Here is a 57,671-nt window from a genome sequence, read left to right on the forward strand (position 1 = left end):
CTCTGTTTTTTTACCGGATAAAATCAGCATTCCCTCGGATATTTGAGGATGCAAAATATTGCATTGGTAAGGTTATCATAACCACTTTATTTCGCAGCCCTTCATCGCGCTAATTTATGATACTCATCAACAGGCTAGGGCGTAAACCTAGTTGCGATTACTTTCATCGAATGGCGAGTCGTTGAGAGGGCCATGCGATGATTTACCCAGAAACGTGGTCTTATTTGAGGCAATAAAAAGCCATAACGAGCAAAATAAGCGGTTATGGCAATAAGTGCCCACTAAAGGGCGTTCATTAAATGGTGCTCGTCTTGGTCTATTTCATGGTCGGCATAGAAAATTCAGCGCCTTCTCTGACACCTGCCGAAGGCCAGCGCTGGGTGATCGTTTTACGCTTAGTGTAAAAACGTACTGCGTCTGGCCCATAGGCGTGTAAATCACCGAACAATGAACGTTTCCAGCCACCAAAGCTGTGATAAGCCACCGGCACAGGCAAGGGCACGTTTATGCCGACCATCCCGACCTGAATATTATCTGAAAAATAACGTGCTGCTTCGCCATCACGGGTGAAAATACAGGTACCGTTACCGTATTCATGGGCATCGATAAGATCCATTGCTTGTTGCATCGTTTGTACGCGCACAACTTGCAACACGGGACCGAATATCTCCTCTTTATAACTGACCATATCAGGGCTGACGTCATCGATTAATGTTGCGCCCACAAAGAATCCATTTTCGAAACCAAGCACTTTAGCATGACGACCATCAACGACTATCTTAGCGCCTTGTTGCTCTGCGCTGTCGATATAAGCAATCACTTTTTGCTGATGTGCCTGGGTGATAACCGGGCCAAAATCATTATTGGCATCAAAGTGAGGGCCCACGTTTAGGCTTTGCATGGCGGCTTGCATCTTACCAATCAAAGCATCACCAGCCACATCGCCCACTGCGACTGCGACCGAAAGCGCCATGCAGCGCTCGCCCGATGAACCAAATGCGGCTCCCAATAACTGGTTAACCGCGTTGTCCATGTCGGCGTCAGGCATCACGATGGCGTGGTTTTTCGCGCCACCTAGAGCTTGGCAGCGCTTGCCGTTACCATTGGCCGTCGCGTAAATATATTCGGCAATGGGGGTGGAGCCAACAAAACTAATGGCTTTAATACGTTCATCATTTAATAAGGTATCGACCGCTTCTTTATCACCGTTTATCACGCTCATGACTCCATCGGGTAAACCCGCTTCTTTGAGTAATTGGGCAATGAACAAGGTTGCACTTGGGTCGCGTTCCGATGGCTTTAGAATAAAGCAATTACCACAGACCAGTGCCATTGGGTACATCCACAACGGCACCATAGCGGGGAAGTTAAACGGGGTAATACCGGCCACTACTCCTAAGGGTTGAAACTCACTCCATGAATCAATGTTCGGGCCGACATTTTTGCTGTGCTCACCCTTCAATAGTTCTGGTGCGCCGCATGCATACTCGACGTTCTCGATACCCCGTTGAAGTTCGCCAGCGGCATCATGGGATATTTTGCCATGCTCTTCACCAATCAAGGTGCAAATAGTTTCGGCGTGTTCTTCAAGTAATGCTTTAAACTTAAACATGACCCGGGCGCGCTTAATCGCCGGGGTATTCCGCCAAGCTGGAAAAGCCGCTTGTGCCACAGCAATGGCTTCTTCAACTGTCTTTTTCGACGCTAAGTCGACTTGCTTGCTAATTTCACCGGTAGATGGGTTGTATATCGCCTGTTGGCGCGTCCCTTCAACTGTAATTTCGCCATTAATAAGCTGTCCCACTGTGGTCATTTTTTGTGTCCTTAAATCAGTACATAAAGGGGCGAATCTGTTGTTCACCCTAAAAGATTAAATTAAATAGTGCTAGCCCATAAGGCCAAGGGCATAAAGGTAAACCGCCTCATTTGTCAGCGGTAAAGCATGTTACGGCCAAAGTTTTTTATAAAGTACAATGACATCCTCAGCACTTGGTACCCGAGGATTATTACTCGGTGACCCCGACGCCAGTGCTTGCTCAGCCATAGTGGTTAACAAACCCATAAAATGCGCTCGATCAATACCGAATTGTTCTGGTGTTGGCACGTTCAGCTCTTCGTTTAGTGCGACTAATTCTGCTATGAGTTTAGCGTTTGCACCCTCATCACTGTCTTGTTGCGTGGCAATACCCATAGCGCGGGCGCAGTCAGCGTAACGTTTGGGGGCACCCGGGATGGAGTATGCCGTCACGGTGGGCAACAACATTGCATTTGAAAGTCCGTGGGGAACATGGAACGCCGCACCAATAGGGCGGCTCATACCGTGTACCAAAGCAACCGATGCATTTGAGAAGGCTATGCCCGCAAGCGTCGAACCGAGCATCATGGCCTCACGAGCTTCTTTATCAGCACCGTTGTGGTAAACACGGCGCAAGTTTGGGGCAATCAAGCGCATTGACTGCAATGCTTGAGTATCGCTGTACAGGCTGGCTTTTTTACTGACGTATGCTTCCATTGCGTGAGTGAGGGCATCGATTCCTGTGTCTGCGGTCGTACGCGCAGGAACTGACAAGGTCAGGTTATAATCGACCAAGGCGGCAATAGGCATAAAACCAATGCCCATGCAGAGCATTTTTTCATCCGTTGTTTCATCCGTAATAATAGTGACTCTGGTGACTTCAGAGCCCGTACCTGCGGTGGTAGGAATGGCAATAATAGGCAAACCTGCTTCGCTCACCACCCGAGGGAACTTATAGTCGCGCATCTGGCCGCCAAACTTACCTAAAATACTGATGGCTTTTGCGCTGTCGATGGGGCTGCCGCCACCTAGCGCAATAATACTGTCATAGTTTGACTCTTGAACCCTTTTGACACCGGCTTGAATGGAACCCACTGTGGGCTCAGGGACTGTGTCGTCAAAAATATCCGCCTGCATATCTTGGTCAGCTAATACATCTTGAACTTTTTTAGCGTAACCCAGTTGCACCATCATTTTGTCTGTGATGATTAACGGTCGGCTGCAACCAAGACTGGCTAGCACGTTAGGTGTCGCCAGTATCGCGTTTTCGCCCACTTGCAGCATGCGTGGAAGAATAATTTGCGTAGACATATCTTCTCCTAAAAAAATGTGTTTTATAACCAGTCAAATTGGACTGTTATCTGGGATAAATAACACCCTATTGTCTTGGGTTATTCACCACTCGTTGGCCAAGGTTTGTTAGTTCAGCCGTATTGGTTTCCTGTTCTGGAGTTATCAATATTTATTGCGGGCAAGGTGCGCCCGCTTTTGCCCATAAGGTAACAAAGTCGGCAGTTTCTTCCGCTGAATAAGGCGCAGGTTCGCGGCCTATGCCAGGTGCCCAACCCCAATGCACTAACTCATCTTCTAAAATATGATGTGCCACTTCATCGAGGGTACGTCCGCCGTTACGGTTAGGATCTTTAATTTGTTGGCAAATCTGGCTTGAGCTTTGCTGCCACCAAAGCATGTCAACTGGGGCTAACATCCATATCGGTGCACCCGGAGGGCCATGGGGTTCGTCAGCGTTACTTTGTGCATGACAGGTACTGCACATAATTGTTTCAACTCCGATCCGGCTTTGTCCGCCTGTGATATTCATGCCGTGCACCGAGGTTTTAGCATAACTAGGACCAGACCAGCGCGGCAGATTATCGTCCGGGACATGGCAATTGGCGCAGCGAGGGTGGGAGAACACATGATAAATTTTATCCCATGTTTTTAATGCTGCTTCATTGGTTTCTTGGGCCTGAGCTGCAAATATGACACTGCAGCAGAGGAGTAACACGCATAAGATAGATTTCATGTTTGATTCCCTAAACAAATTGAATCTGTTTTTTAAATGGCATTTCGCGCAAACGGACACCCGTTGCGGCGTAAATGGCGTTCGCTAATGCCGGAGCGGCTGGCGGTGTACCTGGCTCGCCTATGCCCCTGATGCGCTCGCCATTTTCAAGGATTTTGCAATGAATGGCTGGGGCCTGATGCATACGAATAGAATCAAAGTTATGGAAGTTAGTCTGCTCCACCTTGCCGTCTTTTAAGGTGATTTCACCCATCATGGCGGCTGCTAGCCCAAAATTGATACCCGATATTAGCTGGGCCTCAATGTTGCTTGGGTCAATAGCAATACCCACATCGGCAGCCACATATACATTGTGTATTTTAATGCCGTTCTGGGTCTTTTCTACTTCAATCACTTGCGCCACGGGTACCCCGAAAGAGGTCACAAGGGCGATACCCATCCCGTGGTTTTCAGGTAACATACGTCCCCAATTTGCTAATTCGGCCACCGCTTCTAGTACCTTGCGCGTGGGCGAGTGACTAATAAGGGCTAAGCGTATGTCAATGGGATCAACGTTAGCTTCGTGCGCCAGTTCATCCATCATGGACTCACAGAAAAAACCGTTTTGCGATGCACCTACCGAGCGCCATGAACTCACTGGTATGCCAATAGGTACCCGATAACCGGTGACGCGGTAGTTTTCTATCATGTACGCTTGATCCCACGCAGCTTGCACTATGGTGGTATCTGGCCCAGGAATCGAAAGACCCACGCGGCCCATTTGCGATTCCATCACTGAGGGCGAGGATATTTTGACGTCTAGTGCACTGATATTGCTGCCACTAACTACTCCTTGAAAGCGTGCAATGGCAAACGGTCGGTAGTTGTCATGGGTCATGTCTTCTTCACGCGTCCAGGTGACTTTGACCGGTGTACCTTCAAGCTGTATGGCCACCATGACTGCATATACGATAAAGTCCATTTCTGCTCTGCGCCCGAAACCGCCCCCTAAGTAGGTGGTGTGAACGCGGATATTTTCTTCGGAAATACCAGACACCTTGGCCGCTTCGGCTAAGGCAAACGTTGGGCTTTGATTGCCTGCCCAAATATCTAACTGACCGTTTTTCAACAGTGCCGTGGAGTTCATGGGCTCCATGGTGGCATGAGCGAGCATAGGCGCTCGATATTCGCGGTTGATGGTGGCGTCGCCCGCCTGACCAATCACAAAATCCACATCGCCGTCATTGCGGTTTTGACTGTCTTGGTGGGACTCTTTAAATGCTGCAATGGCTGATTCAAACAAGCCTTCTGTGGTTTGTGCATAGGCGGTTTTGGCCCAGTCGAATTCGATTACCTCAGCGGCTTTAAAGGCATACCAAGTGTTGCTGGCTACCACGGCAACGCCCACTTCCCCTAAGGGCAGAATATGTTTTACGCCAGGCATTGCGGTGGCGTTTGCGGCATTAAATGAATTGAGTTTAGCGCCTAAATGCGGGTTCACTTTTATGGTGGCATACAGCATGTCAGGTTGGATCACGTCCATACCAAAGGTGGCGGTACCGGTACATTTTTCCACCATGTCTAATTTGGGGATGGAACGGCCGATTTGCTTCCATTCACTTCTGGGTTTTAAGCTTACGTCATCCGGCAAAGAGACACTTGCTGCCAGTGTCGCCAGCTCGGTATACGGAATTCGCTGACCATCTCTGGTGATAACGGCACCATTTTCGGTGCGTAGGGTATTTTTATCGACCTTAAGTTTGGCAGCGGCGGCTAGCAGCAATGCTTCTCGGGCGGTGGCACCCGCGATGCGCATTTTTTCAAAGGCATCAATGGTAGAGGATGAACCGCCGGTAATTTGTGTGCCTAAAAATTTTGCAGGCACATGCATTAAGTCTCGCACGCCATTGGCCATGGCACTGTTGTCGTGGGGGGGAAAGGCGCGCCTTCTTCTAAAACCGCTGCATTATAATAGGCTTTTGATGCGGGTCCGTGTTCGACCGTCACGCTGTGCACATCGATATCAAGCTCTTCAGCGACCATTGCCGCTAATGACGTGCGTACTCCTTGACCCATTTCAGCTCTGGGGGCAATGATGGTGACGCCTGTGGCATTGATCAGTACATAGGGCGTTAAGGCTGCTTCGCCATCATGAAGGTCTCGTGTTAATGGATTAGGGTAGGGCTGCTTATATTTGTAATAACCAAATAACACACCACCGGTAATTGCCGCAGAGCCAATGACAAAGGCACGACGGGTTATCTTGCCTAATGTACTCATAGATTGCTCTCCCGTATTTTAGCCGCTGCAGTTTTAACGGCTGCGCGAATACGAGGGTAGGTGCCACAACGACATAGATTAGCCGATAGCGCTCGGTCAATCGCCTCATCGTCTGGGTTTGGGTTGACCTGCAACAGGGCTGCTGCTGACATGATTTGCCCAGGTTGGCAATAACCACACTGGGCCACTTGGTGTTCAACCCATGCCGCTTGCACCACGTGCATAGCATAGGGTGTACCGAGCCCCTCGATTGTCGTCACTTGACCCGACACCTGACCCACAGGAATGGAGCACGAGCGAGCGGGCATACCATTAATATGCACAGTGCAGGCTCCGCACATGGCAATACCACAGCCAAATTTAGGTCCTGTGATTGCTAACTCATCACGCAACACCCACAACAGAGGCATTGTCTCTTCAACATCTACTTCGTGCTGTTTACCGTTTACATTTAACTGCATGTTATTACCTTATTCGCTGGCCCATCGACTATCTGCGCACTAGGTTAAATTAAGTTGTTGCAAAATTGTAATCATATCTTGTGTTAACTATGTATTCATTGCCATTACGTCTTGTTAATACGCCTATCAATGTTTGGCAAAAGGCCCTAATCCAGCGCAAACGTTAATATGTGTTAAGTAATCAAAGGTTATGTAAAGGCAGTCAATTACACCCCAATAGTCAGTTTATATTCAGTTTCGCAGCCTATTATCCATCTTGAAATTCGTAAGCCGAAACAGGAATTATTATGAAACTAACCGTCCTATTACCCGTTGTGATGACCTTGGCTGTATTACCTAATATCAGTGCCGCGCAAAGTCGAGAGGCTCATCAACACAGAAATGAAACGCACGGGCCTGTGGTGGTACACAAGCGCGTGGTATATAAAACCGGTGCTGTGGTACGTAAAGCACCTACCAATAGTATCGCCCTGCGTTTTGGTGGTGTATCGTTTATGTTCAATAACGGCCTGTACTATCGCCATATGAACAACGGTTATAAAGTGGTGCGCCCACCTGTGGGTTTAAAGGTGCGCCATTTGCCAAATGGGTACGAACGTATTGTCATTCAAAGTCGGCCTTATTATTTCGCCCAAGGTATTTACTATGTGTTCGATAATGGTGATTACCGAGTGATAGACGAGCCAAGCACACAGGTTATTTATCGTGACAGTTCACCTGTGGTGGTGTCCCAGTCGATAGAAACCCAGAATGGAAACGCCAGCCAGGGTTTTGGCTACGTGTTAGGCAACACCTATGATGAATTACCTAGTGGGGTACAGTTAGTGTCAGTCAATAAACAACAGTACTTTCAATACAGGGATATTTACTTCATACCCCAATCATCAGCTGGAGAGGTGCGCTATTTGGCGGTGAAATTAAATTGAGTTATCGGTATACAAGTGTCTGCTTAATCTTTGCTTAAGTAGTGCTTAATTGCGCAGCACTTGAATGCTAACGAAAACGGCTGGTCAGTGCAGATTTAGCGTATTTTGAAGGTATATAATAGTAGGTTATTTTACGCTAACTCAGATAAGAACGAGAAATATGCGTAATTTTTATTCGATATTGATGACAGTGTTTGTTTAGCTAAAGTGTTTTTGTTAATTTCACGCCATTGAACACTAATAGTCACTAAGAATTACATCCTTATGAAGCTTGCTGCTTTGATCCAGCCACAATCTCATCATCAAATAGACGCCTTGTACCGAGCGCTTTTACGGCTTGATGAAGCCGAACAAGTGACACTATTCATTTTAGCTGTGATCCATAAACCGATTGGCGCAACAAAATTAGCCCAAGTAATAGATATACTCGTTGGTCGAGGGTTATTAGCATTCCCTAAACAGCACTATTTATTCACTACGCAGCAAAAGGAAAGACTGACCTCACAATCGCTGCTAGTCAGCAACCGTGAAGGCTTGAAACTCAATCCATTATTAGCCAATCGTTTGGTCACGGAAATAGAACAACCACCCATATTTACTGAGCATGTTCCTGGTCAGAGGTTACTTGAGATCATCATGGCCGCCGAACAGGTGGTGCCGGTCATCAACAGTTACAGTTGGCAGAACAAAGAAGCCGATAGAGCCCGAGTGATACGAGACCTGTATTATTTGAATCAAATTGACCAGCTCGAAGATGCGTTAGCATGCCATAAAAATCCACAAATAATTGACCATGGTAAAAATAAGATACTGCTTGAAATTTTGTTCTTACCTTTTGATTTAGAAGCGTTTCTACAATTATCGAGTGCGCTGCAATACCAAGCGTTTGCCACCCTTTTTAGAACGTTTCAAATAGAAGGGAAAGGTTGTGCTTACCCTATTCAATTATTAGAACAAGTGTGCGCTGCTAGGAGGGATAAAACCGACCCAGCATACAATCTTGAGTGCCATCATCTATTGGCAGAGCAATATTTGTATCAACTGCGTTTTGCTGATTTTTTGCGTGTACATGATACCGAAGACGCTAGCAGTTACGGCTTGCAGTTGCGTGCTACACATTGTTTTTTAATTGGCCATAACGAGCAAGCAATTGGTTATTATGAGCAAGCAATGATGGCTAAAAACAAACTGACTAAACGCAAAAAACAATATTTAAATGAACTGCTGGGCTACTTCTATAAATTGGCATTAGTGGTACAGGCTAATCAAGATGATGTGAGTTACTTTACCCAGGCGGTGCAACAAGTCGAATTTGAAGAAAGTGATCGTAAAGTTAATAGTGATTTTTATTATGTGGCGCAAGGCATCGTTAAGCCCATTATGTGCCTATCCACGGGCGAAAAGTACAATATCAACATTGAATACAATAGTGTTGATGAGGAATTAGACTTTTTCGCCCATCAGCTGTGTTATTTTAATTATCTCTTGGCGCAGATTTGGTGTAATCAAAGTAACGACCCTGTGCTGGCAAAATTAGCGTCAAAACACCAAGCTAATTTTATGCAACTTGATTACCCCTTATTTGCGCAATTATGTGAACAAATGACGGCGAGTTTCCGCGATAAACCGCCCGCTGCAAAGCCACCAAGCGAACTAGAGGCAGCATATACTGCTAATTTGATTGATATTACCCGCCTTATTGTCACAAAAACACAGTGGGACTTGGCCCTTGATAAATTAATTGCCCTTAATCCAAATACCGAAAAAAATGCGACTTCGGCTAAAAAAGTCACGGTTAAACCTGTTCGCCTAATCTGGGAGTTTGAGCACACTTATAGCCACAGTTTAACGGCCCGTGAGCAAAAGCTGAATAAATCAGGATGGAGTAAAGGGCGGGTGGTATCACTAAAACGCCTAAAAGAAGAGACCAATACATTCGACTATCTGACCGACAGCGACAAAAAAGTGTGCCTTGCCATTGATGCCTATCAGAATTGGGGATATTACTCAAAAGTTGATTATACCCTGCAAGGACTATCAGCACTGCAAGCGGCAGTAGGAATAGACAACCTATACAAGGCCGACGACTTAAACCAACAGCTTGAAATCACCCAGCGAGAGCCCGAATTGTTGGTAAGCCAGATAGGCGAGCAACTCTGTTTAAGTATTGCCGACCTGCCCGATGATATTGGTGAGTATGATGGTCAGCCTGGGTACGATTTAAAGGCTATTTCTGATACCCAATATCAACTCACTGTGTTTTCCCTTGAGCATATAAAAGTGGCCGAGATAATTGGTGAGGCTGGCTTGTTAATCCCCATCTCGGCCAAGCAAAAAGCCCTTGAGGGTATTTCCGCTATAGCGCCGTTTTTGAATATTCAATCTGATATTACTGAGCTTGATACTGGGTTAGAAAGCCATGAATGCGACATCAATTTGGTGGTCAATATTCAACCGAATCAAAGCGGCCTCAACTTTACCTGCGTGGTGATGCCTTTTGGTGAGCATGGCCCTGCATTGAAACCTGGTGTGGGGAATGCCAGTTTAACCACAGACTTAAACGGCAAGCGCATGGCAACCCAGCGCGACTTACTGCGCGAAGAAACCTTATTAGATCAGCTCGACCAAGCTTGCCCCGCGTTCTTGAGTATGGCTGATAATGTCTTAGTGCTAGACGATTTACAAACGGCGCTGACAGCCCTCGAGCAGCTAGAAATAGCCCTTAATCAAGCAGCATTTGACTTAGTACTACGCTGGCCGAAAGGCAAAAAAGTGACCTTATCGAAAACGTTAGACAGTGCGCATCTGCAACTGGCGTTTAGCCAAAAAAATGAATGGTTTGATATAACTGGCGACTTGCAAATTGATAACGAACAAGTCATTGAATTAAGGAAACTGCTTGAACTGGTGAAAACCAGCAATGGTCGCTTTATTGAGCTTGGCGGGGAGCAAATTCTCGCGTTGTCTGACGATTTGCGCCATAAACTAGAGTTAATCAACCAAGTCACCGATGACGGTAAATTTCACCCACTCGCCAGTTTGCAAATGGAAGAAGCCACAACGGGTATGCGCATGAAAACGATCCATGCGTGGGAACAACAAACCGAAAAAATGCACCAAGCAAATACGATCAAACCGCAAATTCCTTCGACCTTTCAAGCGCAATTACGTGATTATCAATTAGTCGGGTTTGACTGGGCCTCGCGCCTTGCCCATTGGGGGGCCGGTGCTTGCCTAGCAGATGACATGGGCCTAGGTAAAACATTACAAGCCCTGGCCATTTTACTGTCCCGCGCAAGCCATGGGCCAAGCTTAGTTATCGCCCCCACATCGGTATGTTTTAACTGGCAACAAGAGGCACTAAAGTTTGCCCCGACATTGAATATTAAGTTATTTGCAGACTCTACCAACACACTGCAGCGTGAAGTCTTACTTAATGAGTTAGGCCCATTTGACTGCGTGATCATTAGCTACGGACTCTTGCAAAGGGAAAGTGAGTTACTCAAAGGCGTTCATTGGCACAGCATAGTGGCCGACGAAGCCCAAGCATTGAAAAACCCATTGGCCAAACGGACAAAAGCCGCTTATGCATTAAAAAGCGACTTTAAAATGATCACCACAGGCACGCCCATTGAAAACAACTTAACTGAATTGTGGAGCCTATTTCGGTTTATCAATCCTGGGTTGCTTGGCAATATAAAACGCTTTGGGGAGCGGTTCTCACTGCCCATCGAAAATGCCAATGAAGACCCATTGGCTGCGCGCAAAGCCAGCCAAGCCCTTAAAACCGTAATACAGCCCTTTATTTTACGGCGTATGAAAAACCAAGTGTTAACTGAATTGCCATCCCGTACTGAGATTAATATTCGCGTTGAAATGAGCGCTCAAGAGCGTGACTTCTATGAAGCGTTGAGACTGAACGCCATAGACAATATTAGTCAAGGCGACCAGCAAGCCAATGCCGGTGAGCAGCGCATTAAAATGCTCGCCGAGTTAGTTAAATTGCGCCAAGCCTGCTGCAATCCTAAATTAGTCATGGCAGAAACCACCATACCGAGCGCCAAGTTAGCCGCTCTTGATGAATTATTAGAAGAGCTGAAACTCAACAATCACAAAGCGCTTATCTTTAGTCAGTTTGTTGGGCACTTACACTTGATTAAACAGCACATTGAAGCCAAGGGTTTTCGTTATCAATACTTAGATGGTTCAACACCCCAAAAGCAGAGACAGCAAAGCGTTAACGCCTTTCAACGTGGGGAAGGGGATATATTTTTAATTAGCTTAAAAGCGGGTGGTTCGGGTTTAAATTTAACTGCCGCAGATTATGTTATACACATGGACCCTTGGTGGAACCCAGCGGTAGAAGAACAAGCATCGGATCGCGCTCATCGAATAGGTCAATTACGCCCAGTGACCATCTACCGGTTGATTACCCAAAACACCATAGAGGAAAAAATTGTTGCCTTACATCAGCATAAACGTGACTTAGCGGACAGGCTATTAGAAGGCAACGAAGCGGCGACTAAGCTCTCAGTAGACGATATGCTGAATCTGCTGAAAGAGACTTTTTGAGCATGGCGAGTTAAGTAACACATCAGCCATCAAATCAAGCAGTGAATTATTTGCTAGATGGGTTTTGAATAAGCGCAAGACCCGGTTGGCTGCCAGCCTGAATTCACTCTGGCATGTCCCTTAAAGCGTATGTTCAAGCTGCCATTTGCGATCGTTACTAACCATGATTAGCACCAAGTACATGCACTCCGCCTAATGTAGGTAATATATGCCACACGTCTTAATTAGGGTGTTGCGGGCGTACCTTCAAGTAATTTTACAATATCCGTATTGCCGCTCTGTTTGGCCAAATCAATAAGATGGCTTTTTTCTAATTCATCGAACACTTCATTGCTTAAAAGCGCTTTTAGTCGTTGTTCATCTCCATTGCCAATGGCTGTTTTTATGGCTTCAATAGGCAACTTGGGACGTTGCTTTAGGTTACTTTGATCATTGTAGTCAGTCATATAAGCTCCTTAATACGGTTTGTCTAGATAGTGTGTTTTGATAGCTTATCTCATTCGCTTGATTAGCGAGTTGGTATAAATTGATATTTGGGTGCACAGTGTATTATTCAACCCAGCATCTAAAGTGATTACAGGTTGTAATCGGCGCGGTTAAATAATAATAGGCTAACGTCAACGCTATCAACAGAGAGTCTCGACCACTGGTATTGAAGTGATTTCATCAACCTGACGCTTTCGACAGTCGACCTTTCCTTAATCATCCGCTTAGCCAACAACCTCTCAAGCATTGACGTCTCTAGTAGCAGTTTAGTGTCCGTTTAGGTCATACATTATTGGTCTATTTCGCACCGTTATTTGCAGTGTTAAATGTGGCATTCATCACAGACTGAATCGTTAGTGCTCTACTAAATATTACAGTTTTATGACTAAGGGGTTAACACAGCTCTTTGATCCTATTTTGCCCAAGAACAGCGTTTTAACTCGGTTTTAACGGTTTTTACCAAAAAAAACTGATTATTTTTAATCTTTTCCTTTGCTCTTTATTCACGTGGCATTGCAGCGGGTTAGGTTCAGTTCTACGCATTTATCTAGCCTATTTACAGATTGTCAACGTTGAATTATCAATCCTATTACCTTAACCTTTATTTTTATTGAACGTTCAATTAACAAAAAATATGCCTAAAATTGGAATGCAACCTGTTCGACGTCAGCAACTAATAGACGCGACTATTGAGTCAGTTGGTGAGCTTGGATTACAGGCGACCACCATCAATAGTATCAGTAAAAAAGCGGGTTTATCGTCTGGCATTATTAGCCATTATTTTGGTGGTAAGCAGGGCTTAATAGAAGCCACTGTGCGTTATTTGTTATCGAATTTGCAGCAAGTGTTAATTGAAGGGCTGACCCCAACGACTACACCAGAACAACGATTAATGCTGATCATAGAAGCGAATTTTTCTCGGATACAGCAACAAAGCGATACGACTAAGACTTGGCTAAGCTTTTGGTCGCAATCAATGCATGATGTTGAATTGCATCGCTTACAGAACGTAAATAGCAGACGACTTTTTAGTAACTTAGCCAGTTCATTTAAACAATTAATGAATGACGACGATGCCAAACTCGCAGCCGAATTGTGCGCTGGGATGATCGATGGTTTGTGGTTGAGGGCAGTACTAAGTAAGTCCGATCAAAATGAATTTGAACACTGTGAACTCCTAGCAAAACGCTATGTAAAATCACTTATCACGCAGTATGGAGCGTAATTTGACAACACCTGTTTACCAAAACTTTATTCATGGGCAGTTTTTAGCGAATCAAACTGGTGAAACCTTCGAGGTTAGAAACCCAGCCACAGATGAAGTGATTTATTACGTTGAAGTGGCGGATGAGTCAATTCAAGCAGCAGCGATCGAAAGCGCTAAAGAAGGGTTTGCACTTTGGTCTGCGATGACGCCGATAGAGCGTAGCCGCATATTACTCAAAGCTGTGAATTTATTACGTGAGCGTAATGATGAACTGGCAAAAATTGAAGTACTAGATACAGGTAAACCTTGGCAAGAAGCCGAGTGTGTTGACGTGCAAACTGGCGCAGATGTGATTGAATACTTTGCTGGGCTTGCTCCGGCTCAAGTTGGCCAACAACAAATGGTCGGTAACGATTTTTATTATACCCGCAAAGAGCCACTTGGTATTTGCGCTGGCATTGGTGCATGGAACTATCCATTGCAAATTGCCTGTTGGAAGTCAGGCCCTGCGTTAGCGGCGGGCAACGCGCTTATTTTCAAACCATCAGAAGAAACCCCATTAGGTGCTATCAAACTTGCTGAAATATTCAGCGAAGCGGGTGTGCCAGCGGGTGTATTCAATGTGCTGCAAGGCGCTGCTGAAGTCGGTCAGTGGTTAACGCAAAGCCCTGATATTGAAAAGGTTTCTTTTACCGGCGAAGTAGGAACTGGTAAAAAAGTGGTTGCCAGTGCAGCGGGCTCTCTCAAAGATGTGACCATGGAACTGGGCGGCAAGTCACCTTTATTGGTATTTGATGACGCTGATGTATCCCAAGCGGTCAGCGCAGCTATGTTGGGGAATTTTTACACCCAGGGCGAAGTGTGTACCAATTGCACACGCGTTTACGTACATAAATCAATTTATCAGGCCTTTATTGATGAACTGAAAAGCCGCACTGAACAAAACATTATTGCTGGCGATCCCCTTGATCCTAACGTTAATTTAGGCGCACTTATTTCAAAGAATCACCAAGATTTGGTGATGGGTTACATAGACAAAGGCATTGCTGAGGGCGCGACAGTATTAACCGGCGGTACAGTATTGAAACCTGCGACTGCTCCCAACGGATATTTTGTCGCACCCACAGTATTTATCGATTGCAGCGATGATATGACTATCGTGAAAGAAGAAATCTTTGGGCCGGTTATGTGCGTGCTGGTATTTGACGATGAAGATGATGTTATTCACCGTGCAAACGACACCCATTTAGGCTTAGCTGCGGGCGTGTTTACTAAAGATATTCAGCGTGCTCACCGGGTGATCCATCGTCTACAAGCCGGGATTTGCTGGATAAACAGTTACGGTAACTCACCCGCCGAAATGCCAGTAGGGGGTTACAAGCAATCTGGTATTGGCCGTGAAAACGGTATTGAGACCTTGGATCACTACACACAAACCAAGTCGGTTTATGTGGGTATGAGTAACATAGAGAGCCCGTTTTAATGACGGGACTTACATATGATTACATCATAGTCGGTGCTGGCTCTGCGGGTTGTGTGTTAGCTAATCGGCTATCAGAAAACCCAGATAAGCGGGTTTTACTGTTAGAAACCGGCGGTAGCGATAACAACATTTTCATTAAAATGCCCACGGCGTTATCGATCCCCATGAACAGCGATAAATACGCGTGGCAGTTTCATACTGAATCAGAACCCTATTTGGATAATCGCAAAATGCATTGCCCACGAGGCAAGGTGTTAGGCGGCTCCTCCTCAATTAATGGCATGGTGTACGTACGTGGTCACGCCAAAGATTTTGACGAGTGGCAAGAGCACGGTGCACAGGGCTGGGATTATCAGTCGTGTTTACCTTATTTTCAAAAAGCCGAGTCATTCTATTTAGGCAAAGATGACTATCGTGGTGATAGTGGTCCCCTTGGTGTGAATAACGGCAATGAAATGGCCAATCCCCTTTATAAAGCCTTTATCGAAGCCGGTCAGCAGGCTGGCTATGCTGCCACAGATGATTACAACGCTGCTCAGCAAGAGGGTTTTGGCCCGATGCACATGACGGTAAAAGACGGCGTACGTAGCTCGGCTAGTCGTGAGTATCTTGACCCGGTTAAGTCGCGTAAAAACTTGACGATCGTGACTGGTGCGCTGGCAGAAAAAGTATTGCTTGAGGGTAAACAAGCTGTTGGGCTTGTATACAGCGTTAATGGCAAAAAACAGAGCGCCAAAGCAAGTAAAGAAGTGATTTTAAGCGCAGGGTCGATTGGCTCACCGCATTTGTTACAGCTTTCAGGTATCGGCGACAGTGAGACGCTAAAAGCTGCAGGGGTGGACGTTAAACACCATTTACCTGGGGTAGGGCAGAACTTACAGGATCACTTAGAGTTTTATTTTCAGTACAAGTGTAAGCAGCCTATTACCTTAAACGGCAAGCTGGGCTTGATTTCTAAAGGCTTGATTGGCGCCCGTTGGTTATTCACTCGCAAGGGGCTTGGGGCAAGTAATCATTTCGAATCTTGTGCCTTTATTCGCTCTAAACCTGGGGTGCAATGGCCTGATATTCAGTATCATTTTTTACCCGCTGCCATGCGTTATGACGGCAGAAGTGCGTTTGCTGGCCATGGCTTTCAAGTGCATGTTGGGCATAACAAACCAAAGAGTCGCGGTGCGGTGACGATCCAATCTGCGGACCCGGCCGTGGCGCCAAAAATTCAATTTAATTATCTGCAACACCAAGATGATATTGAAGGGTTCAGAGCTTGTGTGCGTTTAACCCGCGAAATTATCGAGCAAAGTGCATTTGATGCCTATCGAGATGATGAAATTCAGCCAGGCAAGCACATTCAAACTGACGAAGAAATTGACGCTTTTGTGCGCCAAGCTACCGAGAGTGCTTACCATCCGTCGTGTTCATGCAAAATGGGTGAAGACGCTATGGCAGTGGTGAATTCAAATACTCAAGTACATGGTATTGCGGGGCTACGTGTGGTGGATTCATCCATTTTCCCCACTGTGCCTAATGGTAACTTGAATGCGCCCACTATTATGGTGGCAGAAAAAGCCGCGGACATAATTTTGGGTAAACCAGCGCTTAGCCAAGCACGGGTAGGTGTTGCAATTCCAGGTGAGTGGCAAACAGTACAACGTAGTTCGACGATTTAATCCGGCCACCTGAAGCGCAGTAAAAAGGAATTTTTTGCTGCGTTATGCGAGTCTAAAAACAGGAAGAATGATGAAGCATTATCGCTTATTTTTGGGAGGCAATTATGACCTTATGGCTTAACGCAGGGATCATTTTCACCCTATTAGCCATTGTGGTTATTTTGATTAAGTGGGGAAATGTCGTTTGTATCGGTGTCACGCCGGTCAGGCTTTTCACCTTTATTGCCATTTTATTTACCTCAGGCTTAGACGTTGGCTTGATCATGTTCCCGCTCACTGAATTTGCTGGCTATGAGAACATAAAGGCCAATCCGGAATACGCCTTTACTAATCCAATGGCCATAGAATTTGGTTATTGGGGATTTCTCATTTGGGGATTCTACTTCCTTACCTGTTTTTACTTCTGCGTCGTTGAACCCAAGGTTAAGTTTTTTGAGATCCCCTTGGTTAAGTTTATTAATAATGTCGTGATTATTGGTACCTGTGCCTTCACTGCCTTTCTGTTGTTGTCTAATTTACCTTGGTATTTACCGGCTATTGGTGATGGCGAATCGATTATTCCTACCTTCTATTTCATCGTATTTGCGGCAATTTGTTTTTCGGTGTACTCCAGTACTGACATCAAATATGTACGCTTGCTGAGTATTTCGACCACCTGGTTATTTATCGCCTTAATCGCCTTAATGTGGGCCGGTGCATTCTTGGGTAGCGATAGCCACGTTGCCGCGTTTACCCATAACCTCGAAATGATAGGTAGCTACTTCGGTAACCTAGACGATTTTGTATTGCCCTTGAACAAGTATCACGAGTTTTATTTATTTTGGTGGTTCGCGTGGAGCATCATGATTGGCCAGTTCACCTCACGCTTTGTGGGTGGTTTAAAAACATATCAGGTGCTAGGCGCTATGTTGATTTTCCCGTCAATCCCTATCGCCGTTTGGTTTAGCGTTATTTACCAATATCACGAAGCGGGCATAGCTACCGCAGGTCTGAAAAACTTTGCCATGGCATTCGTGGGCGTTGTATTTGTGATCAATTCACTTGATTCACTTATTCGCTTATACACAGATAATTTGAATATGACCGTTAAACGTTTAGGAAAATTTAAATATATCGTACTCAATGTTGTCACGCTTTCACTACTGACACTGCTGTTTAAATTAGAGTTTTTGCAAATTCAATGGGTAGGGGCGTTAGTGATTGGCTTGTTCTTTAGTTGCGCGATTTTCATCGCCTATAGCAAGCCCAAAACAGTCAATAATATCGATAGCTCACCCAAAGACAACGAGATCGATTTTACTAAAATAGATTCAGCAAATTAAAAATTTAAAGGAATTAACCATCAAAACACACAATTTAAACACAACACACAAAACAGGATTTTTTATGAATACTTATGTGCCAAAGAAGCAAAGCTTACTTGCTTTGTCTGTGCTTTCCGCCATGTCTATGACGTCGCTGTCTGCCTTTGCTCAAGAAGCAGACACAGCAGCTAAAGCTAAAAAACAACAAGAAGATGTCGAGTCTATCGTGGTCACTGGGCGTAACGTTTCTTACGCAAACAGTGCTGCTTCTGAAGAAATGAAAAAACAGCAAACACCAATGACGAGCGTATTGGCATTGGTTGATAACTTGCCTGGCGTATTGGTCACTGAGGGTGACCCGTTTGGCTCTGATGAATGGTCTACCAGCATTTCAATTCGTGGTTTTCAGTTGAACCTAGAGTCTCAGCAGATTGGTATGACAGTTGACGGGATTTCAAATGGTAACTCTAACTACGGTGGTGGTACCAAAGCTAGCCGTTATATTGATACCGAAAACTTGCGTGGCGTAGAAGTGTCTCAGGGTACGGCAGATATCAGCTCTCGTTCAAACGAAGCGCTGGGTGGAACCATGGATTTCACCACTATTTTACCTGCGTTAGATGAAAAACTAACGGTCAGCACCACGCTTGCTGAACACAACGCACGCAAATTCTACGTTCGTTACGATACGGGCGAAATCGCGCAAGACACATTTGCCTGGATGTCTTTATCAAGCCAGCAAAACGATGACTACATGGACGGTTCGATTACCAACAAACGTGATCACGCTGAAGGTAAAATCATCAGTACCATTGGTGAAGTCGATCTTACGGCTTACGTGAGCTACGACGATGCTGAAGAGTATACTTATCAACGCATTTACGGTTTAGCCCAGTACGCGCAAAACTCAGAATGGGATGGCTTGACTGAAGATTGGTCTGGTGTGCCATACCAAGACCAAGTGTTCCGTGAAGGTTGGGTTACAGAGCGTGAGAACTTTTTTACTTATCTAAAAGCTGACTTTGCCGTGGGCAGCGTTGATTTCAGTACTAACGTTTACTATCACGAAAACGAAGGTGCAGGTAAGTGGATCCCCTATTACATTGCAGATGTGACTGATGACGGCGTGGGTAACCCTAATTCTGAGTTAGACTCATCTACCACCGCGTTTGGTGGTGCATCTCAGGGCTTAATTTATTTTACTAATCGCGCTGGCGAAACGTTATCGCCAATCGATGGTTGTGCAAGTTCAATCGGCTTCCCTTATGGCGGTGGCGGTGCTGAAATTGACCCAGGTTGTTACGAGCAAGGGGCTATTCCAGTAAGCTCAAACCGTCACACCCATTATGATAAAAAGCGTATTGGCATAAACGGTGACTTTACTTGGCATACCAGTATTTCTGATATGGACAACGTATTGCGTGGTGGTTTCTGGTATGAAGATTACCAACGTGACGAGTATCGTGATTGGCATAAAACCATCGATGCCGCCACTAGCGCTCGCTATGACAACACCCCGTATTGGGTGCAGTACGACCGTGAATTCCCAGTAGAAACCTTGATGTATTACATTGAAGATGAACTTGATGCCGGTTTTGCGAAATTCCGTTTAGGTGCCAAACAGTTCAATGTTGACGTATCTAAAGATGATCAGTTCGTACCAGAGAATGATTTGGATGTCTCATCTGATTCAGACGTACTTATTTCAGCTGGCTTCGTTGCACCATTACCGCTTAACGGCTTAGAAGTATTCGGTGGCTATGCTGAGAACTTTGCAGCAGTTAAAGATGCGGTATTAGAACGTGATGATGCTGATGTAAGCACGGTTGAACCTGAAACTGCAGATAACATTGATTTTGGTTTACGTTATTCAACGCCTGGTTTTAATGCAAGCTTGACCTATTACAACATCAAGTTTGAAAACCGCATTACGTTCATCAGCAATGAAGATGTCAATGGTATCGATTTCTTAGAATCTGCTGCGGGTGGCTTCTTGAACGACGGTGGTATTGAATCTGACGGTATCGAAGCATCAATCGATTACAAGATTAATGATAACTTTGGTGTGTATGTTTCATATACCAAGAATGAATCGACTTACACTGATGATGACCAAGATATTCGCGGCAAAACCGTTATCGGTAGCCCTGAAGATATGGCCGTTATTAGCTTCGATTATGCTAAAAATGACTTCTATGCAGGTTTCAGTACCAAATACGTGGGTGAGCGTTTCTTAGACCAAGCAAACACCCAAGAGGTAGATTCTTACGTAGTGAGCGATTTGTATGTGGGTAAAACGGCTTATGATATCGGTGGCAGCATCGAGAGCGTAGAGCTTAGCTTTACCGTAAACAACGTATTTGACGAAGAGTACCTTGGTTCAATTGCACCAAATGCGGGTTGGATTGGTGCACCGCGTATCGCATCCTTCAACATTAGATTTGTAATGTAAAAGTACTGACCTTATGAGGCCACATTCAGTATCCCTGTTTGTGGCCTTTTTTATATTTTTATTGATGAAGTGTTAATCCAGCAATGGCTTCATTACTCACACTGTCGATGTCACGACTATTCGTTTTATTTTTCGCGCATCAATACACCCTTTAAAACTGACATAAAAGGGGGGATGTTGTTATTTCGCGCCAACGTGACAAACGCAAACTTATTTAGACAAGGGCAGGCGTATTGGCCTGTCAAAGGTAAACAACCATGAACGTACCCAAGCTTCACTCGTTATTCATTCACGCCATTATGGCCGTTATTGGCCTGTCGGTTGCCACGCAAAGTATCGCTGCTGTTAGCATTGTCAAAGGCAAAACGATTATTCCCCATGGCAACGCCATATCTGATAAAGACCTGACCATTAAAAATGACAAGCTAGCGTTTTCTCTCGCCCTTGGTTCGGCGCCTCCTTGGGGGGTAGCACGTGGCTGTATTGTAGATGTTGCCAATGTAAAAACCGACGGTAGCTTAAGCCCAGATCGTGTGGCATTTGCTGATTTCATTCCGAATAACTGGTCAAGTTGGCCCAATACATACCAAACTGTCGACGTGATCAAAGACAGCGCAGACGAAGCCATTGTTAATATCACCCGAGACTTTGGGCAAGTCGTGATAAGCACTACTTATCGTTTGGCTGAGGGCTCAGACCTTATTCATGTGCAAACCACCATGACCAACCAAGGCGAAGCGATTTTAGACATGCACTCAGGTTTTACCTTGTGGCCAGATGCAGGCTACAAATTTGCCGTGCCCGCTCAAGCGAATAAAGCCAACAAACCAAACAATGAAGCGACGAACGAGCAGAGCGCGAACTTCATAACCGATCGTTTTGTGGGTTATGGCGCTGATTGGGCGGTCGCTTTACATGCCCCTGATATGACCGAAGTAAAAAACCAATCACGAGATCTATACACCCACCATAACTTACAAGCTGGTCAAACTGTGTCTTTTTCAGGTGATTACCAAGTGCTGGCCAGTGGCGATTTAGCGCCAGTGGTACGCGCTGAAATCGAACGTAAAAATGTTAAAGCAGGTACGCTCAGTGGTGATGTACAAACCCAAAGCGGTAAGGTGCTAGCACAGCCAGCGATTGTAGTGACAAAAGACGGCGTGCCCTACATGTGGGGCCTAGGCCAGAATGGCCAATATCAATTTGATTTACCCGTGGGGGAATACCAAGTCTACGCCACAGGCAAAGGCTATTCTGATAGCAAAGTACATACCATCGAAATTACCGAAAATAACACGCAAACGCTCTCTTTTAACGACCTTCTTGCTCCGGGTAAGGTCAGTATTCACGTCACAGATGCAAATACCAAAGCACCGCTGGATGCAAAAATTAAGATTGAAAAAGGCAATCAACCACTGATTGAATTTTTAGGCGCGCGTACCTTTTTCACTGAACTTGATCGCACCGGCCAGGCAACATTTCCGCTGGCACCGGGTGAGTATCAACTTAATATCTCTGCTGGGAGTGGTTTCAACGCACAGCCGGAATTGATTAACACCACAGTCAGAGCCAATAAAAGTACGGATATTGCCAGTGCTATCACCATCAGCACCTATCCAACACAGCATGGTTGGTACGCAGGGGACTTACACCATCATGCAAACGTGCTTGAAGGCTCTACTCCCCCTGAGTATTTGGTGCGCTCGCAACTCGCCGCGGGATTAAACGTATTGTTCGTTAGCGATCACGATTCAACTAAAAACAATGCTGAAACCCAAGCATTGGCTGATAAGCGCGGCGTGCCGTTTATTCCCTCGATTGAAGTGTCGCCGTCATGGGGACACTTCAATGCGTTCCCCATTGATGCTGGCGCACAGTTATCAGTTGACCCAGGGGTAGATGATATTCACAGCATCATCAAAGATGTGCGCCGCATGGGCGCCACGGTTATCGCATCCAACCATCCGTACATTCCTTACGGTTACTTGAGCAGCCTAGATAAAAACACCGCCCCAGGCGGCTTTAACCCCAGCATTGACTTATTCGAGCTAAACGCAGGGGTAGATAACAAACCCACTATTGAGAAAGCCCATCAACTTTGGTCCCAAGGCTTACCTTATTACTATACCGCAGGCTCTGACACCCACGATGTATGGAACCAAACCAGCGGCTTGAACCGTATGTTTGTATTCACAGGTAGCAAACCTGATGGGCATGTTTTCGCCCAAGCCATGAAAAACGGCCGCGCTTATGTGTCATTCGGCCCGGTGATTTATCCGCAAAATGTGATGTTTGGCGACACAATTAAATTTGCTAAAAATCAGCCGCAATCTATAAGCTTTGATTTAGTGGCAGTCAACGGCCTCAAGTCAGTGCAGTTAATCGGTAACGCCGAGGCTAATAACAATACTGATAGCAGCAACAATAACAAAGACCAGCAAGAGGGCAGCTCACGGATAATCAACCAACAAACATTACAAGGTCAAAGTGCCTCAATCACATTCGACGTACCACAAAGCTCAGGCTGGGTTGCGTTAGTGGTAGAGGACAGCAAAGGCCACAAAGCCTATTCCAACCCGATTTGGTTGAAAGAGGTGGATAAAAGTCAGTTTTAACAGAAGTAATAAACTACACGGCTGTGTGTATAAAGAACATGCATGTTAATTGTGTTTTGTGGCAACTATTCAGGTGATAAGTGACCTGTAAAATTAATTGCCCTACAAACAAAAAGGGCTCTTCATTTCTGAAGAGCCCTTTTATAACGATTTGGTGGAGCTGGCGGGAGTTGAACCCGCGTCCAAAAAACGTTAACCGTCGGTACTACATGCTTATTCTGTCTTTTATTTAACTAATTCGAACTCCGGCAGACAGGATTTCTCATAGCGGGCCTAATACTATTTCGCGGTTCACCCTTAGACAAGGTTCCCTCGCTATCCTGCTGGGATGACCTTCCGAACCTCTACTAGCAGAAAGAGTATGAGTGGAAGGGCACTGCCGGTTATTAAGCGGCTAGTGCGTAGTTTTCGTCGTTTGCGACTATTTAAATGCGGCTTTTATAGAGGCAAACCGCTCCTCTGCATGCACCTAAAGCCTCAAGAATCTTGTCGAATCCAATATCAGCCCCAAAAGTGTGTTGGTTGCAAACTACCAACGCCGAGTATTGTAACACAAGCGTTGGGGAAATCACTAATATGGACAGGGATTTCCACGAATAGTTCGCTCGTTCTCGTTACTTGATTAAAGAATATACAGACATAAATGGCGGATTCTGCCCAGTTTGCTTAATTAACCTATTTCGTCGGGTAAATAGTTAATTCCCATTAGGCACCTGTTGATTATTTGGCGTTGGTTAATAGCTAAATTTAGCCAATGAAGTAGGGGAAAGCCTTCGGCCAATGGGGCAAAAAATAAAAGGCGCTAAGGCGCCTTTTATTATTAGTTAAAACATTTAGCCTAAACTTTATGTTTCATCATACGTTCTTTGTCTCTTGCCCAGTCTCGGTCTTTAACAGCATCACGTTTGTCATGTTCGTGTTTACCTTTACCTAGGTAAATTTCGACTTTTACCCAGTTTTTCTTCCAATACATGGCTGTGGCGAGTATTGAAAAACCTTGGCGTTCAACTGAGCCAATTAGCTTGTCGAGTTCGCGCTTTTTAAGCAGTAGTTTGCGTCGGCGAATGGGTTCGCACACCACGTGACTTGATGCTTGGTTAAGAGGTTGAATGGTACTACCAATTAAAAAGGCTTCGCCTTTGTGAAGGGTAACGTAGCTGTCTGATAAATTTACTTTCCCAGAACGAATGCTTTTGACTTCCCACCCTTGTAATTCGACGCCCGCTTCGATTTTATCTTGCAAGATATAATCGTGCCGTGCCTTCTTATTTAAAGCGATGGTATTGCTTGTGGCTGATTTTGACTTCTTTCTATTCATGGGGAAGTATTATAATGGTTGTTATTCGCGGTACAACAAAAATCACTGATATTGAAATAGATATATGATTTTATGCTAGTATTTTGCGCTTATAAAAACTGACTGACCCATTTCAAGGGGACTTGATGCCTAATGTGACCCGCAGCGCTTTGGTAGCTTTTAGTGCTGAAACAATGTTTGATTTGATAAATGACGTGCCGCGTTATCCTGAATTTTTACCAGGCTGTGCCGAAACCAAGGTTATCCATGCTGATACTCACAGCATGGAAGCCTCGCTACTTATTTCCAAGGCGGGAATAAAGCAATGGTTTACCACACGTAATGAGCTATCCCGGGGCGAGTACATCAAAATGCATTTAATCGACGGGCCGTTTTCTGAATTGCGTGGTGGCTGGACTTTCACCGCGCTAACTGACAGTGCCTGCAAAATTGAGCTGAATTTGGACTTTGCCTTTTCTAGTCGGTTAGTGGAAATGGCCTTTGGTCGAGTATTCAATGCTATTGCATCCAATATGGTGGTTGCCTTTACCACGCGAGCAAAAGAGATATATTAATGAGCGACAAACAAATAAACCTTGAAGTAGCTTATGCACTGCCTGATCAGCAAGCGTTATTAGAGGTGGTGGTGGAAAGCGGGCATACGGTTGAAGAAGCCATAGCGGCTTCCGGTATTTTGCAACGCTTTGCTGATATTGATTTAAGCAAGAGTAAAGTGGGTATTTGGAATCGCACCTGCAAATTAACGGATGTGCCCCAAGACGGCGATCGCATTGAGATTTACCGTCCGTTAATTGCCGATCCAAAAGAAGCTCGTCGTCGCCGAGCAGAAAAGGCCAAAGACGAAGGACGCGCAAACAAAGTGACCGGTGGTAGGGCGTAATACCCACCCATATAGCCTGCGGTATTACGCGTAGTAGTCGAACCTAAAAGCGCAGGCCCAGCGCATCACATAAAAACTTTTGTAAAGGCTGCGCTCGGCCATAACGAGTCGCAATCAATTCACACACCTTGCCACTTAACAGCTGCTCTTTGTTTATGGGGCACATAGCAATAAAGTCTTTGCGTTTGATTTCTTCAATCATGGGTGACTCAGTGTCATAGCCTTTGGGGGGGCGAGTTAATGCGTCTCCCGCCATATGGTAATACTCAGTAAAAGGTTGATGTTCTATGGCATCTTGGTACACGGCGGGTTTACGCTGTATGTGTTCACGGATCGCACGCAGCGCATCAGGTTGCGGGTGCCAAGTTCCCACAGCTAAGAATATTTCTTGGGTTGATATATGCAGATAAAACCCTGGGGAGTGCACGTCTTTGCCTATTTCGTGGCGAAATTGAATACCCACGTTCGTTTTATACGGTGACTTGTCTTTGGAAAAGCGCACATCGCGATATACCCGCATGAGTGAGCCACCAACTTTTTTCGGTGACGCCTCATAATGGGGCGATATCATGGGGATCCAGTTTTGCATTTCGCTGATAAACGCCAAGGCAGGGCTACGAACTAAGTCTTCGTAACGCTGCTTGTTGTTATTAAACCATTCGCGGTCGTTGTTTTTCTCTAACTCGTGCAAAAAGGTAAATAGCGAAGGTGCAAAGTGGGTAAACATAGGCAAGCCTTGTGGATTGATTTCCAACAGCTTACCCATTGCTAAGGGCAAATCAAGCGAGCTAAAACGGACAATTGTTACATGATCTTTTTAGTCGACAAAAGAGTCCGCAAATCGCTAGCTAGTAGTTTTTACGTTTTAGTCCTGTGGTGGCGAGTATTTTGGCTGAAATTTCTTCAATGGAATAGCGGGTGCTGTTTAAGAACGGAATTTTTTCTTTGCGATATAGGTTTTCTACTTCTCGCAATTCCATGCGGCACTGCTGCATAGAGGCGTAGCGGCTATTGGCTCGTCGCTCAGAGCGGATTTGATGCAAACGTTCTACCTCTATGGTTAAGCCAAATAATTTGTCTTTGTAGCGTTTCAGAGCCGGCGGCATTTTAAGTACATCGCCCATGTCTTCTTCGGTGAAAGGGTAGTTTGCCGCTTTGATCCCATACTGCAACGCTAAGTATAAACTGGTGGGCGTTTTACCCGAACGGGATACTCCCACCAGGATAATATCGGCTGCGTCATAATCCCGTAAATTTGACCCATCATCATTGGCAAGGGCGTAGTTGACCGCTTCGATTCTGATGTCGTAAGTCTTTTCGTGAATACTATGGGTACGATGTTTTTCTGGCTTCGATGGCACCCCTAATACGATTTCCAATGGGGCAACAAATTGGTCGAGAAAATTGTAGTTAATACCCACTGATTTCGCGATCACTTTACGCACATCTGTGTTTACTATGGTGTAAAACACAAGGGGGCGTTGACCATCATCTTGAAAACTTTCAGATATTTTTTTAACAACTTGTTGCGCATGTTCGATCGTTTCCACGAAGGGAATAGTGATATGTTCGAACTTTATCGTGAATAAAGACAGCAAAGCGTGGCCAAATACCTCCGAAGTTATCGCTGTGCCATCTGAAATATAGTAAGCCGTTCGCATAACATCTCCTTAACAATGTAGTAATATAATTACATAAATAAATTAAATTTTACTTTCTTCTATGCTGCATTCTAAAATCCCTCACGTAAAAAGCTAGGCGCTTGAGAAATATAATTTTTTTCGACGTTTTGTGAGCGGCATTTTGACTAACTATCTGGGGTTGTCATTGTTGGCAGCTTACACAATTGAGTTCATCTTGGAGACGAATTAAATGCAAGAAAATGTACTTTGGTATCAGCAATTGGGAATGGACGACGTGGGCGTCGTCGGTGGTAAAAATGCATCCCTTGGCGAAATGATTTCTAATCTTTCAAATGCTGGTGTACAGGTACCCGGTGGTTTTGCCACAACGGCATCAGCGTTTAACCTTTTCCTCGAACAAAGTGGCCTTGAGGCTCGTATCCACGTTTTACTCGACAGTTTAGATGTGGATGACATTCCTGCATTGGGCGAAGCAGGTAAAACGATCCGCCAGTGGATCATAGATACGCCATTTTTACCGGAACTTGAAGCCGACATCACCTCAGCTTTTAAAACATTGCAAGGGGATGCCGGAGACGAAGCTTCGTTTGCCGTTCGCTCATCCGCTACCGCAGAAGATATGCCAGATGCATCATTTGCTGGTCAACAAGAAACGTTTCTAAACGTAAAGGGTATTGATGCGGTGATGGTTGCCATCAAACACGTATATGCCTCTTTATTTAACGACCGTGCCATTTCTTATCGTGTGCATCAAGGTTACGACCACAAAGGTGTGGCATTATCTGCCGGTATTCAGCGCATGGTACGCAGTGACTGTGCTGCCTCAGGCGTTATGTTCACCATAGACACAGAGTCAGGTTTTGAAGATGTGGTATTTATCACTTCGTCTTACGGCTTGGGTGAAATGGTTGTGCAGGGTGCGGTTAACCCAGATGAATTCTATGTGCATAAACCAACTTTAGATAAAGGCTTTCCCGCGGTTGTACGTCGTAATTTAGGCAGTAAATTAACCAAGATGATTTACTCTGACGACTTGAATCACGGTAAGCAAGTGGAAATTGTTGATATCGACAGAGCCGATAGCGTTGTGTTTTCACTGACCGACGATGAAGTACAAGAATTAGCCAAACAAGCGCAAATCATCGAGAAGCATTACAAACGTGCAATGGACATTGAGTGGGCCAAAGATGGTATTGACGGCAAGTTGTACATTGTTCAAGCGCGCCCAGAAACCGTGCGTAGTCGTGAAGATATTCAAGTTATCGAGCGTTTCCGCTTAAACGGTAAAGCCAACGTGGTCTGTGAAGGACGTTCAATCGGCCATAAAATTGGTGCAGGTGTGGCCAAGGTGCTGGGCTCTATCGAAGAGATGGATCAAATTCAAGCCGGTGATGTACTGGTAACTGACATGACGGACCCGGATTGGGAACCCATCATGAAGAAGGCGTCTGCGATTGTGACTAATCGTGGTGGCCGTACGTGTCACGCGGCTATCATCGCCCGTGAATTAGGTATTCCGGCAGTTGTCGGTTGTGGTAATGCCACTGACCTGATTAAAAACGGTGATAAAATCACAGTGTCCTGTGCTGAAGGCGATACTGGTTTTATCTACGGTGATGTGCTTGATTTTGATGTGGTGACCTCACGCATTGATTCTATGCCTGAAATCCCGATGAAAGTGATGATGAACGTGGGTAATCCCGATCGTGCTTTTGATTTCGCCCGTTTACCAAACCACGGTGTTGGCCTTGCCCGTCTAGAGTTCATTATCAATCGCATGATTGGTGTGCACCCTAAAGCTTTACTCAATTTTGACCAACAACCTGAAGAGCTCAAACAAGAAATCAACGCAATGATCGCCGGTTATGCGTCGCCTGTTGAGTTCTATATTGAAAAATTGGTTGAGGGTATCGCCACGATCGGCGCAGCGTTCGCACCGAAGAAAGTGATCGTGCGTATGTCTGATTTTAAATCAAACGAGTACTACAACTTAGTTGGTGGTTACCAATACGAGCCAGACGAAGAAAACCCTATGCTGGGCTTCCGTGGTGCGAGCCGTTATATTTCTGAAGACTTCCGTGATTGTTTTGCCCTTGAGTGTGAAGCCATTAAACGGGTACGTAACAAAATGGACTTGACCAATGTTGAGATCATGATCCCATTTGTGCGCACACTTGAAGAAGGTCGTAAGGTTATTGAGCTACTCGCTGAGCAAGGCCTAGTGCAAGGTGAGAATGGTTTACGTGTCATCATGATGTGTGAATTACCATCAAATGCTTTATTAGCCGATCAGTTCTTGGACATTTTCGACGGTTTCTCAATCGGTTCGAACGATTTAACCCAATTAACTCTGGGACTGGATCGCGATTCCGGCGTAATTGCCCACCTGTTTGATGAACGAGACCCAGCGGTAAAAGCGTTATTGGCAATGGCAATACAAGCTGCCAAGAAACGTGGGAAATACGTGGGTATCTGTGGCCAAGGGCCATCTGATCACGAAGACCTAGCTGCATGGTTAGTTGAGCAAGGTATCGACAGCGTATCGTTAAACCCAGATACCGTTGTTGAGACTTGGTTGTACTTAGGGGAAAAACACGCGAAGTAAATAACGCTAAAATACACTACTGACTAACAATAATAATAAAAATCAGTACCCTACAGGTAAAAAGGCTGTCATATGACAGCCTTTTTTTATGGGGAATGATGGGACGTAACCAGCGCCTAAGTAAATGGGGCTAACAACTACAAAACGCTTAATCCCGTAATTTTCGATTGAGTAACATGCGGTCAAGTTTGGCTGATGAACGACTCATACTATTTTGGCAGCGTTTTAACCAAGTTCTTGCCATCGGTACATCAACACTGAGTATTAACAAGCCCGCTAGCACTAACAGCATTGAGCCTGGAATAATAAACAACACTATGCCTGCAAGCAGAAGCACAGCGCCGAATCCGATACGTAGTTTTTTCATTATTAGTACATTCCTTTATTCATCATTACTGTTTACGCCACAAAGCGGGATCTTGCAACAAAGTACTTGTTACCAGTTATAACCATTAAATGGGCAAAACGCTCGTTAGGATATTATTTTTAATAAAACCTAATTAATTCCTAACACGTATTAGATGTTCGAGGCGCTTGGGTTGTATAATACTGCGCAATTGTTAACCCGCGAGAATAAAGAACATTATGCCCCTGCATGAATTACCTGCCTTAGACGTTGAAACCGGCCCGCAATCCAATTATCAATCTTTTTTATCGGCCCTCAGGCGCAGTGAGTTTCGTGGGGACATTGAGTTTAGTTACGCCAGTCGGTTAGCAGTAGCTACTGACAACTCAATTTATCAGTCTCTTCCTCAAGCAGTGGTGTTGCCGAAGTCGGTAGCTGACTTACAAATTATTGGTGAGCTTGCAAGTCAACATGATGATGTGACCTTTAGCGCCCGGGGCGGCGGTACAGGTACAAATGGTCAGTCTTTGACATCAGGTATTATTGTGGATGTGTCACGGCACATGAATCATATTCTTGAGATCAATCCGCAGGAACGCTGGGTAAAAGTGCAAGCTGGGGTGGTGAAAGATCAGCTAAATGATGCGCTGCGCCCTTATGGCTTATTTTTTGCGCCTGACTTATCTACCAGTAACCGCGCCACCATAGGGGGCATGATCAGCACTGACGCGTCTGGTCAAGGTTCATTAGTGTACGGTAAAACCAGTGATCATGTGTTGGGGCTTACGTCAGTTTTAGCCGACGGTACCTTGCTTGAAACTGCACCCATGAGCATGGAACAAGCTAAACAAGTCGCGGCTAATAACAGCACAACCGGGCGGTTAGTTAAACAAATCCTCGAAACGTGCGTGGACAAACGACAACAAATTTTAGCTAAATTTCCACGAATGAACCGCTTTTTAACTGGCTATGATTTAGAGCATGCGTTAAGCGATGATTTGTCTATGGTGGATGTGAGCCGGGTTATCGCCGGCTCTGAGGGCTCATTAGTTTTTGTGGCAGAAGCCAAGTTAAACGTTACGCCGATTTCTAAACATAAAGCGTTAGTAAACATTAAATATGATTCATTTGAATCGGCTCTTCGCCATGCTCCGCATATGGTTGCAGCACAAGCAACATCAGTTGAAACCGTTGATAGCAATGTATTGAATCTAGCGAAACAAGACATTATCTGGCATCAGGTAAAAGACCTCATCACGGAAGTCGAAAATAAGGAAGTACTCGGCTTAAATATGGTGGAGTACAACGGCGACTCTGATGATGAATTACAGGACAAAATCACCCAGCTTTGCGCGAAATTAGATAGCGCATTGGCACAAAGTGATGAGGGCGTGATCGGTTATCAAATTACCTTTGATAACGCAGATATCGGCAAAATTTATGCGATGCGTAAAAAGTCGGTGGGTTTGCTGGGCAAAACTAAAGGCCGTAAAAAACCACTGGCCTTTGTTGAAGATACCGGTGTTCCACCTGAGAATCTTGCCGATTTCATTATGGAGTTCCGGGCGTTATTGGACGCCAGAAACCTGAATTATGGCATGTTTGGCCACGTGGATGCGGGGGTGTTACATGTGCGCCCAGCACTGGATATGTGCGATCCTGAACAAGAGCAAATGATCCCGGATATTTCTAATCAGGTGTCGGCATTGGTGGCCAAATACGGCGGTTTGTTATGGGGCGAACACGGTAAAGGTTATCGTAGCGAATACGCCCCTGCGTTTTTTGGTGAAGAGCTTTATGCTGAGTTACGTAAAATCAAAAGCGCTTTTGATCCCCTGAATAAAATGAATCCCGGTAAGATCTGCACGCCCTATGAAAGCACCGCGTCGTTAGTGAGCGTCGCTGGGGTAAAACGCGGTGCATTTGATCGCCAAATTCCGGTTGCTGTGCGTGATGCCTTTGAACCGGCCATGAGTTGTAACGGCAATGGACTGTGTTTTAACTATGACACCACGTCAACCATGTGCCCGTCGAGCAAGATCACGTCAGATAGACGTCATAGTCCAAAAGGACGAGCGGGAGCGATGCGTGAATGGTTGCGCTTGTTGGCAAATAATAATGTTGATGTGAATGCACTGGAGCTTAATGGCAAAAGTCAGCATTGGTTTAAAAGATTGAATAATTCTATGGGTAAGGCCCAATCGACGGATTTTTCACATGAAGTGTTAGAAGTGATGGACGGATGTTTGGCTTGTAAAGCATGTTCTAGCCAATGCCCGGTAAGTGTGGATGTACCGACTTTTCGTGCGCGTTTCTTGTCGCTCTACTATCAGCGATATTTGCGCCCAGGTAAAGATTACCTAGTGGCCAATATTGAAGCCATGGCGCCATTGATGGCGAAGGCCCCGGATTTGGTGAACTTCTTTTTGAAACAAAACTGGATGAACAGCTTAATCAAAAAATCTGTGGGTTATGTGGATTCACCGCTATTGTCTTCACCGTCACTTAAAAATCAGCTGGCGGGACATCAAGCGAGTCGCTTTGACTTGGGCACGTTACAAGCACTAGGGGCAAAAGAGCGGGCTAAAAAAGTATTGATAGTACAGGACCCATTTACCAGCTTTTATGAAGCAGATTTACTGAGTGATTTAGTTAAGCTGATTGAATGTTTAGGTTATGAGCCCATTTTGTTGCCTTTTATGCCAAATGGGAAACCTCAGCACGTTAAGGGCTTTTTGAAAGAATTTGCCGCTACTGCTAAAGATAGCGCTGATTTTCTCAATAAAATCGTCCCCTTAGGGATACCCATGATTGGGGTCGACCCCTCTTTAGTGCTTTGTTACCGGGACGAATACCAAAAAACACTCGGCGCGTCCCGGGGGAGTTTTGAGGTGCAGTTGATTCATGAATGGCTTGCAAGCGTCGCGTTACCTGAAGTAGATCAACAAGATAAACGTGAGTACGCTTTTTTTGGACATTGTACCGAGAAAACGGCCTTGCCAGAGAGTGAGAAACATTGGCAGCAATTGTTTGAGCGTATGGGCATATCGCTTACACCTATTGCCGTTGGTTGTTGCGGCATGGCGGGCACCTTTGGCCATGAAGCGAGCCACCTTGAACAATCAAAAGGAATTTACGCCCTAAGCTGGGAGAAAGCGGTTGCTAAATTTGAGTCGTCTCAAATCCTAGCCACAGGCTACTCTTGTCGCAGCCAAGTCGCGCGTATTGAGGGTGATAAACCTAAACACCCATTACAGGCGATGCTGGCGCACTTGTCTTAAAATAAAAGAAGTACAATAAAGGGTAGGGAATACTGAGTGTTCACTGCCATTTTTTGTGCTGTTATTGCAACATTATGAAGTGAATTTGCTTAAACCGAGCACTGACGTTAAAAATAACGCTTTGGGCCGCGAAAGCACGCATGGTTTGGCGCAGCGAGTGAGTCGTTTTCGGTTGCTGTGACTGGTCAGGCGATTACTTTGCTAAACTCTCTATTTCTTAGCTTCGTAATCTGTTGTTTAGAAATTCCTTCTAGGCCGATTATATGTATTGGCTCAACAAACATGAGAAATGTTCTTTTGTCTCTTGTAACCCAGCCGTAGCAAATGAATGCTTTGTCTTCAGCGAAGTCCTGCTCTTTCTCAACAAAGCCGCCTGTAACTAAAGAAGCATTAGGATCGCTAGATGAGGTTGTAGTTATATGGATGAACCCAATCTCACTTTTAACCAGCACTCTGTCTGTGTGGCCCGCTGAATTAGTGCGATTCAATATGATTTCTGCGCTTTTCCCAAGTTTATTTAGGTGGTTCTTTACAAGTTCAGCTAGTGATTCTTTTCTTTCATGTACTGTGTTTCCAGTAATCATAAGTTCGTCCTTGTTGTCGTCTAACAATACTTTTATCGGGACAAATTTCGTGATTGCATCCGCATTTTATCATGGAATTTTTTCACCTTTTGTCATAAGTTATTTTTAACACAAGTAGTAACTTATTGTACAGATTGAATTTTTTCTTGTTCTACTTCTCTATCATCGGTGAATATGATGGAAGCCGAGGGTCATAATTAAACGAGCGCATCCCCAACATATGTCTTTAACTGGTACTCTAGCGGATCATGATCGATTAAGATTAAATTTACTGATTAACAACGTCATACCAAGGTCTTAATGCTCACTAGGTTACTCTGTGGCAGAGTAAGTTCGAGAATATATCAGGAGTCAAAATGGAAACCGCCTTACCCAATCGACCTGACTGGCAAGCAATACTCAAGTCAGGTAATCGCATTTTTGTTGGCTCTAATGCGGCCGTTCCTAATGCACTTATCGATGATTTAATTGCCAATAGTGGGGACCTACACGACATTGAATTGGTGCATATTAATACGTTGTCAGAAAGCCGTTGGGTAGAGCCGCAATTCAATGACTTATTTAAAGTTAATACGTTATTTATTGGCGGCGAAAAAATTCGTCAAGCGGTAGCTGAGGGGCGAGTGGACTACACGCCGTGTTTTCTATCAGAAGTACCATCATTGTTTGAACAAGATATCTTGCCACTTGATGCGGCGTTAATTATGGTCAGCTTGCCTGATAAATACGGTTATTGCTCATTGGGTGTGGCGGTCGATGTAAATTTGGCTGCCGTTAAAAAAGCCAAATATGTGATTGCCCAAATAAACCCGCTAATGCCCCGTACCAGTGGGCAGACATTTATCCGCATTGATGATATTGCGGCATGCATAGAGGTTGAACAAGCCTTGCCTGAACTACCGTATTTCGAGCCAGATAAAATCACTGAACGCATAGGCCAATATGTCGCTATGTTAGTGGATGATGGTGCAACGTTGCAGCTCGGGGTGGGGAAAATTCCTAATGCGGTATTGTATTATTTGCAGAACCACCAAGACCTGGGCGTGCACAGTGAGTTAATTACGGACGGTATTATCGATTTGATTGCTAAAGGGGTGATCAACAACGGTAAAAAGACCTTTCATCCGGGCAAAACGGTGGCGAGTTTTTGTTTAGGCAGTAAGAAGCTTTATGATTTTGTGGATAATAACCCTCATGTTGAGTTTTATCCCAGCGATTACCTTAACTCGCCAGCGAATATTGCGCGAAATCATAAAATGGTCGCCATTAATAGCGCACTGGAAGTCGACCTAACAGGGCAAGTGGTCGCTGATTCAATTGGGCATCAGTTTTACAGTGGCATAGGCGGGCAAGTGGATTTTATTCGTGGTGCTGCTATGTCACTAGGCGGCAAGCCCATTATCGCTATGCCTTCTACGGCTAAAGGGGGTACTATTTCGCGTATTGTCCCTTTTATCTCCGAGGGAAGCGGGGTAGTGACAAGTCGTGGACACGTGCATTATGTGGTTACCGAGTTTGGTGTGGCTTCGCTTAAAGGGCGCAGTATTCGTGAGCGTGCCTTAGAATTAATTCGGGTGGCTCACCCTAAATTTCGTGAACAGTTGCTTGCTAAGGTACGTGAGCATTATTGGGTGCCGCATTATCAAAAAAACTATCCCCGGGAAGTGCCTGAACTAGGGTCTTTGGGGTTCAAAACACTTAGAGTCGATAATCAGGCCTTCGACTTGCGGCCATTAAATCCGGCTGATGAACGTCGTTTGCAAGAGTTCTTTTACTCACATACCAAAGAAACTTTGTTTTACCGGTATAACCACTATCCGACCCAAATGACCCGAGAAAAGTCCTGTAATTTAGTCAGCGTTGATCAAAGTCATGACTTGGCCTTGTGCATTGTTAGGCAACAAGGCTCGGTTGCAGAAATTCAGGCGGTGGGGCGTTATTATTTGTATGCTGACAATCAAACCTGCGAAGCGGCTTTTGTTACCCGAGAATCGTTTCACGGTAAAGGCATGGCCAAACAACTACTGGCAGAAATGATCCTTATCGCCAAGCAGCGTGGTTTGAAAAAAATGCTGGCCATGGTCAGAGCCGATAATCGTAATATGCTTAGAGTCTTCGAAAGCGCTCATTTTGAACGCCAACCAACTGAAGAGCCTGGTGAAGTGAATTTAATCTTAAGTCTGGATAAGCAGCAATGAGTTTTGTTTTTATTAGTCACCCTAGTTGTGGTTTGCACGATGCAGGTGAAGATCACCCTGAGAGTCCCGATCGATTGCATGCTATTAATGATCAACTCATTGCCTCAAGGCTTGATTTTGTTATTGATAAACAGCAAGCAAGCAAAGCTACCAAAGCGCAATTATATTTAGCCCATGACAACGCATACGTGGATCATGTCTTTGCCAGTGCGCCAGAACAAGGAGTCGTAGAATTAGCGCCGGATACCCAAATGGCGCCGCGAAGTTTAGAGGCTGCCTTGTATGCTGCTGGCGCAAACGTAATGGCGGTCGATTTAGTCATGCAGGGTAAAGCCGATCAAGCGTTTTGTGCCGTGCGCCCACCGGGACACCATGCTGAATATGCCAAGTCCATGGGCTTTTGTTTTTTCAACAATGTTGCCGTGGCTGCCGCTTATGCTATGGCACAATATGGTCTCAAGCGCATAGCCATAATTGATTTTGATGTGCATCACGGTAACGGCACCGAAAACATTTTTTTTAACGATGACCGGGTGCTGTTTTGCTCGTCTTTTGAGTCGCCTTTTTTCCCCTATAATACGGGGCCAGGTAACGAACATATTTTAAACTTACCTTTACCCGCTGGCACCTATGGGGAGGAATTTATGCAAGCAATCAGTGAGCAATGGCTACCTAAAATAGATGCGTTTGCCCCCCAGTTAATTCTCATTTCTGCTGGATTTGATAGTCACTATGAAGATGATATGGGCCATTTCAATTTAGTCGAAACGGACTACCACTGTCTGACCGCTGAGCTTAAAAAACTGGCAGTTAAACATTGTAGTGGCCGAATGATATCCACTTTAGAAGGGGGTTATGTATTAAGTGCATTAGGCCGCAGTGTTACTGTGCATATAAAAGGAATGATGGAGTAATCAGTCACACATTTCTGCGATATTTCGCGCACTATATTCTAAAAAATCAATTAGTTGCCTGTCCAAGGATGGCCAAAACAGTACAAAGTTGACGATTAAATTAGGGCAAGTACTCGATTGAAAACGGTCCGGTCGTTTCTGAGACAATATAACTTGTGAACAACAGGACCGTTACATCTTCCCTATGGCTGGTCTTTTCTTTCACCTATGGGTTTATCGTCACCTTTACAAATCGTGTCGTAACCGTCTCGGTAGTAGCGTAAATCTTCGCACGCTTCTTCGTAATGCTTTTTAGCTGTTAACGCTTGTTGCGGATATTGTTTATTGTTCATGGTTTTTCGCCATTCAGCGCATTGCTGCTCTTGGCGTTTAACTTCAAGAATATCTTCACAGGGTTTTTGGTGATTGGCGCATCCTGAAAGGGCGGTAACGATTAGTGTGCTGGCGATAAGTAACTGAATTTTCATGCTACCTCTACATATTTACCGAGATCACTTTTAAGTGATTCGAATTTTTGTTGGTGAGATTCAAGCATAACCATATTTTTCAAATGTCGATACATCTGTTTTAACGTATTGACCGCGCGAGTTTCTGGTTTTTTCATCTGAGCAATGAGTTTTAAATTACACTGCAGGATATTCAACGCAATCCCGGTATTAACGGGGGCCACTTTTTGTGCTGCCATAAAGGCGTTATAGGCTTCTTGAAAACGCCCACTGTTATAGTGCTCTATGCCCTGTTTATTGAAATTTTGATAGTGATGCTTACGTTCAGCTGTTTTTTCGACACTGGTTTTCAGTGCAAAAAGGGTACTTTCATCCAGCCTTTTTCCACTGTTGAGCAAGGTTTGGCTAAGCCGTTCAGCATCATCGTACTCACCTAAATCCAGCATCACTTTTATTGAGTCGGGTGCAAACGCAGTGGGGTATTTCTCGAAGCGTATTGCTATCTGGCGCTGACATTCACTCAAGGTGCGCTTGGCTTCTAATAAGCGCCCGTCTAGATAACTGATACGGGCAGTCAAAATATTCTCGTATATACCATAATCAAAATCTTCATCAATTCGCGCTAGGGCTTCGTCATGACGGTAGCGTGCTATGGCCGTGAGCATTTCGTGCTGATATTTACTGCGTATTTGCTTATCGTCACAGTTTTCCGCTGCATCTAAAATACTGCGAAAATAATTACATAAATGTGAGATGTCTCTATGAATAGATTTTTTCGATTGCTCCCACACATCTAAACTGCGCTGCTTAACCATCTCGTAATTATGATTTTGCCTGGCTATTTTGCAAGCTGCCAATTGACGCTCTACCGAGTAAGGCGCTAAGTCAATTGCCCGTTCAATTGCAACCTGGGCATTGACGTAATCGTGTTGCAATAAATAGCTCTGGGCTAATATATCTTGGGCTTCAAAAAGCAATGGGTTACGAGAGGTGACATCTTGCGCCAAGGCAATGGCATTATCGTATTGCGTAAGGTACATTTCGGTTTTCGCAAGGGCAAGGCTCACCCAAGGCTGTGGTTTTTGTTTTAGCAGTGGGGTTAACATGTGTTTGGCTTGTGAATACTCGCCGGCTTTCCAGTACAACTCGGCCAATAGACGACAACAGGTTTTTGCATAACGGGTTCCAGACAGGATCAAACGTCTACAGGCACTTATGGCTGCGGGGATATCATTTTTTTGCATTGCGGCATAAATTGCACACAAGGCAACACGCTTTTGGTGTGCTTTGGATAAACGTAGATTTAACTGAGCTTGGGAAAAGGGTTTGATCAGGTAGTCATCGGGTTGTTGTTCAACACTACCAAAGACTACCGGGCGTTCTGAATCGGCACTGACTACTGCGAATACAGTCTCGGGCTTGACCAGATTTTTTTGTCTGGCTTCTTCAAGGAATTGAAAGCCATTTTTTTTGCCGGAACCTAAATGTAGGTCGCAAATAATGAAATCGAATTTTTCTTTCTTGCAGGCCGCTAGGGCTGAATCTGCATTTTGCACCGCCACTACCGATTGTGCACCCATGTTATTCACCACACCGCGTAACAACGTCAGAAAAGGCCGTTGGTCGTCGACTATCAATACGCGTTTGTCTGAATAATTCATTATGTCATCTACCTTTAGTGTCCGTTACATAAGGTGTTTGTGGTGTGTGGTCTGATGATGTTACATCGAACACAACATTAATGGGTAAATATTTTCTCGTTTAGTGAGTGTGTAATCTACATGGATTTAACTGAATTTGGTTATGGTATTTCATCCTTAAGTATAAGAAGTATGGGGATGGTCGCTTTATTGTTTTCAGCAAATGGCAGCCAAGAACAAGAATTGTGATAATCTATCTTGAGGGTAATTATGTTGAACATATTTCAATTTTTAATGACAGATTTATTGGAAAAATCCAATGATAAGAGAAGGTTAGGTGTTTGATTTTTGTATAGTGGGTGGCGGAATGGTTGGCGCAGCAACCGCCTTAGGTTTAGCACAAAAAGGGTTCTCGATTGCATTGGTAGAAGAGCACATGCCCAAGCCATTTGATTCGGCTGATGGGCCTGATATGCGTGTTTCGGCCATCAGTGTGACATCGCAAGCCTTACTCGAATCGTTAGGTGCTTGGCAATATATCGAAGACATGCGCACTTGTAGCTACCGTCGTCTGTCTGTTTGGGAGCGTCCGCAGTGTCGTACCGATTTTGTCAGCGACGATATCAATGCCCCGCGCCTGGGTTACATTATTGAAAACCGTGTTCTACAGTTGGGCTTACACCAAGCATTGGCGCATTTTGCAAACGTCACATGGTTTAGTGACAGCCCAGTACAGAAAATCATTACTGGCGCCGCACCCGAAGTTCATTTAACCGATAAGCAGCAGCTTCATTGTCGCTGGTTGATCGGTGCCGATGGTTTACATTCACAGGTTCGAGATGCAGCTTGCATTGGTACCCAGGGATGGCAATATCGTCAGCAGGCATTTGCTATTCAAATCGAGACCCGCGCTCAGCAACAAGATATTACCTGGCAACAATTCACGCCAACTGGCCCAGTTGCGTTTTTACCCATGTACCAACAGTATGCATCTTTGGTGTGGTACAACAGCACGGCCAATATTAATCGCTTGAAAGCGTTATCACCCATTGCATTAAAGCAAGAAATCATACGTTGTTTTCCAGACGAGCTGGTGGACTTTGATGTGCTTAAAACCGCCCATTTTCCGCTGATGAGAATGCACGCCAAGCAATATGTTAAAGAACGGGTTGTATTGATTGGTGATGCAGCTCATGCCATTAACCCCTTAGCCGGGCAAGGGGTGAATCTGGGCTTCAAAGATGTGTCGGCTTTGTTAGCGTGCGTGACAGATGAACTGCCAAAAACTGACGATTTTCTTCGTTATGAATCGAAACGACGCAAAGATAATTTGCTGATGATGACAGCGATGGATGCAATCTACGGCACATTTAAGCAAACTAATCCGGTCATAAAAACATTACGTAGCCTTGGTTTTACGTTGGCCAACAATGGAGGCGTCGTTAAGCATCAAGTCATGAAATACGCCATGGGGTTAAACTAATCATCTGACTATTTTATCCGCTGTTATAAAAAGAAGTACGCACATATTCGGTAATCACCTTAGGAGAACAATGATGATAAAACATCTGCTGGTTCCATTCGCTTTGAGCGCTTTTGTTAGTGCGTGCTCTGTGCAGCAAGAAAAAAGTGTCAACAACGCGCAAAGTGCAACGCAGACTGAGCATGCCCAAAACCTGATGACCGTTGAGGGAAAACAAGCCGCTTTGCAGGCACTCGTCAATCAATATACCGTGCAATTCATGCATTACGAACCGCTTCTTGCCACAGCCATAGGTGTACCCGAGTCAATTGCTGGCAAAGGCTATAACACGCGTTTTACTGATTTTTCGCCTGAGGGAATGCGTAAGCTGCAGGAGGACATGAATACCGGCTCTCAGGCGGTGGCTAAAATAAACGATGATGGTTTCTCGAATGATGAAAAACGTCACCAACAAATAGTGACTGATATTTTACGTTATTACGCTGGTTTTTCTGAGTTTAATGGTGGTTACATAGACACATGGGCGGGGCATTTACCCTATATTATTAATCAATTAGCGGGTCCGCTAATTGATGTGCCTAAGGTCATGCAGGTTCAGCAACCTGTTGCCAATCTAGCTCAAGCAAAAGAATATATTGAGCGTTTACAGCATTTTGATTTTTTAGTAGCTGGGGTACTGGAAAAATTTCAAGCCGATAGAATTAATGGTGTGCAACTACCGCAAAAGCTATACCCACAAACCTTGGCCTATTTCGAAAACTTTCTTGCAAGTCCAGTGGCTGAGCATGCTTTGGTGACGTCGTTTGAGAGCAGACTTGCTACGTCAGATATTGGCCAAGAGCAGCAAGATGACTTGGTTGAACAAGCTAAAAAAGCGCTGACAAATGTGGTGTATCCTGCCTACCAAACGGTGAAAGACACCTTACTTGCAACCCAAGCACATGCCCCTAAGGGCGATGGCATTTGGGCTCAGCCTAATGGCGAAGCCATGTATTTGCACGAGGTACGCTATTTAGGTGACTCGAACATGACGCCGGATGATATTCATCAGTTGGGCCTAGATGAAGTGGCGCGTATAAGCCAAGAAATGGACACCATTTTACGGGCACAAGGATATACAGACGGTAACGTGGGTGAGCGCATGGTAAAGCTAGCCGAGCAGCCAGAGTTTCTTTACCAAGATAGCGACGAAGGACGTAGCCGTTTGTTAGAGGATTTAAACGGACAAATTTCAGCAATAATGGCCAAAACCGACGGTTACTACGGTACATTGCCGACCCAAAAGGTAGAGGTTAAGCGCATTCCTAAAGTGACAGAAGCGGGGGAGGCGGGTGGCTATTATTCTTCCCCCTCATTGGATGGGGAGCGCCCAGGTATATTCTGGATCAACTTGCGAGATATGTCTGCGGTACCCAGCTTTTCGTTAAAAACACTGACCTACCACGAGGCAGTGCCGGGCCATCACTTTCAGATTGCCCTTAACATGGCGCAACAAGACATAGGGCTGTTAAGACAAAATGCGCCTTTTAATGCGTATGTTGAAGGTTGGGCGCTGTATTCTGAGCTCGTCGCCAAGGAAATGGGCATGTATCAAGACGATCCGTTTGGTGACTTAGGACGTTTGCAGGCTGAATTATACCGAGCGGTGCGCTTAGTGGTTGATACTGGCTTGCATCGTAAACAGTGGGCCCGGGAAAAAGCCATTGAGTACTTCCATCAAACCACAGGCACAGGCATGACAGACGTGATTGCTGAAGTCGAACGGTACATGGCATTACCTGGCCAAGCCTTAGGATATAAACTGGGCATGTTGCAGTTTGTTGAGCTGCGTCATTTGGCCGAGCGTGAATTAGGCAGTGAATTTGATTTGAAGCGTTTTCATGATCTCTTGCTTTTACCCGGTGCTCGCCCCATGTCTGTAGTGAGAAGCGACGTAAAACGCTGGATCAACAATAACGGGATTTAAAGCATGTCTGAATGTCCACGTTTGATTACTCACATTGAAGGGAGGCTCCTTTGACGGTTTTAATTATTTTAGGCGTACTATTGGTTGCCTTATTGGTGGTGGTACCTTTGCTTGAGCGTTCAAGTTTTAGAATATCCGCTGAACAAACGTCAAAAATGAGCCGCTGGATATTACCTCTATTAGTGGTAATGGTAGTGGTACAACTGATTATGCATTTCACTTCGAATTGATCGAGCTTGGCTAGTGTCACTAGCTAAGCAGTTTGACCCTTGATTTGCTTTACCTAAACGGAAAAACTATGACATCAAAAATACTGTTTTTAGCGGGAAGTGCGCGCAAAGACTCTTTGAATAAAAAACTAGCCAAAGTGGCCTATGAACTCGCAGTAGAGCAGGGAGCAGATGCGACATTTGTTGATCTGAAAGATTATCCGATGCCGCTTTATGACGGCGACGATGAGAGTGCAACCGGCTTACCTGAAAATGCCGTCAAACTCAAAGAGCTGTTTATTGCGCACTCAGGGTTATTTATTGCTTCGCCTGAATACAACAGCTCGTTCTCCGCCTTGCTTAAAAACACCTTAGATTGGATATCTCGCCCACATTCTGTCAAAGAACGTCCGCTATGTGCTTTTCGCGATAAAGTCGCTGCATTGGCGTCTACATCTCCTGGTGCGCTAGGTGGTTTGCGAGGCTTAGTACCGCTTCGAATGATGCTGGGTAATATTCAGGTGATGGTGGTGCCAGAACAAATTGCTATTGGCGCAGGAATGTCCGCGTTCGATGAAGAGGGTAAATTGACTGATGAGAAACAAAGCAGGGCATTAGGCTTAGTCGTTGCACGACTGATATCTGAAACGTCAAACTAACCTTAGCCAGCTTTAATAAAGATAAAAAGACCCCCAGTAATTGATATGTTCAACTACTGGGGGTCACTTCAGATGAGAGTCAGCGGCTTTTTGTATTTAGCTCAGAGCAATTAAGCGCTATTTGCTTTGATCCCAAATCCCTTTTTCGCTTTGGCCTTGAATTTCGCAGTCACCTGTTTGGTATTCAATAGTTTTACCGCTTTTATGTTTGGCAAAATAATCTTTTGAAATAGCCACTATGGTGGGCGTTAACATGACGATGGCAATGATGTTAATAACGGTCATTAGGCCCAATGCCATATCGGCCGCCGCCCACACCTCTGGCAGGGCAGCCATTGAACCCCACAAAATCATAGCTAGATAGCCGGTGGTATAACAGGCGCGTCCAAGTTTGTTATCTAGCTTGAACATGTGCAGGTTACTCTCGCCATAAGCGTAATTGGCCACCACAGACGTAAAGGCAAACAAGCTGATCGCCGCTGCAACAAATTCAGTACCACCGCCACCTAAATGGCTGCTCATGGCATTCTGGGTCAAACGAATGCCTTCCATTTGATCACTTGATGAACCACCAGCCAGAAGAATGACAAACGCAGTACAAGTACATAAAATCATAGTGTCGATAAACACCCCAAGCATCTGTACATAACCTTGGGAAACTGGATGATTAGGATTCGGTGTGGCACTCGCCGCAGCATGGGGTACACTGCCTGAACCGGCTTCATTTGAATATAAACCACGTTGCACGCCGTTCTTAAAGGCCGCGCCTATAGCGCCTGCTCCGGCTTCTTGCAGCCCAAATGCAGATTTGAAAATATCCGCCAGCATAGCCGGTACTAGATCGATGTTCATAAAGGTGACGAACAAGGTCACAGCAATATAGCCAACAGCCATAAACGGCACGACCCACTCGGCAAAACGCGCAATGGCGCGCAGTCCGCCGACCACAATTAATGCGGCTAAAGCAATAATCACCAATCCTGAATGCAGGGTAGGGATATCGTATGCGAAATTAAGGGCGTCAGTGATGGTATTGGCTTGCACGGCGCTGAAGATAAAACCATAACCCAGAAACAGAAACAGGGCGAAGGTAATGGCTAACCAGCGATTATTCAGCCCCTGTTGTATGTAATAGGCTGGGCCACCTCGATATTCACCGTTATCGTCACGTACTTTGTAAAGCTGACCTAATACACTCTCGGCAAACCCCGTGGCCATGCCCAATAAGGCGATAACCCACATCCAGAAAACAGCTCCCGAGCCACCTAAAGAGATAGCAACGGCGACACCCGCTAGGTTACCGGTACCAACCCGGGCAGATAAACTGGTGCACAAAGCTTGAAACGAACTGATACCTGATTTATCACTTTTGTTGCTACCCTTCATTACACCAAACATGTGGGTAAAATGGCGTATTTGGATGAAATTGAGTTTATAGCTAAACCAGAATCCGGCGATGATGAGAAGGTATATCAGTACCTGACCTTCACCCCACAAAATATTATTAATAAAACTGACGATTTCGGAAATCAATGGGCGACCCATAATTTATATGATTATTAATTTAAGTGTGCCGCTTAATGAGGGGTCTGTCTAGGTTGAAGCTAAGAGAATCAAGGATTTAGCAATGATTAAATGCTACAACGAAAAAAGCCAGACTATTGTCTGGCTTTTTAAGCATATAGGTGTGAAATACATCACTAAATATGGCTGGGATAGCTGGATTCGAACCAACGAATGACGGGATCAAAACCCGTTGCCTTACCACTTGGCGATATCCCAATAAAACAGATATCATCAATCTATTTATTGAAAAAAATGGCTGGGATAGCTGGATTCGAACCAACGAATGACGGGATCAAAACCCGTTGCCTTACCACTTGGCGATATCCCAAACATGGTGCGGAAGGAGAGACTCGAACTCTCACGCCGTGAAGCACTGGAACCTAAATCCAGCGTGTCTACCAATTCCACCACTCCCGCACTTTTTCTCTCCTGCTTCTCTAAATAAATTTAGTCAAACAAGAAATGGTGGCTACAGCGGGATTCGAACCTGCGACCCCATCATTATGAGTGATGTGCTCTAACCAACTGAGCTATGTAGCCATTCCTTCACTCCCTCTCGGAAGTGGCGCGTATTATGCTGATATGCCTTTTAGTCGTCAACCGTTTTTTTAAGATAAGATGATCGTTTGCTCGCATAATAAACAGCTGATGTGAAAATAATCGATAAGTGAGCAATATTTAGCTAGAAGCGTTGTTTTTTTACACATGTTCACATTAAAAAGTCGCCGTGTCGTTTTGGTGAAACGAATGATTGCTAATAGTGGGCAGGTATGTTGCGAAAAAACAGCCACCAAAAGTCAATTTTGCTCGTCGAGACTGGATGTATTCTAAATTTAACGACAATTTATCGATTTTATTCTGTTGTTAGGGGGCGCGTTTTCCAAAAAGATTGGATTGTATGCATTAAAAGTCAGCTGTTAAGGTGAAAAACAAAAGAGGCCGTCGGTGAATTGTGACCTCAGTTGGGCGTTTATATGCAGCGCACACCTATTGTAAAAAAGTAAAAACCATTTTCGTCAAAATTGTCATTGGACTCACGCCACAGCCAAATACCTGATTCCGAGAATTCATACGTAAAACCGTCATCATTAGTGATTGGTTTACAGCCAGTTATGGCTTCAACTTTAGCCAATGCACTTTTGGTTGGTAAACTCAATATGGACTCACCTAATAGCGAAACCTCATATAGATCGCTAAACGCAAACTCGATCGATTCCACCACCGCAGGTTGACCCTGATATGAGATATGTAAATCATTGCGATATAGTGCATCACTTAATTGTTGCCGCTCAGGGTATTTTTTGATTGCCTTAGTAGGCTGATTTAGCGCGATTAACAGTGTCTCTCGAGTGGCGTTTAGTTTAATGGTGTCGGTGCCAATGAGGGGGGTTATATCAAAAATAGGTTTCATATTTTTTCTTTTATTAGCTTAATTTGGATTGGCTAGATGAAGCAGCATTCATTTTCACTAACCACCAGGGCGATATATCAAAGGTTTATAAAAATGCAGCTGTTTAACCCATATGTAGATTGCTAAGAGCTTACAGGCCCCCCGCAACATCGATAAAGCTGCCCGTGGTAAAAGATGCTTCCTGTGAGGCTAACCAGCAAATTGCATTCGCCACTTCATCGACTTGGCCACCACGGCCCATGGGGATCTTATCTTGAAGTCGGGTAACGCGCTGTGGCTCGCCGCCGTCGCTGTGCATTTGGGTAGAGATTAAACCCGGTCTAACACCGTTTACCCGAATGCCTTCTTTGGCCACTTCTAAGGCCAGCCCTCTGGTCAGCGTATCAAGTGCTCCTTTTGACGCGGCATAATCAATGTAGCGGCCATGGACGATACATTGATAATCGTACCGCCATTCCCACCGTGGCTATAAGCCATGCGTTTAATCGCTTCGATGCAGCACAGAAAGCTACCGGTAATATTGGTGTTGAGCACAGTGTTGATTCGTTCGGCCGTTAATTCAACCAGTTTGCACTGCTGGCGCAATATCCCAGCGTTGTTCACCAAAACGGACAGTGGACCAAGCCGTTGTTCTATCGCATTAAATACGCGCTTAACATCGTCTTCATTCGCGATACTTTACCGCCTATGTGATTAATGTACTGAGCAACCTTTTGGGCAGCTTGCCAGTTGCTAGGGTAATTAATGGCCACAGCATAACCAGCCTTAGCAAATTACTTAGCCGTTTGAGCACCTATCCCGCGGCTAGCGCCTGTGATAAGCGCGACTTTGTTGGTTTGCATGTGTCCGTCTTAGCGTGGTTGCAGTAACGTGATGCAAGAGTAGTGTATTTAGCTTTTTTGCGCATCAGCTTTTATGCATTTATGCATTTATGCATTTATGCATTTATGCATTTATGCATTTATGCATTTGTGCTCTTGGGCATGCTTGCCGCGCAAGTTACTATATTTAATGTGTGGTGTTGGCGTTTGGATACGCCCGTAAACGGACGTTTTCTAAATTTTGGATGGTGATGTCCACATCGACGTTGATTAAAAAATTCGACATGATTTTTATGCCATCTAATGACATGAGCGCGGCGGTATCTCGGTCAAAAAATTGAGTTAAACCATTGGCATTTCCAATCATCTTCGAACCTAATTCTGGGCGATAATGGGAACCTTTATGTGCCTGTAAATGGGGCGATATATACCCAAGTGTTTGGTTGAGTTTTTCTTGAACCTCTGGTCGACCGACAAAGCTCAGAAATTGCTTCGCAGCCTGTTTATGCTGGGCATTTTTGGGGATAATGAACACTTCTATTGGTGTTTCTTCGTAAAGTGGTATGTCGACATTAATTTGTGGAAAGCGAAAAAAGCCGATGTCGTCACTACGTACTTTGGCGATGTGTTTTTCGACGAAGTTCCCAAGTAGAGTCATGCCTGCAATGTCTCTATATACATAGGGTAATGCGCCTTGCCAGTTTCGATTATCGATAGTGGGCGCAAAATACCCTAAGTCAATCAATTGCTTCCAAGTATTGAATAGGGCGCGCACGCGTTGGTCGGTATAGGGTATTTGGCCCTTCATTAATTGTTGATGAAAGGCGATGCCATTGATACGAAGATTAAGGTAATCGAACCATGCTGCCACCGGCCAACTGTCTTTGCCACTGACGACAATCGGAATAACCCCATTCGATTTGAGCGTTTCGCATACGGCTAAAAACTCACCCCATGAGCTTGGAGCTTTGAGTTTAAGCCTCGAAAATAATGATTTTTTGTAGTAAAAACCCCATTGGTAATATGAAAAAGGCAGGCCATAAATCGTGTTATTTTGGCGAATGGTATCTTGGATCCCTTGGGGGAAATGTTGCTGCCAGTTTTGTTCACGCCACAGTTCATTCAGCGGCTCTAATAATCCTTGAGATGCGAATTGGTTAAGCCGATTTCCCGCTTGCCAATACAATACGTCTAGGCCTTGCGCTTGGTTTAACCACACACCCATAGCGTTTTTGTACTGTCGATCCCCTTTTACCACATAATTTATGCGTATACTGGGATGCTGTTGCTCAAACTGTGTTGCCAGCTGATAATAAGCAGCACGCTGGCCTTTGCTGGCGATCAATACACCAACATTTAAGGTTTCATCTGCCAACGCTTTGCATGAAGATAAAACGTCAGCGAGCAAAAAAAGAGCAATATAAAATTTATACACTAATTGTTTAAGCCTAGGGTTGAGTTGCTTTAATTAATGTTCAACGTCCCCTGATATACGAATAAGAAAGTGACGCGTAATTAATATACCCCTAGCTTAGAGGCGCTACTTTTTTTGTCTTTAATGCTTTAGTCGTGGAATACCGGTTTAGTCGAAAATTAAATGGCAGAAAGCTTGTTTGGTTTGGTAAATTTATGTGCAGACATAAAAAAACAGAGCTAAAAAGCTCTGTTTTATCAAAATATGATTAACCGTGAATGCTAAACGTTAAAGCGGAAGTGGATAACGTCACCGTCTTTTACGATATATTCTTTGCCTTCCAAGCGCCATTTACCGGCATCTTTTGCGCCTTGCTCACCATTAAATTCGACAAAGTTCTCATACCCTATGACTTCAGCGCGGATAAAGCCTTTTTCAAAATCAGTATGAATAATACCAGCGGTTTGCGGAGCAGTAGACCCAATTGGGAAGGTCCAAGCGCGTACTTCTTGCACACCTGCGGTGAAGTAGGTATTTAGGTTAAGTAGATCGTAACCACTGCGAATAACGCGATTTAACCCAGGCTCTTCCAAGCCCATTTCTGCCATAAACTCAGCACGTTCGTCGTCTTCTAGTTCACCTATCTCAGCTTCCATTTCGGCGCATACCGCAACCACAACGGCATCTTCACCTTCGGCAATAGCTCGCACTTTATCTAGGTAAGGGTTATTTTCAAAACCGTCTTCGTTGACGTTAGCAATATACATGGTGGGCTTCAATGTTAAGAAGTTCATATAGCTAATTGCTTTTACTTCTTCTTTTTCAAGCTCAACTGAACGCAATAATATGCCTTCATCTAAATGAGGCTTAATTTTTTCAAGTACTTTTAACTCGAATTTAGCGTCGGAATCGCCGCCTTTGGCACGTTTTGCTACACGTAACAGCGCTTTTTCGGTGGTTTCTAAATCAGCCAACGCCAGCTCAGTGTTGATAATGTCAATATCGTCTTGTGGGTTGATTTTGCCGGCAACGTGTACAATGTTGTCGTTATCAAAACAGCGTACTACATGACCGATCGCATCAGTTTCACGTATGTTCGCTAAAAACTTATTTCCTAAACCTTCACCTTTAGATGCACCTTCCACTAAACCAGCAATATCCACGAATTCCATGGTAGTAGGCAAAATTCGTTTTGGATTAACAATAGCAGCTAGCTTGTCTAAACGAGGATCGGGAACAGGTACGACTCCTGTATTCGGCTCAATCGTACAAAACGGAAAGTTAGCGGCTTCGATACCGGCTTTGGTCAAAGCATTGAAGAGCGTTGATTTACCTACGTTTGGTAATCCCACTATGCCGCATTTAAAACCCATTTTTTGATCCTCTTTTATCTTTAGTATCAGTTTTGACTGACGATGCTTATTCTGCTTTAAATGAATGCAGCCGATTCATGGCTTTTTTCATATCATCTTTAATTAATATATCTATACAACGAACCGCTTCATCTATGGCAGCGTCCATTTGTTCTTGTTCATTTACTGGGGCTTTACCTAATACATAACCTGTCACTTTACCTTTGTGACCTGGATGGCCTATGCCTACCCGTAAACGATAAAAATCTTTGTTATTTCCCAAGCTTGATACAATATCGCGAATACCATTTTGGCTTGAACTGCCGCCTAATTTAAATTTGGCGATGCCGGGAGGCAAATCGAGTTCATCATATGCAACTAAAATAGATTCAGGGGGAATGCGATAAAATCCTGCTAATGCAGCAACCGCTTGGCCACTTTTATTCATATAAGTGGTGGGTATCAGCAAACGTATATCTTGGCCATTTATGGTCACGCGACCGGTATAACCAAAAAATTTACTGTGTAAACTCAGAGTACAATTGTGCATCCGGGCAAGGTTTTCGACTAACCAAGTACCGGCATTATGGCGGGTATATTTGTATTCGAGGCCTGGATTACCCAGGCCTACAATCAGTTGAATGTTAGACAAACAACTTATTCCGCAGCAGCTTCTTCACCTTCGGCATCATCTTCTTCAGATTCTACGCTTGGGCCTTTGGCTGTTTTAACTGTTACTACAGCTAGATCGTGATCTTCGCCTTTAGCAAGTTCAACTGAAGTAACGCCTTCAGGAAGAACGATGTCTGACAAGTGTAGAGTCTGACCAAGTTCAACGTTAATTACGTCAACCTCGATGAACTCAGGCAAGTCAGCTGGTAAACAGCTAATTTCTACGTCAACCATGTGGTGCTCAGCGTGGCCACCATGAGTTTTAATAGATTCTGCTTTTGCTTCGTTTACGAAGTGTAAAGGTACGTTTGTTTGAAGAGCTTGCTTCGCATCAACACGTAAAAAGTCCAAGTGAGTTACACGAGGCTTGAACGGGTGACGTTGCATGTCTTTAATAACGGCTTCAACTTTTTTACCGTCAACGTTCAATGTAAGAACGTGAGAGTAAAAAGCTTCGAATTCTTGCGCTTGAAAAACTTTGTTGTGAGACAAAGTTAAAGAAACGGCTTCTTTACCTAGGCCGTATAATACAGCTGGTACTTTGTCGTTATGACGTAGGCGGCGGCTCGCACCTTTCCCTAAATCAGTACGAACTTCTGCGTCTAGAGTGAAAATTCCTTCAGACATGGGTAACTCCAAATAGTAAGTAATTAAGTGTAGATTTCTGCGACCAAAATCTACTATGTTCGCTAAATGCCTCAGTCATGAATGAGCAAAACATTTGCAACCCTATAAAAAAGGGCGGCGAATATTACCATTGGCATTGATAGTTAACAAGAAAGATCTCCTTCCATTGCAAGCGCCTCTTCGTTCGTAGCTAGGGGGAGCTGGCTGATTCGAAATCTGGCAGCTTTAATTCAAAGCTCATGACGCAAAAATGGCTAATCTCAGCTTAGGACGATGTGCTTTTAGGTTGCTCTTGTGCTGTGTTAATCGCCCTGATTGGGTAGGGAATAACGATACCCTCTTGACGAAAACGCGCGTGCAATGCTTTGATAAATGCCGATTTAATAAAAAAGCGATTAAAATACTCTTCAGCCCTCAGCATTACCGTAAAGTTGATACTCGAGCTGTCAAACGTATGAAATACAACAAATGTTTGGTAGTTGTTTATGCCCCATTTATGGCTGTGTAATATTTGCCTAGCGACTTCAAGTGTGACGCGCTCTACATGCTCTAAATCAGAATCGTAATGCACTCCTACATCGACGGGAACAGACAACTCTTTCTCTGGGTAGTCATAATTAATGATTTTGGACTGAGACAACATGCTATTGGGCATAACAACTAGGTTATTCGCCAGCATTTTAATCCAAGTTGAACGCCAACCAATTCTTTCCACAAAGCCTTGTTCCCCTGAATCAAGCTCAACAAAATCCCCTACACGGATAGGTTTATCGATCACCAATTGGACCCCTGAGAAGAAGTTTTCTAATGTCGGCTGTAACGCTAATGCAACCGCTAAGGACGTGATGCCTAATGAGGCGACTAAAGGGGTGATAGAAATACCCAAGGTACCTAATATCACTAGCCCGCCGATACCGATTATAAGTATTTTACTGGTGCCTTTGATAATACTTTGACTGGTGCGCACCACATCTGAGGTCTGGGAGTAATGGCTTGCAAGATGACTGCAGAACCGCTCAGCGAAGACCAGTAGCGCAACAACTATTCCAATCTGGGCGGCTTTATCAACTTTTAGGGAGAGCAGTTCGGATATTAATGCACATTTAACTAGCAAGTACTGAAGCAGATAGATATTGGCCACCAGAATTAAAATGTTCAGCGGTTTACTGAGGGACACCAGCAGTATATTGCTCACCGGTTGGCCGTCACTGGGTTTTATTTTTTGCAATTGCACCAATATAACGCGCTTTATCATATACATGACGATAATGCTGATACTGAGCAAACCGCCGACAATCAGCCATGAATAAGGGAAACGTTGCCAAATTTGGTCCATAAGGACTCCGCTTTACTGACTGGATACAGTACTCGCGCAAGTTATGTACCATATAGGGAACAAACCACGCTTGGTAGCTTGGATACATATGGGGCGAAGAGACAAAAAAACCGCTCAAATAGCGGCTTTAAACATTTATCATCATCTGTCGAGGCTGGTTAATATTCAAACATCGCCGAGATTGATTCTTCATTGCTGACGCGGCGAATCGCCTCTGCCAGCATGTTTGATAAGGTTAATTGCTTCACTTTATCAAGGGCTTTAATTTCGTCACTAAGGGGGATGCTGTCAGTGATAATAATTTCATCAATCACCGAGTCTCGAAGGTTTTGCGCGGCGTTGCCTGAAAAAATGGCGTGAGTTGCATACGCATACACTTTTTTCGCCCCGTGCGCTTTCAACGCTTCTGCTGCTTTTGCCAGCGTGCCACCGGTATCGATCATGTCGTCGACTATGATGCAGTCACGGTCTTGCACATCACCAATAATATGCATAACCTGAGCAACGTTCGCTTTTGGACGACGTTTATCTATGATGGCCAAGTCTGTGTCGTTAAGCAGTTTTGCAACTGCACGAGCACGCACTACACCACCAATATCAGGTGATACAACAACTGGGTTTTCGATATTGCGACGACGCATGTCATCAAGCAAAATGGGAGTACCGAAGGCATTATCTACTGGAACGTCGAAGAAACCTTGAATTTGCTCTGCGTGTAAATCAATTGTCAAAACACGGTCAACGCCCACGTTTGATAAGAAATCGGCAACCACTTTAGCGGTAATTGGGACGCGAGCTGAACGTACACGACGGTCTTGACGAGCATAGCCAAAATAAGGAATAACAGCCGTAATACGACCTGCTGATGCACGACGGAATGCATCGATCATGACGATGAGTTCCATCAAGTTATCATTCGTCGGTGCGCAAGTGGATTGAATAATAAACACGTCTGAGCCGCGGACATTCTCATGTACTTCTACGCTGATCTCTCCGTCGCTAAAACGCCCGACACTGGCGTGGCCAAGTTTGGTATATAGCCTGTCAGCTACTTTCTGTGCAAGTTCAGGTACTGCGTTTCCAGCGAAAAGCTTCATGTCTGGCACGTTAAATTCCTCAGTGCGTAAAAGTGAAAATGGCTGGGATAGCTGGATTCGAACCAACGAATGACGGGATCAAAACCCGTTGCCTTACCACTTGGCGATATCCCATAAATACTGCGTATTGTTATAACCTTTCGCCGCGTATACACGCGTTTTACGTACGCTAGCTATTACTATCAAGACGCGCTAATTTGTCATGTACTGGAGACACATCGACTCCAGTCGCGACAAAACCTGAGCAACCTGATGGTAGGTTAGCCAACACATTTTCTGCTTCTTGGTTACTAGTAAAGACCGCGAACAAACATGCACCTGTGCCTGTCATTCGGGACGGCGCGTATTCTAACAACCAGCGTAATGTATTTGCAACATTCGGGTAGCGATTACAGACTAATTGCTGACAGTCATTATGAGTTTGGTCAAATTCATACTCCTGCCAGGAAATAAGTGCGGTATTTCTAGGCAAATCGGGATCGGTGAACACCTCTGCGGTAGACACATGACATTGAGGAAACACCACTAAGTAGTGCTTTTGCGCCACATGAGCCGGCGTAAGTTGCTCACCTACACCTTGCGCAAAGGCGGTTTTACCCATGACAAAAACGGGCACATCGGCTCCTAACGTTAAACCGATGTCAGCCAATTCTGTCAGGCTAAGGTTACATTTCCATAAATGATTCAACGCAATTAATGTGGTCGCTGCATTGGATGATCCGCCTCCTATGCCACCGCCCATAGGCAGAATTTTGCGCAATTGAATGTCGCATCCTTGTTGAACATCGGCATGCTGCTGTAGTAACCGTGCGGCTTTTACGATCAAATTTTCTTCGTTGGGTACGCCATCGATGGGGGTCAATAAATCAATATCAGCTTGCTGGGTGACGTTAAACGCTAACTCGTCGCCTTTATCCAATAATTGAAATAAGCTTTGTAAACGGTGATACCCATTTGGGTAACGACCATTAATGTGTAAAAAGAGGTTAAGCTTGGCAGGGCTAGGCCACCAATCTACTGTATGGTCCATTTATTTACTCTGATCAGAATTTGGTTCCCAAGAGGGGAATTATTAAGTTTGATATTATGTGGCAGCCATACGTCACCGACCTGCCGATAATCACTATAGCTAATAAGCCAACCGACGCAGGTATCGCAATGAGGAATAAGTTGATTCACCACGCCACTTTGCTCATATATGGCTTGGTCGGTTGGGCCGGCTTGCCCCTTTATCCAGAATGAAAATTGAGACACAGGTATTTGCCAACCTGTGATACGCCAAATTAAGTGACTTGCGTCTGTGTCCTGATAGTGCTCGCCGTCAGCATCTAATTCAACGGAATCTTTATCGCCGTGCATGGATAAGATGTTAATGCCCAGCATGGTGTTAAGCGAAAGGTGATAACTGTCTTCAATTTGCTGCCAGTTCAAATTAGCACTAAATTTTTCATCAGCACTTTTAAATGCCATGCGGCCCTTTAAGTTCCATTGTTGAATTTCGCTCAATTTACCTTGGTGCTCTTTGCTATTCACTTGGATATGACTGGGGGGCGGGGTAGCACAGGCGCTAAGTAATGCGCTCATGAGAATAAATAATACGAAATGCAAATTTGAACGCACGCTCACGGCAACATACTCATAAAATGAAAGGCGCTATAGGAACATAGATGGCTGGGTGCTTTCAATAGTTTTACCTTTTGCGTACAATGCCGCCCTGATCTGGCCTTAACCCTGTTTAATGAAAAAGCTGTAATCCGCATGACCTTAATTGCCTTCGGGATTAACCATAAAACTGCGCCAGTAGAATTGCGCGAAAAAGTCGCGTTTTCCCCGGACTCCATGGTTGAAGCCCTGAAATCTTTGGCACAACTGACTGGTGCACAAGAATCTGTGATTGTATCGACATGCAATCGGACAGAGATATACGCACAAGCGAAAAATTTGACCGCAGATATACTGAGTCAATGGTTAGCGGACTTTCATCACGCCAAAGCCGACGAATTAAGTGTAAACAGCTATGTTTATCACGAGCAGGATGCCGTTAAACATATTATGCGTGTTGCTAGCGGCTTAGATTCGCTGATATTAGGTGAGCCGCAAATTTTGGGGCAAGTCAAACAAGCCTTTGTCAGTGCGAAAGATTCAGGGGTTATCAAAAGTGAATTTGAACGCCTGTTTCAACAAACCTTCTCAGTGGCGAAACGTGTGCGCAGCGAAACAGAAATCGGCTCTAATGCGGTTTCTGTAGCCTATGCCTCGGTGCAACTGGCCAAGCATATATTTTCCTCGTTAAAGAAAAGCAACGTATTATTAATTGGGGCCGGTGAAACCATCGAACTGGTTGCCAAGCATTTACATGAGCAAGGTGTCGAAAAGCTTAGCGTGGCGAATAGAACACTGGCCCGGGCTGAAGCTATTGCTAAGCCACTGGGTGCTACGACCTTAACCTTGACCCAAATTCCACATCATTTAAAAGATGCCGATATTGTGATCAGCTCTACCGCGAGCCAATTGCCTATACTTGGCAAAGGTTTGGTTGAGCGAGCGTTGAAAGACCGACGCCACAAACCGATGTTTTTAGTTGATTTAGCGGTACCCCGTGATATTGAGTCAGAAGTAGGCGAGTTAGACGATGCCTACTTATACACGGTAGACGATTTACAACAAATCGTTGAAAAGAACCTTGAGTCTCGTCAACATGCTGCGTTACAAGCAGAACAGATGATTGATGAGCAAGCTGAGCAATATTTGCAGTGGCGTCAAGGTCAGACTTCCATTGATGTGTTGCGTGACTTTCGCCAGCAGAGTGAAAACCAAAGAGACACCCTTTTAAGCAAAGCGCTTAATCAATTGGCTGACGGTAAAGAAGCTGAACAAGTGATCAAAGAACTGGCGAATAAATTAACGAATTCGTTGATCCACGCGCCAACCAAAGCATTAAAAAAAGCTGCGATGCAGCAAGATAATAAAAATATGAGTCTGTTACAGGATGCGTTAGGGTTAGCTCGCGCGAACGACTCATCTAAGTAACTTCATTCACACCTTTGTTGCTTGGTGCGAACCTGCGGGTTGCGAACCAACAAGTTATAAAACCAAGTAAAGGTGCTTAGCAGGAATAACATGAAACAATCAGTTCAAGGTAAATTAGAATCGTTAACCGAACGCTTTGAAGAGGTGCAGGCGTTAGTCAGTCAGCCTGAAATTATTGCCGCCCAAGATAAATACCGCGCATTAACCAAAGAGTATTCACAACTTGAAGGTGTAGTTAAATGCTTTGCGGCATATCAAGGTGCAAAAGGCGACTTTGAATCCGCTCAGGAAATGATGCAAGAAAGCGACCCTGAAATGCGCGAAATGGCCCAAGAAGAATATAAGCTTTCCAAACAGGCTATTGAACGATACGAAGACGAGCTGCAAATTTTATTGCTGCCTAAGGATCCTAATGATGAAAGCAATTGCTTCATTGAAATTCGCGCTGGTGCCGGGGGTGATGAAGCGGCAATTTTCGCTGGTGACTTATTCCGTATGTATAGCCGGTACGCTGAGTCGCGCCGCTGGAAAGTAGAAGTGGTTACCACCAACGAGGGTGATCATGGCGGCTATAAAGAAGTCATTGCCAATGTTATCGGTGAAGGCTCCTATGGTGTGCTTAAGTTTGAGTCAGGTGGACACCGGGTTCAACGCGTACCAGAAACAGAATCCCAAGGGCGCATTCACACCTCAGCTTGTACGGTAGTCGTGATGCCAGAAGTGCCTGAGTCAGAAGCGATTGAAGTGAACAAAGCGGATTTGAAAATTGATACCTTTCGCGCCTCAGGTGCCGGTGGTCAGCACGTTAACAAAACCGACTCTGCAATTCGTATTACCCACGTACCATCAGGCATAGTGGTGGAGTGTCAGGATGAGCGCTCGCAACATAAAAACCGCGCCAAAGCGATGGCGGTATT

The 57,671-nt window shown here is 44.8% G+C and carries 44 protein-coding genes, 5 tRNA genes, 1 other RNA gene and 1 pseudogene (1 of these 51 only partly in view); 20 read left to right on the forward strand and 31 right to left on the reverse strand.

The genetic code is table 11. The annotated features are described in order from the left end of the window. Positions 1-316 precede the first annotated feature (316 nt). From GPLA_RS18095 to GPLA_RS18115, 6 genes are all read right to left on the reverse strand, one after another. Positions 317-1,813: a CoA-acylating methylmalonate-semialdehyde dehydrogenase gene (locus GPLA_RS18095; RefSeq protein ID WP_007106426.1), complete on the reverse strand. Its 1,497-nt coding sequence runs from the start codon at positions 1,811-1,813 to the stop codon at positions 317-319. 132 nt (positions 1,814-1,945) lie between these two features. Beyond that, positions 1,946-3,106: an iron-containing alcohol dehydrogenase gene (locus GPLA_RS18100; protein WP_007106427.1), complete on the reverse strand. Its 1,161-nt coding sequence runs from the start codon at positions 3,104-3,106 to the stop codon at positions 1,946-1,948. A 151-nt stretch (positions 3,107-3,257) separates the two neighbouring features. After that, positions 3,258-3,821, reverse strand: a complete 564-nt coding sequence (locus tag GPLA_RS18105; RefSeq protein WP_007106428.1) for a hypothetical protein — start codon at positions 3,819-3,821, stop codon at positions 3,258-3,260. Positions 3,822-3,831: 10 nt separating this feature from the next. Continuing rightward, positions 3,832-5,715 (reverse strand): xanthine dehydrogenase family protein molybdopterin-binding subunit, encoded by a 1,884-nt coding sequence (locus tag GPLA_RS18110; RefSeq protein WP_226993151.1) that lies wholly within the window; start codon positions 5,713-5,715, stop codon positions 3,832-3,834. Then, positions 5,691-6,080 (reverse strand): molybdopterin cofactor-binding domain-containing protein, encoded by a 390-nt coding sequence (locus GPLA_RS24110; protein WP_226993152.1) that lies wholly within the window; start codon positions 6,078-6,080, stop codon positions 5,691-5,693. The genes GPLA_RS18110 and GPLA_RS24110 overlap by 25 nt, the downstream gene beginning before the upstream one ends. Next, positions 6,077-6,541: a (2Fe-2S)-binding protein gene (locus tag GPLA_RS18115; protein WP_007106429.1), complete on the reverse strand. Its 465-nt coding sequence runs from the start codon at positions 6,539-6,541 to the stop codon at positions 6,077-6,079. The genes GPLA_RS24110 and GPLA_RS18115 overlap by 4 nt, the downstream gene beginning before the upstream one ends. A 287-nt stretch (positions 6,542-6,828) precedes the next feature. On the opposite strand from GPLA_RS18115, the gene GPLA_RS18120 reads away from it, so the two are divergent. Next, the gene (locus tag GPLA_RS18120; RefSeq protein ID WP_007106430.1) at positions 6,829-7,467 is read left to right on the forward strand and encodes a DUF6515 family protein; all 639 of its coding nucleotides are present in this window, start codon (positions 6,829-6,831) and stop codon (positions 7,465-7,467) included. A 264-nt stretch (positions 7,468-7,731) separates the two neighbouring features. Continuing rightward, a complete protein-coding gene (locus GPLA_RS18125) occupies positions 7,732-12,039 on the forward strand; it encodes a DEAD/DEAH box helicase (RefSeq protein WP_007106432.1) in 4,308 nt (1,435 codons plus the stop codon). Between the two features lie 224 nt (positions 12,040-12,263). Here the strand turns inward: GPLA_RS18125 and GPLA_RS18130 are convergent, their stop codons facing one another. Next, on the reverse strand, positions 12,264-12,485 hold the full coding sequence (locus tag GPLA_RS18130) for a hypothetical protein (RefSeq protein ID WP_007106433.1): 222 nt from the start codon (positions 12,483-12,485) through the stop codon (positions 12,264-12,266). A gap of 674 nt (positions 12,486-13,159) precedes the next feature. Between GPLA_RS18130 and betI the strand changes: the two genes are divergently transcribed. The 6 genes from betI to GPLA_RS18160 all read left to right on the forward strand — a co-directional run bounded on the left by betI (position 13,160) and on the right by GPLA_RS18160 (position 23,256). Further along, positions 13,160-13,750 (forward strand): transcriptional regulator BetI, encoded by a 591-nt coding sequence (betI, locus tag GPLA_RS18135; RefSeq protein WP_007106434.1) that lies wholly within the window; start codon positions 13,160-13,162, stop codon positions 13,748-13,750. 1 nt (position 13,751) lies between these two features. Continuing rightward, positions 13,752-15,215 (forward strand): betaine-aldehyde dehydrogenase, encoded by a 1,464-nt coding sequence (gene betB / locus GPLA_RS18140; RefSeq protein WP_007106435.1) that lies wholly within the window; start codon positions 13,752-13,754, stop codon positions 15,213-15,215. Continuing rightward, positions 15,215-16,885 (forward strand): choline dehydrogenase, encoded by a 1,671-nt coding sequence (gene betA / locus GPLA_RS18145; RefSeq protein WP_007106436.1) that lies wholly within the window; start codon positions 15,215-15,217, stop codon positions 16,883-16,885. Before betB ends, betA begins: the two co-directional genes overlap by 1 nt. A 104-nt stretch (positions 16,886-16,989) precedes the next feature. After that, complete coding sequence (locus tag GPLA_RS18150; protein WP_007106437.1) at positions 16,990-18,207, forward strand: BCCT family transporter; 1,218 nt, start codon at positions 16,990-16,992, stop codon at positions 18,205-18,207. A gap of 64 nt (positions 18,208-18,271) precedes the next feature. Continuing rightward, positions 18,272-20,641, forward strand: a complete 2,370-nt coding sequence (locus GPLA_RS18155; RefSeq protein WP_007106438.1) for a TonB-dependent receptor domain-containing protein — start codon at positions 18,272-18,274, stop codon at positions 20,639-20,641. A gap of 257 nt (positions 20,642-20,898) precedes the next feature. Then, a complete protein-coding gene (locus tag GPLA_RS18160; RefSeq protein WP_007106440.1) occupies positions 20,899-23,256 on the forward strand; it encodes a CehA/McbA family metallohydrolase in 2,358 nt (785 codons plus the stop codon). A 152-nt stretch (positions 23,257-23,408) separates the two neighbouring features. Here GPLA_RS18160 and ssrA read toward each other — a convergent pair. Next, positions 23,409-23,765: a transfer-messenger RNA gene (gene ssrA / locus GPLA_RS23295) on the reverse strand. Between the two features lie 329 nt (positions 23,766-24,094). Beyond that, complete coding sequence (gene smpB / locus GPLA_RS18165) at positions 24,095-24,574, reverse strand: SsrA-binding protein SmpB (RefSeq protein ID WP_040515319.1); 480 nt, start codon at positions 24,572-24,574, stop codon at positions 24,095-24,097. 125 nt (positions 24,575-24,699) lie between these two features. On the opposite strand from smpB, the gene GPLA_RS18170 reads away from it, so the two are divergent. Together GPLA_RS18170 and GPLA_RS18175 are read left to right on the forward strand one after the other, a co-directional pair. Then, positions 24,700-25,128: a type II toxin-antitoxin system RatA family toxin gene (locus GPLA_RS18170; protein WP_007106442.1), complete on the forward strand. Its 429-nt coding sequence runs from the start codon at positions 24,700-24,702 to the stop codon at positions 25,126-25,128. Continuing rightward, on the forward strand, positions 25,128-25,454 hold the full coding sequence (locus GPLA_RS18175; protein ID WP_007106443.1) for an RnfH family protein: 327 nt from the start codon (positions 25,128-25,130) through the stop codon (positions 25,452-25,454). The genes GPLA_RS18170 and GPLA_RS18175 overlap by 1 nt, the downstream gene beginning before the upstream one ends. A gap of 43 nt (positions 25,455-25,497) precedes the next feature. On the opposite strand, the gene GPLA_RS18180 is transcribed toward GPLA_RS18175, so the two are convergent. Together GPLA_RS18180 and ppsR are read right to left on the reverse strand one after the other, a co-directional pair. After that, the gene (locus tag GPLA_RS18180) at positions 25,498-26,181 is read right to left on the reverse strand and encodes a DUF2461 domain-containing protein (RefSeq protein WP_040515342.1); all 684 of its coding nucleotides are present in this window, start codon (positions 26,179-26,181) and stop codon (positions 25,498-25,500) included. Positions 26,182-26,302: 121 nt separating this feature from the next. Next, entirely contained in the window at positions 26,303-27,115 is an 813-nt protein-coding gene (gene ppsR, locus GPLA_RS18185) for a posphoenolpyruvate synthetase regulatory kinase/phosphorylase PpsR (protein WP_007106445.1), read from the reverse strand. A 211-nt stretch (positions 27,116-27,326) separates the two neighbouring features. Between ppsR and ppsA the strand changes: the two genes are divergently transcribed. Further along, positions 27,327-29,702: a phosphoenolpyruvate synthase gene (gene ppsA, locus GPLA_RS18190; protein ID WP_007106446.1), complete on the forward strand. Its 2,376-nt coding sequence runs from the start codon at positions 27,327-27,329 to the stop codon at positions 29,700-29,702. Positions 29,703-29,850: 148 nt separating this feature from the next. Here ppsA and GPLA_RS18195 read toward each other — a convergent pair whose 3' ends face one another. Continuing rightward, on the reverse strand, positions 29,851-30,069 hold the full coding sequence (locus GPLA_RS18195; RefSeq protein WP_007106447.1) for a PGPGW domain-containing protein: 219 nt from the start codon (positions 30,067-30,069) through the stop codon (positions 29,851-29,853). A gap of 218 nt (positions 30,070-30,287) precedes the next feature. Here GPLA_RS18195 and ydiJ point away from each other — a divergent pair, with 218 nt between their 5' ends. Next, the gene (ydiJ, locus tag GPLA_RS18200; RefSeq protein ID WP_007106448.1) at positions 30,288-33,329 is read left to right on the forward strand and encodes a D-2-hydroxyglutarate dehydrogenase YdiJ; all 3,042 of its coding nucleotides are present in this window, start codon (positions 30,288-30,290) and stop codon (positions 33,327-33,329) included. Positions 33,330-33,514: 185 nt separating this feature from the next. Here the strand turns inward: ydiJ and GPLA_RS18205 are convergent, their stop codons facing one another. Next, complete coding sequence (locus GPLA_RS18205; RefSeq protein WP_007106450.1) at positions 33,515-33,913, reverse strand: hypothetical protein; 399 nt, start codon at positions 33,911-33,913, stop codon at positions 33,515-33,517. Positions 33,914-34,269: 356 nt separating this feature from the next. Here GPLA_RS18205 and GPLA_RS18210 point away from each other — a divergent pair, with 356 nt between their 5' ends. Both GPLA_RS18210 and GPLA_RS18215 read left to right on the forward strand, forming a co-directional pair. Beyond that, positions 34,270-36,111 (forward strand): GNAT family N-acetyltransferase, encoded by a 1,842-nt coding sequence (locus GPLA_RS18210; protein WP_007106451.1) that lies wholly within the window; start codon positions 34,270-34,272, stop codon positions 36,109-36,111. Then, positions 36,108-37,025: a histone deacetylase family protein gene (locus GPLA_RS18215; RefSeq protein WP_007106452.1), complete on the forward strand. Its 918-nt coding sequence runs from the start codon at positions 36,108-36,110 to the stop codon at positions 37,023-37,025. Before GPLA_RS18210 ends, GPLA_RS18215 begins: the two co-directional genes overlap by 4 nt. A 182-nt stretch (positions 37,026-37,207) precedes the next feature. On the opposite strand, the gene GPLA_RS18220 is transcribed toward GPLA_RS18215, so the two are convergent. Then, positions 37,208-37,492 carry a hypothetical protein gene (locus GPLA_RS18220; RefSeq protein WP_007106453.1) on the reverse strand — a complete coding sequence of 95 codons (285 nt, stop codon included), beginning with the start codon at positions 37,490-37,492 and terminating at the stop codon, positions 37,208-37,210. After that, positions 37,489-39,132 carry a response regulator gene (locus GPLA_RS18225; RefSeq protein WP_007106454.1) on the reverse strand — a complete coding sequence of 548 codons (1,644 nt, stop codon included), beginning with the start codon at positions 39,130-39,132 and terminating at the stop codon, positions 37,489-37,491. Before GPLA_RS18225 ends, GPLA_RS18220 begins: the two co-directional genes overlap by 4 nt. Positions 39,133-39,448: 316 nt before the next feature. On the opposite strand from GPLA_RS18225, the gene GPLA_RS18230 reads away from it, so the two are divergent. From GPLA_RS18230 to GPLA_RS18245, 4 genes are all read left to right on the forward strand, one after another. Then, positions 39,449-40,594: an FAD-dependent oxidoreductase gene (locus GPLA_RS18230; RefSeq protein WP_007106455.1), complete on the forward strand. Its 1,146-nt coding sequence runs from the start codon at positions 39,449-39,451 to the stop codon at positions 40,592-40,594. Positions 40,595-40,667: 73 nt separating this feature from the next. Further along, positions 40,668-42,560 (forward strand): DUF885 domain-containing protein, encoded by a 1,893-nt coding sequence (locus tag GPLA_RS18235; protein ID WP_040515320.1) that lies wholly within the window; start codon positions 40,668-40,670, stop codon positions 42,558-42,560. 50 nt (positions 42,561-42,610) lie between these two features. Continuing rightward, positions 42,611-42,790 carry a hypothetical protein gene (locus GPLA_RS18240; RefSeq protein ID WP_007106457.1) on the forward strand — a complete coding sequence of 60 codons (180 nt, stop codon included), beginning with the start codon at positions 42,611-42,613 and terminating at the stop codon, positions 42,788-42,790. Positions 42,791-42,858: 68 nt separating this feature from the next. After that, positions 42,859-43,428 (forward strand): NADPH-dependent FMN reductase, encoded by a 570-nt coding sequence (locus GPLA_RS18245; RefSeq protein WP_007106458.1) that lies wholly within the window; start codon positions 42,859-42,861, stop codon positions 43,426-43,428. Positions 43,429-43,545: 117 nt separating this feature from the next. Here the strand turns inward: GPLA_RS18245 and GPLA_RS18250 are convergent, their stop codons facing one another. The 16 genes and pseudogenes from GPLA_RS18250 to lolB form a co-directional block, all read right to left on the reverse strand. Next, positions 43,546-44,961, reverse strand: coding sequence for an alanine/glycine:cation symporter family protein (locus tag GPLA_RS18250; RefSeq protein WP_040515344.1), 1,416 nt, complete (start codon positions 44,959-44,961; stop codon positions 43,546-43,548). A gap of 174 nt (positions 44,962-45,135) precedes the next feature. Further along, positions 45,136-45,210, reverse strand: a tRNA-Gln gene (locus GPLA_RS18255). A gap of 37 nt (positions 45,211-45,247) precedes the next feature. Then, positions 45,248-45,322, reverse strand: a tRNA-Gln gene (locus GPLA_RS18260). Positions 45,323-45,326: 4 nt separating this feature from the next. Beyond that, a tRNA-Leu gene (locus GPLA_RS18265) sits at positions 45,327-45,411 on the reverse strand. Between the two features lie 46 nt (positions 45,412-45,457). Further along, a tRNA-Met gene (locus GPLA_RS18270) sits at positions 45,458-45,534 on the reverse strand. Positions 45,535-45,964: 430 nt separating this feature from the next. Further along, a complete protein-coding gene (locus GPLA_RS18275; protein WP_007106462.1) occupies positions 45,965-46,405 on the reverse strand; it encodes a hypothetical protein in 441 nt (146 codons plus the stop codon). A 130-nt stretch (positions 46,406-46,535) separates the two neighbouring features. Then, positions 46,536-47,247, reverse strand: a pseudogene (locus tag GPLA_RS18280) (SDR family oxidoreductase). Between the two features lie 166 nt (positions 47,248-47,413). Continuing rightward, positions 47,414-48,661 carry an ABC transporter substrate-binding protein gene (locus tag GPLA_RS18285; RefSeq protein WP_007106466.1) on the reverse strand — a complete coding sequence of 416 codons (1,248 nt, stop codon included), beginning with the start codon at positions 48,659-48,661 and terminating at the stop codon, positions 47,414-47,416. 260 nt (positions 48,662-48,921) lie between these two features. Next, positions 48,922-50,013, reverse strand: coding sequence for a redox-regulated ATPase YchF (gene ychF, locus GPLA_RS18290; RefSeq protein ID WP_007106468.1), 1,092 nt, complete (start codon positions 50,011-50,013; stop codon positions 48,922-48,924). Positions 50,014-50,059: 46 nt separating this feature from the next. Further along, positions 50,060-50,644 (reverse strand): aminoacyl-tRNA hydrolase, encoded by a 585-nt coding sequence (pth, locus tag GPLA_RS18295; RefSeq protein WP_007106469.1) that lies wholly within the window; start codon positions 50,642-50,644, stop codon positions 50,060-50,062. Positions 50,645-50,649: 5 nt separating this feature from the next. Continuing rightward, on the reverse strand, positions 50,650-51,291 hold the full coding sequence (locus tag GPLA_RS18300) for a 50S ribosomal protein L25/general stress protein Ctc (protein WP_007106470.1): 642 nt from the start codon (positions 51,289-51,291) through the stop codon (positions 50,650-50,652). A gap of 265 nt (positions 51,292-51,556) precedes the next feature. Next, positions 51,557-52,627, reverse strand: a complete 1,071-nt coding sequence (locus tag GPLA_RS18305; protein WP_007106471.1) for a mechanosensitive ion channel family protein — start codon at positions 52,625-52,627, stop codon at positions 51,557-51,559. Positions 52,628-52,785: 158 nt separating this feature from the next. After that, complete coding sequence (locus tag GPLA_RS18310; RefSeq protein WP_007106472.1) at positions 52,786-53,733, reverse strand: ribose-phosphate pyrophosphokinase; 948 nt, start codon at positions 53,731-53,733, stop codon at positions 52,786-52,788. Positions 53,734-53,763: 30 nt separating this feature from the next. After that, a tRNA-Gln gene (locus tag GPLA_RS18315) sits at positions 53,764-53,838 on the reverse strand. A gap of 55 nt (positions 53,839-53,893) precedes the next feature. Next, positions 53,894-54,754, reverse strand: coding sequence for a 4-(cytidine 5'-diphospho)-2-C-methyl-D-erythritol kinase (gene ispE / locus GPLA_RS18320; protein ID WP_007106473.1), 861 nt, complete (start codon positions 54,752-54,754; stop codon positions 53,894-53,896). Then, positions 54,739-55,350 (reverse strand): lipoprotein insertase outer membrane protein LolB, encoded by a 612-nt coding sequence (gene lolB / locus GPLA_RS18325; RefSeq protein WP_007106474.1) that lies wholly within the window; start codon positions 55,348-55,350, stop codon positions 54,739-54,741. Before lolB ends, ispE begins: the two co-directional genes overlap by 16 nt. Positions 55,351-55,482: 132 nt before the next feature. Between lolB and hemA the strand changes: the two genes are divergently transcribed. Continuing rightward, complete coding sequence (gene hemA / locus GPLA_RS18330) at positions 55,483-56,754, forward strand: glutamyl-tRNA reductase (RefSeq protein ID WP_007106475.1); 1,272 nt, start codon at positions 55,483-55,485, stop codon at positions 56,752-56,754. A 90-nt stretch (positions 56,755-56,844) separates the two neighbouring features. Then, on the forward strand, positions 56,845-57,671 hold the 5' portion of the coding sequence (prfA, locus tag GPLA_RS18335) for a peptide chain release factor 1 (RefSeq protein ID WP_007106476.1). 262 nt of this gene lie beyond the right edge of the window; only the first 827 of its 1,089 coding nucleotides appear in the window; its start codon is at positions 56,845-56,847; its stop codon lies beyond the right edge, outside the window.

It is taken from the genome of Paraglaciecola polaris LMG 21857 (genome assembly GCF_000315055.1).
Lineage (GTDB): Bacteria > Pseudomonadota > Gammaproteobacteria > Enterobacterales > Alteromonadaceae > Paraglaciecola > Paraglaciecola polaris.

Coding starts and splice junctions, on each gene's coding strand:
- GPLA_RS18095 (WP_007106426.1), bottom strand. CDS start 1,813: ATGACCACAGTGGGACAGCTTATTAATGGCGAAATTACAGTTGAAGGG.
- GPLA_RS18100 (WP_007106427.1), bottom strand. CDS start 3,106: ATGTCTACGCAAATTATTCTTCCACGCATGCTGCAAGTGGGCGAAAAC.
- GPLA_RS18105 (WP_007106428.1), bottom strand. CDS start 3,821: ATGAAATCTATCTTATGCGTGTTACTCCTCTGCTGCAGTGTCATATTT.
- GPLA_RS18110 (WP_226993151.1), bottom strand. CDS start 5,715: ATGGCCAATGGCGTGCGAGACTTAATGCATGTGCCTGCAAAATTTTTA.
- GPLA_RS24110 (WP_226993152.1), bottom strand. CDS start 6,080: ATGAGTACATTAGGCAAGATAACCCGTCGTGCCTTTGTCATTGGCTCT.
- GPLA_RS18115 (WP_007106429.1), bottom strand. CDS start 6,541: ATGCAGTTAAATGTAAACGGTAAACAGCACGAAGTAGATGTTGAAGAG.
- GPLA_RS18120 (WP_007106430.1), top strand. CDS start 6,829: ATGAAACTAACCGTCCTATTACCCGTTGTGATGACCTTGGCTGTATTA.
- GPLA_RS18125 (WP_007106432.1), top strand. CDS start 7,732: ATGAAGCTTGCTGCTTTGATCCAGCCACAATCTCATCATCAAATAGAC.
- GPLA_RS18130 (WP_007106433.1), bottom strand. CDS start 12,485: ATGACTGACTACAATGATCAAAGTAACCTAAAGCAACGTCCCAAGTTG.
- betI (WP_007106434.1), top strand. CDS start 13,160: ATGCCTAAAATTGGAATGCAACCTGTTCGACGTCAGCAACTAATAGAC.
- betA (WP_007106436.1), top strand. CDS start 15,215: ATGACGGGACTTACATATGATTACATCATAGTCGGTGCTGGCTCTGCG.
- GPLA_RS18150 (WP_007106437.1), top strand. CDS start 16,990: ATGACCTTATGGCTTAACGCAGGGATCATTTTCACCCTATTAGCCATT.
- GPLA_RS18155 (WP_007106438.1), top strand. CDS start 18,272: ATGAATACTTATGTGCCAAAGAAGCAAAGCTTACTTGCTTTGTCTGTG.
- GPLA_RS18160 (WP_007106440.1), top strand. CDS start 20,899: ATGAACGTACCCAAGCTTCACTCGTTATTCATTCACGCCATTATGGCC.
- smpB (WP_040515319.1), bottom strand. CDS start 24,574: ATGAATAGAAAGAAGTCAAAATCAGCCACAAGCAATACCATCGCTTTA.
- GPLA_RS18170 (WP_007106442.1), top strand. CDS start 24,700: ATGCCTAATGTGACCCGCAGCGCTTTGGTAGCTTTTAGTGCTGAAACA.
- GPLA_RS18175 (WP_007106443.1), top strand. CDS start 25,128: ATGAGCGACAAACAAATAAACCTTGAAGTAGCTTATGCACTGCCTGAT.
- GPLA_RS18180 (WP_040515342.1), bottom strand. CDS start 26,181: ATGTTTACCCACTTTGCACCTTCGCTATTTACCTTTTTGCACGAGTTA.
- ppsR (WP_007106445.1), bottom strand. CDS start 27,115: ATGCGAACGGCTTACTATATTTCAGATGGCACAGCGATAACTTCGGAG.
- ppsA (WP_007106446.1), top strand. CDS start 27,327: ATGCAAGAAAATGTACTTTGGTATCAGCAATTGGGAATGGACGACGTG.
- GPLA_RS18195 (WP_007106447.1), bottom strand. CDS start 30,069: ATGAAAAAACTACGTATCGGATTCGGCGCTGTGCTTCTGCTTGCAGGC.
- ydiJ (WP_007106448.1), top strand. CDS start 30,288: ATGCCCCTGCATGAATTACCTGCCTTAGACGTTGAAACCGGCCCGCAA.
- GPLA_RS18205 (WP_007106450.1), bottom strand. CDS start 33,913: ATGATTACTGGAAACACAGTACATGAAAGAAAAGAATCACTAGCTGAA.
- GPLA_RS18210 (WP_007106451.1), top strand. CDS start 34,270: ATGGAAACCGCCTTACCCAATCGACCTGACTGGCAAGCAATACTCAAG.
- GPLA_RS18215 (WP_007106452.1), top strand. CDS start 36,108: ATGAGTTTTGTTTTTATTAGTCACCCTAGTTGTGGTTTGCACGATGCA.
- GPLA_RS18220 (WP_007106453.1), bottom strand. CDS start 37,492: ATGAAAATTCAGTTACTTATCGCCAGCACACTAATCGTTACCGCCCTT.
- GPLA_RS18225 (WP_007106454.1), bottom strand. CDS start 39,132: ATGAATTATTCAGACAAACGCGTATTGATAGTCGACGACCAACGGCCT.
- GPLA_RS18235 (WP_040515320.1), top strand. CDS start 40,668: ATGATAAAACATCTGCTGGTTCCATTCGCTTTGAGCGCTTTTGTTAGT.
- GPLA_RS18245 (WP_007106458.1), top strand. CDS start 42,859: ATGACATCAAAAATACTGTTTTTAGCGGGAAGTGCGCGCAAAGACTCT.
- GPLA_RS18275 (WP_007106462.1), bottom strand. CDS start 46,405: ATGAAACCTATTTTTGATATAACCCCCCTCATTGGCACCGACACCATT.
- ychF (WP_007106468.1), bottom strand. CDS start 50,013: ATGGGTTTTAAATGCGGCATAGTGGGATTACCAAACGTAGGTAAATCA.
- GPLA_RS18300 (WP_007106470.1), bottom strand. CDS start 51,291: ATGTCTGAAGGAATTTTCACTCTAGACGCAGAAGTTCGTACTGATTTA.
- GPLA_RS18305 (WP_007106471.1), bottom strand. CDS start 52,627: ATGGACCAAATTTGGCAACGTTTCCCTTATTCATGGCTGATTGTCGGC.
- ispE (WP_007106473.1), bottom strand. CDS start 54,754: ATGGACCATACAGTAGATTGGTGGCCTAGCCCTGCCAAGCTTAACCTC.
- hemA (WP_007106475.1), top strand. CDS start 55,483: ATGACCTTAATTGCCTTCGGGATTAACCATAAAACTGCGCCAGTAGAA.